The 57,671-nt window shown below is 45.3% G+C and carries 35 protein-coding genes and 1 tRNA gene (1 of these 36 running past the window's edge); 17 read left to right on the forward strand and 19 right to left on the reverse strand.

Annotation, left to right across the window (positions count from 1 at the left end; translation table 11 throughout):
• From BTW00_RS02305 to BTW00_RS13895, 6 genes are all read left to right on the forward strand, one after another.
• Positions 1-2,680: the 3' end of a DUF1983 domain-containing protein gene (locus BTW00_RS02305; RefSeq protein WP_075106038.1), read on the forward strand. 4,124 nt of this gene lie to the left of the window's left edge; only the last 2,680 of its 6,804 coding nucleotides appear in the window; its start codon lies off the left edge, out of view; the stop codon is at positions 2,678-2,680.
• Between the two features lie 3 nt (positions 2,681-2,683).
• Positions 2,684-2,866 (forward strand): hypothetical protein, encoded by a 183-nt coding sequence (locus BTW00_RS02310; RefSeq protein ID WP_075106039.1) that lies wholly within the window; start codon positions 2,684-2,686, stop codon positions 2,864-2,866.
• A 175-nt stretch (positions 2,867-3,041) separates the two neighbouring features.
• Positions 3,042-3,773 carry a hypothetical protein gene (locus BTW00_RS02315; protein WP_075106040.1) on the forward strand — a complete coding sequence of 244 codons (732 nt, stop codon included), beginning with the start codon at positions 3,042-3,044 and terminating at the stop codon, positions 3,771-3,773.
• Positions 3,774-3,786: 13 nt separating this feature from the next.
• The gene (locus tag BTW00_RS02320; protein WP_075106041.1) at positions 3,787-5,706 is read left to right on the forward strand and encodes a hypothetical protein; all 1,920 of its coding nucleotides are present in this window, start codon (positions 3,787-3,789) and stop codon (positions 5,704-5,706) included.
• A 7-nt stretch (positions 5,707-5,713) separates the two neighbouring features.
• Entirely contained in the window at positions 5,714-19,618 is a 13,905-nt protein-coding gene (locus tag BTW00_RS02325) for a PLxRFG domain-containing protein (protein ID WP_075106042.1), read from the forward strand.
• Positions 19,593-19,790, forward strand: coding sequence for a hypothetical protein (locus BTW00_RS13895; RefSeq protein ID WP_143506486.1), 198 nt, complete (start codon positions 19,593-19,595; stop codon positions 19,788-19,790). The genes BTW00_RS02325 and BTW00_RS13895 overlap by 26 nt, the downstream gene beginning before the upstream one ends.
• A gap of 197 nt (positions 19,791-19,987) precedes the next feature.
• Here BTW00_RS13895 and BTW00_RS02330 read toward each other — a convergent pair whose 3' ends face one another.
• The 8 genes from BTW00_RS02330 to BTW00_RS02365 all read right to left on the reverse strand — a co-directional run bounded on the left by BTW00_RS02330 (position 19,988) and on the right by BTW00_RS02365 (position 30,630).
• Positions 19,988-21,244, reverse strand: a complete 1,257-nt coding sequence (locus BTW00_RS02330) for a tyrosine-type recombinase/integrase (RefSeq protein WP_075106043.1) — start codon at positions 21,242-21,244, stop codon at positions 19,988-19,990.
• A gap of 170 nt (positions 21,245-21,414) precedes the next feature.
• Positions 21,415-21,491 (reverse strand) — tRNA-Ile (locus BTW00_RS02335).
• A gap of 93 nt (positions 21,492-21,584) precedes the next feature.
• A complete protein-coding gene (locus BTW00_RS02340) occupies positions 21,585-22,397 on the reverse strand; it encodes a pteridine reductase (protein WP_075106044.1) in 813 nt (270 codons plus the stop codon).
• Between the two features lie 38 nt (positions 22,398-22,435).
• A complete protein-coding gene (locus BTW00_RS02345) occupies positions 22,436-23,614 on the reverse strand; it encodes a tRNA nucleotidyltransferase (protein WP_075106045.1) in 1,179 nt (392 codons plus the stop codon).
• Positions 23,615-23,778: 164 nt separating this feature from the next.
• Positions 23,779-26,097, reverse strand: coding sequence for an NADP-dependent malic enzyme (locus tag BTW00_RS02350; protein ID WP_075106046.1), 2,319 nt, complete (start codon positions 26,095-26,097; stop codon positions 23,779-23,781).
• Positions 26,098-26,449: 352 nt separating this feature from the next.
• A complete protein-coding gene (locus BTW00_RS02355; protein ID WP_075106047.1) occupies positions 26,450-27,916 on the reverse strand; it encodes a YdiU family protein in 1,467 nt (488 codons plus the stop codon).
• Between the two features lie 335 nt (positions 27,917-28,251).
• On the reverse strand, positions 28,252-29,430 hold the full coding sequence (locus BTW00_RS02360) for a fatty acid desaturase (protein ID WP_178379238.1): 1,179 nt from the start codon (positions 29,428-29,430) through the stop codon (positions 28,252-28,254).
• Positions 29,431-29,901: 471 nt separating this feature from the next.
• Positions 29,902-30,630, reverse strand: a complete 729-nt coding sequence (locus BTW00_RS02365; protein ID WP_075106049.1) for a glycerophosphodiester phosphodiesterase — start codon at positions 30,628-30,630, stop codon at positions 29,902-29,904.
• A gap of 345 nt (positions 30,631-30,975) precedes the next feature.
• Here BTW00_RS02365 and BTW00_RS02370 point away from each other — a divergent pair, with 345 nt between their 5' ends.
• On the forward strand, positions 30,976-31,923 hold the full coding sequence (locus BTW00_RS02370; protein ID WP_075106050.1) for a hypothetical protein: 948 nt from the start codon (positions 30,976-30,978) through the stop codon (positions 31,921-31,923).
• Positions 31,924-32,068: 145 nt separating this feature from the next.
• Here BTW00_RS02370 and BTW00_RS02375 read toward each other — a convergent pair whose 3' ends face one another.
• The gene (locus BTW00_RS02375) at positions 32,069-32,665 is read right to left on the reverse strand and encodes a cob(I)yrinic acid a,c-diamide adenosyltransferase (RefSeq protein WP_075106051.1); all 597 of its coding nucleotides are present in this window, start codon (positions 32,663-32,665) and stop codon (positions 32,069-32,071) included.
• A 191-nt stretch (positions 32,666-32,856) separates the two neighbouring features.
• Between BTW00_RS02375 and cysS the strand changes: the two genes are divergently transcribed.
• The 5 genes from cysS to pdxH all read left to right on the forward strand — a co-directional run bounded on the left by cysS (position 32,857) and on the right by pdxH (position 40,502).
• A complete protein-coding gene (gene cysS, locus BTW00_RS02380; protein ID WP_075106052.1) occupies positions 32,857-34,317 on the forward strand; it encodes a cysteine--tRNA ligase in 1,461 nt (486 codons plus the stop codon).
• A gap of 164 nt (positions 34,318-34,481) precedes the next feature.
• Positions 34,482-36,446, forward strand: coding sequence for a mechanosensitive ion channel family protein (locus BTW00_RS02385; RefSeq protein ID WP_256713969.1), 1,965 nt, complete (start codon positions 34,482-34,484; stop codon positions 36,444-36,446).
• Positions 36,447-36,705: 259 nt separating this feature from the next.
• A complete protein-coding gene (gene guaB, locus BTW00_RS02390) occupies positions 36,706-38,178 on the forward strand; it encodes an IMP dehydrogenase (RefSeq protein WP_058024512.1) in 1,473 nt (490 codons plus the stop codon).
• Positions 38,179-38,375: 197 nt separating this feature from the next.
• Positions 38,376-39,743, forward strand: a complete 1,368-nt coding sequence (gene glmM / locus BTW00_RS02395; protein ID WP_075106053.1) for a phosphoglucosamine mutase — start codon at positions 38,376-38,378, stop codon at positions 39,741-39,743.
• A 102-nt stretch (positions 39,744-39,845) separates the two neighbouring features.
• Positions 39,846-40,502 (forward strand): pyridoxamine 5'-phosphate oxidase, encoded by a 657-nt coding sequence (gene pdxH, locus BTW00_RS02400; protein ID WP_075106088.1) that lies wholly within the window; start codon positions 39,846-39,848, stop codon positions 40,500-40,502.
• Positions 40,503-40,618: 116 nt separating this feature from the next.
• Here the strand turns inward: pdxH and BTW00_RS02405 are convergent, their stop codons facing one another.
• From BTW00_RS02405 to BTW00_RS02435, 7 genes are all read right to left on the reverse strand, one after another.
• Entirely contained in the window at positions 40,619-41,935 is a 1,317-nt protein-coding gene (locus BTW00_RS02405; protein WP_075106054.1) for an HlyD family secretion protein, read from the reverse strand.
• 88 nt (positions 41,936-42,023) lie between these two features.
• On the reverse strand, positions 42,024-43,712 hold the full coding sequence (locus BTW00_RS02410) for a hypothetical protein (protein WP_058024515.1): 1,689 nt from the start codon (positions 43,710-43,712) through the stop codon (positions 42,024-42,026).
• A 372-nt stretch (positions 43,713-44,084) separates the two neighbouring features.
• Positions 44,085-44,714 (reverse strand): glutathione S-transferase family protein, encoded by a 630-nt coding sequence (locus BTW00_RS02415; RefSeq protein WP_075106055.1) that lies wholly within the window; start codon positions 44,712-44,714, stop codon positions 44,085-44,087.
• Positions 44,715-44,744: 30 nt separating this feature from the next.
• Entirely contained in the window at positions 44,745-45,422 is a 678-nt protein-coding gene (locus tag BTW00_RS02420) for a type 1 glutamine amidotransferase domain-containing protein (protein ID WP_057760524.1), read from the reverse strand.
• A 238-nt stretch (positions 45,423-45,660) separates the two neighbouring features.
• Positions 45,661-46,710, reverse strand: a complete 1,050-nt coding sequence (locus tag BTW00_RS02425; protein ID WP_075106056.1) for an NADP-dependent oxidoreductase — start codon at positions 46,708-46,710, stop codon at positions 45,661-45,663.
• 169 nt (positions 46,711-46,879) lie between these two features.
• On the reverse strand, positions 46,880-48,091 hold the full coding sequence (locus tag BTW00_RS02430) for an iron-containing alcohol dehydrogenase (RefSeq protein WP_075106057.1): 1,212 nt from the start codon (positions 48,089-48,091) through the stop codon (positions 46,880-46,882).
• Between the two features lie 273 nt (positions 48,092-48,364).
• Positions 48,365-48,970, reverse strand: a complete 606-nt coding sequence (locus tag BTW00_RS02435; protein WP_075106058.1) for a TetR/AcrR family transcriptional regulator — start codon at positions 48,968-48,970, stop codon at positions 48,365-48,367.
• A gap of 348 nt (positions 48,971-49,318) precedes the next feature.
• On the opposite strand from BTW00_RS02435, the gene BTW00_RS02440 reads away from it, so the two are divergent.
• The gene (locus tag BTW00_RS02440) at positions 49,319-50,803 is read left to right on the forward strand and encodes an aldehyde dehydrogenase family protein (RefSeq protein WP_075106059.1); all 1,485 of its coding nucleotides are present in this window, start codon (positions 49,319-49,321) and stop codon (positions 50,801-50,803) included.
• Positions 50,804-50,921: 118 nt separating this feature from the next.
• Here the strand turns inward: BTW00_RS02440 and BTW00_RS02445 are convergent, their stop codons facing one another.
• Positions 50,922-51,167: a hypothetical protein gene (locus tag BTW00_RS02445; protein ID WP_058024522.1), complete on the reverse strand. Its 246-nt coding sequence runs from the start codon at positions 51,165-51,167 to the stop codon at positions 50,922-50,924.
• A 493-nt stretch (positions 51,168-51,660) separates the two neighbouring features.
• Between BTW00_RS02445 and BTW00_RS02450 the strand changes: the two genes are divergently transcribed.
• The 4 genes from BTW00_RS02450 to BTW00_RS02465 all read left to right on the forward strand — a co-directional run bounded on the left by BTW00_RS02450 (position 51,661) and on the right by BTW00_RS02465 (position 55,797).
• Entirely contained in the window at positions 51,661-53,028 is a 1,368-nt protein-coding gene (locus BTW00_RS02450) for a DASH family cryptochrome (protein WP_075106060.1), read from the forward strand.
• Between the two features lie 69 nt (positions 53,029-53,097).
• Positions 53,098-53,535, forward strand: coding sequence for a DUF3429 domain-containing protein (locus tag BTW00_RS02455; protein WP_075106061.1), 438 nt, complete (start codon positions 53,098-53,100; stop codon positions 53,533-53,535).
• A gap of 208 nt (positions 53,536-53,743) precedes the next feature.
• Positions 53,744-54,997, forward strand: coding sequence for an NnrS family protein (locus BTW00_RS02460; protein WP_075106062.1), 1,254 nt, complete (start codon positions 53,744-53,746; stop codon positions 54,995-54,997).
• A 284-nt stretch (positions 54,998-55,281) separates the two neighbouring features.
• Positions 55,282-55,797: an Rrf2 family transcriptional regulator gene (locus tag BTW00_RS02465; RefSeq protein ID WP_075106063.1), complete on the forward strand. Its 516-nt coding sequence runs from the start codon at positions 55,282-55,284 to the stop codon at positions 55,795-55,797.
• A gap of 125 nt (positions 55,798-55,922) precedes the next feature.
• Here BTW00_RS02465 and BTW00_RS02470 read toward each other — a convergent pair whose 3' ends face one another.
• On the reverse strand, positions 55,923-56,669 hold the full coding sequence (locus tag BTW00_RS02470) for a hypothetical protein (RefSeq protein WP_075106064.1): 747 nt from the start codon (positions 56,667-56,669) through the stop codon (positions 55,923-55,925).
• Positions 56,670-56,756: 87 nt separating this feature from the next.
• Positions 56,757-57,503: a hypothetical protein gene (locus tag BTW00_RS02475; protein ID WP_075106065.1), complete on the reverse strand. Its 747-nt coding sequence runs from the start codon at positions 57,501-57,503 to the stop codon at positions 56,757-56,759.
• Positions 57,504-57,671: the final 168 nt, after the last annotated feature.

A 57,671-nucleotide genomic window follows, 5' to 3' on the forward strand; every position in this document is an offset into this window, starting at 1 on the left:
TGCTGATAGTGCCATGTCTAACCGTATTGATACACTGACTGCTACGACTGGCGATAATGCTGCCGCCATCCAAACAGAGGTCGCAGCGCGTACTGAAGCTGATAGTGCATTGAGCACGAGGATTGAAACACTCGTTGCAACGACAGGCACTAATACAGCATCCATAGATCAAGAAGTTCTTACTAGAACCACCGAAGATGAAGCATTAAGCAGCCGCATTGACACGTTGGTATCAACCACTGGTGCAAACTCAGCGCTTATTCAAACAGAAACACAGGCACGTACTGATGCTGATAGCTCGCTAAGCAGTAGAATAGATACACTGGTATCGACCACTGGCGAAAATACTGCATCCATTCAAGATAACTATGAGGCATTGACGACCGCTGATAGCGCAAATGCAAGAAGGATTGACGGGGTTTACGCGCAAGTTAATCCAAAAATGGCAGGTGATACCGAAGGGTGGGCAGGTGATAATAGTCCGCAAAACCTAGTGGGCGCATGGAGTGAGCGCAGTGCAATTATTGAAAACGATTTGTCGATGGCAAAGCGCGTCGATGGCTTAACCACCGAGGTAGGTAATAACAAAGCAACCATCACTGAAGTTAATAAAACCCTAGTTACTAAAAACGAGGCGGTGGCGTCGCAGATAAATCGCCTCGCCGCGCAAATGACCGGAGGTTATAACGGCGATGACTTATCACAGTTAACATCGGGGCTTATTCATCAAGAACGCACCGCACGCGCGACTGACATTGAAGGATTGGCAGAGCAAGTAAGCTTGCTATCGGCTGGCGTGGGTGAGCAGTTTGATAGTTTTGAGATTTGGCACTTTGATAAAAATCATGACGGCTGGGTAAACGGTGTTTACGCCAATGGTTGGATTAATGTACGCACTGAAACCATTAATAGCCCGGTAGTAGATATTGATGGTAATACGTATCGTCACGTTAAACTGCGGATTCAAAAGATAGGAACGCCAACATGGGGCGCATTACTGAGCTATGCTGGTGGCAGCCTTGCATCGGCTGAACCTGAGTACACAGAAGATGGTTTTGCTATTGTTAATTTCTACCTTGAGTGGTCGGGGGCTATTGCAGGGTTTAATATCAAGCTTGCCAGCAGCGCTGACAATCTAAACTATTTTAAGATTGACTGGATAGCGGTAGGCAGGCCGTCACCAGGGGCGAGTCATGCCGCACTATTACGTGAAGAAAAGGCGCGCGCAGACAAGGATTCAGCACTCGCGCAGTCAATAACCTCATTAGATAGTCAGATAAATGGTGATGGAGTTAATTCATTATCATCTATCGTACAAAAGTTAGAGACCACCAGCACCAAAACCAACACCAATGCTACCGAGATATCAAATCTATCCTCAAGTTTCAATAATGAGGTCATGGGTAGCGAGGGGATTGTAGCGCGTAATGCGGAGACGGCAGCGAGTGCAAGCGCTGCTAATGCCCGTGATATTAGTGGTGTGTTTGCTCAGGTCAATCCGCGTATGGCTAGTGACACTGACCGATGGGCTGGCGAGGATGATCCGCTAAACGGGGTGGGCGTATGGTCAGAGCGTAGCGCTATTATTGAAGAGGGGATTTACACCGCCCAGAGATTTGATGCAGTGCTGTCCGAAATTGACGGCAATAAAGCCGCCATATCGTTAGAAAGCAAAACGCGCGTTGATGAAATAAAGGCGTTAGCTGAGCAGACAGAAACGATTCGAGCTGATTTTGAAGATAATGCTGGCGTTATGCAGACGCAGATAACCGCTAATGCAACAGCCACTAGCGCATTGTCTAAGCGCACTGACACGATTCAATCAAGCGTCGATGAAAATACAGCCTCGGTGCAGACAGTGCAAAGCGCTATAGATGGCATTAACGCTAAGTGGTCGATTAAGACTGATGTGAACGGCGTCGTCGGCGGCATTGCGCTGGGCAATGATGGAGAAACCGTAGACTTTATTGTTAGGGCTAGCAGTTTTGCCATACAAGGCCAAAGTGGTAGTAAGAGCGTGCCCTTCGTTTCATACCCTGATGGTACGGTGATTGATGGGGAGGTTATCCCGGCAGGAAACTACCTAGATGATACCTATATCCGTCGTGCATCTATTGACACGCTAGATATAAAAGGCAATGCGGTAACGGTTCCTGTGTCAGCATTTACAGAAGGCAGTATAGAGGTGGGTTCTCTTTATACCACAATACAAAGCTTGGCGGTGCCTTCTGATATGGGTCACACCATGCTGAATTTTAATGCTATCTTTAACTTTCCAGGCTATGCTCGCGTGCAGAGTATCTTGTGTAGGATTGTAAAGGGTGGTGCTGTCATTGCTGATAACATAGAAGTGTTTTTTAGTGAGGCAAGATCGGTAACTATGACCACCACAAGCTTTAATTTATCGCACGATCATGGAGCCTCGTTTTCAGGTAGTGCTTATAATGGTAGTGGTTATGGGAGTGTCAATGGGACTGTAAGGGTTCATAGTGGCGGCGCTGGCTCCCATAGTCACCGAGTTGACATTGCCAACGACAACCGTAATGCTGGCACGTTCTCTTTGTCTAGGCATGACAGTACAGGCGTTGCAGGTGTTTACGAGCTACAGATGCGCGTATCGAGTGGCGGTACTGCAAATTTATCACAACGATACATCCATGCCATGACCATGCGGAGGTAAGCAATGGCACACTATGCAGTCTATAAAACAGACACAGGTGAGATAGTAAAGACGGTAGAGGGACCGTCTTGGTTTATTGAGGAAATGCCAATAGGTGATGACGAGTCTGTCACTCCGATTGACAGGCAGGCTGATGATACGCGCGAGTACATTAAAAATGGGATGCTCGTTGATAAAGAGGCATGATTGCTACATTAATTTGATATACTGATTGCATAATAAAAGCAAAACACTTGTAGCACTTAGGCAGCCTTTGCCACCTCACAACAAACAGATACCTAGTCATCAATAGATGGTTGGGTTTTTGTCGTGTCTAAAATTTATCAACATTAAATAAATAGTAAATATAAGTGAGGGTGTTATGGGTTTTCTAAGTGGATTGTTAGGTGCGGCAACTGGATTCTTAACAGGCGGTCCAGCAGGTGCGGTTATTGGTGGCGTCAGTGGGGTTTTGAGTGGCAACGAGCAAGACAAAGCGCAAAAGTCTGCCGACAAAGCCAATGCCGCATCGATAGCTTTGCAGCAGCAGCAGCTCGAGAGCGCCAAAAAAAGAGAGAAGGATTACGACGAGTTTTATAAACCGATTGAAGATAACTACTTAGCCGCTGTCAGAAAGGGTGTGACGCCAGATTATGATCAGATAACGCAGGATGCTATTGGCGATGTAGAAACACAGTTTGCCAACACTGGCGCTGCAAGTTTGAGAAGTATGCAGCGCCTAGGGATTAACCCTAATAGCGGTCGTGCTGATGCTATCGGGCGTGATCTTTCCTTATCAAAAGCCCTTGCTAAGGTAGGTACTATTAATAATGCGCGTCGTCAGGAATCTAACCGAGCAGAAGATTTAACCTTTGCACGCCAGCAGGACGCCTTAACATTGGGTGTCAATAAGCTCAATAACGCACAGGCCGCCTCAGCAAGTGCATCAACTGCGCTGTCACAAACCTACGCCAATAAAGCCGATCAAGCGAGAGCTGACGGTAATGCGGCAGCTAACAGTTGGGCTGATCTTGGCTCAACCGTCTATAAGGCGTGGGACCAATACGGTAATAAGTCAGCCTCAACTGGCTCTGGCACTGGCCTTTTCATGTAACTAGGAGACAATTATGAGTGGCTTAACCGGAGTGGCGCAGTTCACCAATCGCTTTGCCCAAAACATCATGGGGTATGAGCAAGACAAAAAGAATGAAGCTGAGCGCGTTGCTGATAAAGAGCGCGAGCTGGCACGTCAAGCGCAGCAAGATAAGAACGCGCAAGAGAACCATGATTTGGGCTATCAGGCAGATACACTAAAGCTTGATGAAGCAAAAGACACGCGCACTGATTCTGTCAACCAAAGAAACTACAGTAAGACTTATAACCAGATTCAATACTTCAAGCAAATGGGCGATGAATCAGGCGCGATTGATGCCATTGTGCAAGGTGCAAACAGCCATAGTGACTTGCCGTACAAGATAAACGTAGAACGTGACGTAAATGGCAAAGTAGCTTCTCGCACTGATGAGAACGGCAACACGTACTACTTCCAAAACATCATTGATAAAGAGACAGGCAAGGTTATCCGCACTGACTCAGTGACGTATGAGCAGTTGATGGAAGGGTATAACCAACTACAGAATGGTGAAGCGATTGCCGCAGAAAAAGCTGCTTATGCCGCTGAAATTGCCAAGCAGCAACGGAAGGATCAGAGCGAGCTGTCTTTATACACCGCCAAAAAAGGCGTCGATGTTGAAGCTGATAATATCAAAGCGAAGCGCGATCACATCTATAAGATAGATGAAATGGGCGTCAAGCATGGCTATACCATTGATGAGCTGGGCGTAAGACATGGCTTTACTATTGATGAGCTAGGCGTCAGACACGCCAACGCTGTAGACCTATCCAACGTGAACGCTCAAAACAATATTGGCATTCGCACCGCGCAATCAGACCTTGATGCAGGTGGTACGCCTATCGTTGGTGGTGGCGATGACGTGCAATCTATTATCAATTCGCTTACTGGTACAGAGAGCAGTGGTAATAGTGCAGCCTTTCGCACCAATACTGACGGCAGAAATTTTGGTGGCTTAATACAGATGGGTGATGCGCGTTTGCAAGACTACGCTACCGCCACAGGCACAGCGCCAATCACAGCAACTCAGTTTAAAAACCTGCCAGCAGCACAGCAGCGAGCAGTCAATGAGTGGCACATTAGTGATTTGACAAAAGCAGCACAAGCTACTGGCGCAGTTGGCAAGGTAATTAACGGTGTACCAGTGACGCTTAGTGGGTTGGTTGCCGTCGGTCATCTTGGTGGCAAAGGTGGCATGAATAAGTTTGTGCAAACCAACGGCAGATACAACCCTAAAGACCAACTAGGTACATCGCTTACTGACTACCTAACCAAGCATAGCTCAGGTCCAATACAAGTACAGCGCTCAGTACCAGGCGTACCTAAAGCACCAAAAGGCGGTAGTAAAAAAGTCGAAAGCGTGGCTGCGACCAACACTGCTAAAGACTATGACGCAGTAATAACTAAAGGGTTGTCTGAAACTCAAAAATCCCTGAAATCACTTGGACTTAAACCCGATGCTACCAGTACCGCTATTTTGGCAGAAACCGCAGCATTGCTACGTGATATGGGTAAGGCTGGCAGTGCGCAAGAAGTCAGTGATATTTATGGTGATGTTTACCTAAGCGCTCAAAAAGCAATTCCTGCCAGCAAGCTACGCCAGATGACAAAGGCACAGCGTTCAGCGCTAACAAATCAGATCATCTACAGCATTGCTGGCGTGTCTTCCGCTAAAGAGATTAGACAGGCTATTGAGCGCTTCAATCCAGCAGCAAGAGGTGGTGGTAGCGTGACCGCAGGCGGTTTAACCTTACCAGGTCAGCAGGCAAGAACCCCAGCGCCAACAAGACAGACCACACAGACGGGTAAGCTGCAAGCGCTGTACTCGCGTGGATTGACGCCACCAAAAACCGATCCAGCAGCCGCAGAAAGCTTTGATTATATGAACAACTTAAACGACAACATGGACTGGTAGAGACAATATGAGCTTAAACGATAAATTATTCAGCATTGCTAGTTCAGCCGTTGAGAAGCAGCGCAAAACTCGTGATAGCCGCAGTGCGGTGTCAAAAGGTTTTGATGTGGCCACTAATAAAAGCTATGCCAATGAAGACAAGAAAGTGGCAGCCAAAGCCTTGCGCGAGTGGGAGAATAATACTTGGAAGCCCAAGGTTGAGGCTAAACTCAAGCAAGAGCTAAAAGCGCGTGCGCCTCACTTAAAGCCAGGCAGCCCAAAATACAATCAGACTTATGAAAGCCTATTCAATAAAAACTATAAAGACTTGCAGGCCGCTAAAGCGGAAGCACAACAAAAAATTGGTACGCTACGCAAGCCTAAGCAAACGCAGCGCGAGCTTGATAATGAGTATCGTACCAATGAATCTATCCGCAATAACACGGTAGGCGCGCAAGCCGCCTCACATGCAGCTCGTGACACGGTATCAGCCGTAGGCGGTGCGCTTGCTACAGGTACATCAAGATTGCTACGCGCACCATTACAGCTTGCCGCTGATGTGGGCGAGAATGACGACGGTGGTATCTTTGATCGCGGTGCAAAAGCGCTAGAAAGCTATGAAGATAATATATCTAATAACGTCTATCAGGCGTATGGCGATATTCAGCAGAACGGCAACTTCTCACAAAAGCTTGCCGTATCAGCCGTTGAGCAGGTGCCAGCGCTTGCTGCTAGTTTTGGGGCAGCAGGTGTAGCTGCTAAAGGTGTTCAGGCGGTAGGTGCAGGTGCCAAAGCAACGGCAGCCGCTTCTTATGGTGTGGCTGGCGCGTCTATGTACCCACAAGCTTATCTTGATGGTAGCGATAGCACCAAAGATGAGCTGGAAAATGCAACGTCAGAGCAGCTTGCCAGCGCTGAACGCTCGCAAGATATCTACAAGGGTATGTTTGACAAAAACGTCAAAGCTGGCATGAGTGAGGATGAGGCGCACGCGAAAGCGCGTGATCAGACAATCAGCGAGATTGCCGAAGAGTCAGGCGAAAACGTGGGCCTTGCAACACTAGCACTTAGCATGATGGCGCCAGGTGTCGGCTCATTCACCGCCAACCGAGCCGCTGGTGGTGCAGTCAGTCAATGGGGCCAAAAGGTATTTAACAAGCTTGCAGTGCGTGCTGATGCTGGCAAGGTAGCAGGAGCCGCTATTCCTACAGCCGTAGGCGCTGGCATTGTGGGGTTAAACGTCGCTGAAGAGGGCGCGCAAGAGGGTTACACCGATTATGTGGCTCAAAAAGCAGCCGTTGATGTGGGCGTAAAAGACAAGATTGATACCGCACAGAATACAGAAGCGGTCCTAATGGGTGGTGTTTTAGGCGGTCTGATGGGCGGTGCTACCTATGTCGGTACGCGCAACTCAAAACTAAAGCAAGCGCAAGATGGGCTCAAAGCCGCGCAGCAAAGTTATGCTGATATTGCGTCGACCATACCGCAGCTACAAGAGCAGATTACCGCTGTATCGCCAAGATCGGCAGAAGGTCAGGCACTAACCGTACAGCTTCAAGAAAACAAAGCCGCGCTTGATGCAATGGCAAGTGAGGCTGAGCGTCGCGGTATTCCTCGCACATCTCTAGCACGTCGCGCACCACGTATTGAGCCTACCAATAGCACTGACCAAGAGTTTGACGGTCAAGTCGATGGAGCAACTGAGCTTGATGAACAAGGCTTTGAGGACGCGCTTAATCCACAAGGCGCACCAGCCGCACAAGCACAGCCAGTGGTTGACAGTCAGCCAAGCGAGCAAGAGCTTGACGCGCAAGATGCGCAGATCGCTGAGCTTATCGCAGAGCAGCAAGCGCTCGATGAAGCAATTGACGATGATAGCGCTGGCAAGCCAGTCGAAGAATCTTTAGCAGCCGCGCAAGCCTGGTACGACGACAAGCGTGGTGAGAATAAGCAAGGCTTATCCGGTGTGGTAAGCCGAGCAGCTGCTAAAGTGGAAGATACCGCATTCGCAGAGCAGCAACAAGCGATTGCAGGTACAGGTGCCACTATTAATGAGTACATAGCCGCACAGCGCGCCAAGCAGCAGCAAATTGACGCAGAAATTGAGCAAGCAACAGCAGACGCTAAGACGGAGCGCGAACGCCAAGCCGCAGAGCAGCTAAAGCAGCAGCGCGATATAGAGCGTGCAGAAGCAGAAGCCGAGATTGCCAAGCGTGCAGAGCTTGCACAGCCTTACGAGAATGAATCGTTTGATACTACCGTTGTCGGTGCTGATGGCACACCGTTTAACCTAGCACGTTTTTGGGATAGCAACATGCCAGCCGCTATCAAAGCCAAAGCAATCGCTGATGCGTTCGGTGGACAGATAGAGCAGAATGTTGCCAAGGCAGATTGGGCAAGCCTACCTGAAGGTGTGCAAAAGCAGTTGCACCAGTGGATGACCGGACAGCTTAATGCGGTACGGCAAGCGCGTGAAGGTGGCGATACTCAAGCGCAGCCTATCAGTGAGCCGCCATTAGCGCCACAATCACAGCAATCAGTAGCACCTACTGCCAATGGTTTAACCATGCCAGCACAGCAAGCACCTAGCGCAACAACTAAGCGTCGTACGCCTAGCGCTGGAACCGTGGCGCAACAAGAAGAATCGCTAAAAAAAATAAACGAAGAGCTTGAAAATTACACGCCAGCAGCGCCAGTAGAGACAGATACAGCCACACAGTTGACTGACGAAAACCCTACTATCAATATTCCAGCGCCTACACAGGCTAAAGTAGATGTAGCGCCAACTACTAACGAAGGTATTTATAAAAGCAAGCCAGCCGCAAAAGCCGCTATAAAGAAGCAAAAACTTGATCCTAACAGTGTAACTATTAATCAGGTAAAAGGCGGTGGTTTTGAGATTGTTGCGAACGCGCCTGCCAAGCCAAGTTATGCGCAGGCACAGGAGCAAGCCGCTACTGATCTGGGTATGACGCTTGATGAAAATGGTGAGTATGGCGGCACAGACGCAGAGTTTGAGGTGTTCGCTAATCGCGTCGATGAAATACAAGGTCGCTCATTAAATAACAGTACGCCTACACCAGTCGCAAAAACTGAGACAGCACCTAACAATGATGTCGCTATTGGTAAAGACGGTAATGCTAAGTGGTTCGGTAAGCAGGATAAGGCGCAAGCGTTTATTGATAAGAAGGGTATTAGCGATACGCATGAAGTTGTGAGTGCTGGCAAGAGTCGCTTTGAGATACAGCCGAAGCAGTCAATCAAATCCGATTCACCTCAAGCCGATGTAGCACAATCGGAAACAGTGCCCGCCAGCCCAGTAAAACCGCCTCAGTCTTCTGTAGTGAAAGCGGAAACAGCATCGGAAAGTACGAAATCAAGCGGTCAATCTGTCCGTGATATAGCCACATCATACGCCAGTAAAGATGAACGACTTGCTTTGCTAGGCGAGAAAGAAATTCATGTTCGTAATGCAGCTAAAGCAGCTGGCAGACTAATACAGCCTAACTCAGACTGGTATAAAAAAGCATTTGACGATGCGTCAAAAAGAGGTAGTTTAATAGATGGAATGTCTTATGGTAATAGAAAATCAGATTCTGTATCAGCTTATTCTATAGCGGCTGGCGAAGTTGCTGGAGCCATACGCTTTGTGTTGAATGACGATATTGCCACAAGACAAGCTAGAGATAATTCTATTCAAGATGCTAACAATAAGATATCAGAGAGCATACAGTCTCAGCAAAAAAAGAGCGACGACAGGAAAGAGAAGTACAAGTCAGACGAGGCTAATGTACTAGATACATTTGGCATGTCGTTAGATGATGTTTACAACCTAGTCATGTTGCCTTCTAAAAAATTAATCAATAAGGCTAAGCGCACGAAGAATAAGGATGACCAAGCGGCGGCTGATAAAGCCGATCGCAAAGCGAAACAAATCATGTGGGATGTTGAGGATGCTGTAATCGCCTATGCAAACAATGATATGACACTTAGGGATTTTTTGGACTCAAAGGCAGGTCAGTACCCAGCGCTTGTAAACGCGGTAAATGATGATAGATTCGCGCAAGTTGAGGCGTACAACCAGTCACAGAAACCCAAAAATATTACCGACGAGCAGTTTGCAGAATTAACCAGCAGCAGAACCACGCCATCTACACCGACTGGCGAGCAGTCCGCGCCAGCCAAACGAGCCGAGGCGAAGAAAGCCGCTACTGAGAAAACACAGAATGATGTGAGCGCACAAGACGCTAAGCCTAAACGTAAAACCGCAGCAGAGTTGCGTGCCAGCCTTTTAGATAAAAATAAGGTGGTCACTAAAGAAGCAGCAGCAGAATACCGCGCTACACTAAAAAGCAGTTTGGGTAACCTAAACTCAGGCTTTGATCCTAAAGCTTCTTTTGCAGCAATGGGCCTAGCAGCAGCATATATTGAAGGCGGTATTCGTAACTTTACTGACTTTGCTACACTGCTAATCGATGACGCAGGCGTGAAGGTTAAAAGCTATCTTTTGCCAGCATGGGAAGCAGCGCGCAACTTTGACGAGCTCGACACTACAGGTATGGATAGTGTAGAAGATAGCCGCAAGCAGTTTAACGAGCTTGTAGAAAGTGGGTTCTTTGATGACGTGCAGGCTGAGACTGAGCAGGCAAGCGAGCCTACCACGCCAGCCAAACCAAAACACCCAGAATCCATCGACGTAGGCAACGACAAGCGCCTATTTGTTGGTGAGAACACGGAAGGTGAGCCTATCTATGAAGATAAAAACGGTATAAGATCAAAGCCAGAAGGCAACTTTATGGCAAGCGAGCCAGTAGGTATCAATCTAGGCGGTGAAGGCCCAGCCTATGATGTGAGCCGACGCGCTGATAAATTCAAGACAGTGGAAGAGATAAGCGAGAATACCAATGATGACACCGAAGCAGGCACGCAGGATCAAGCAGGAGCGCCGGAAGTACGAGCGCGAGGAAGTGACCCACAATCAGGAGCTACACCAGCAGATAGTGGAGACGTGGCAACAGAACAGCCCACAAATGACAGCGCGACTGACGAAGTTGCAAGTGCTGGACGACCTAGCGTTCGTGGTGCAGGAGCGAATGTGGCAGACGAAGGATCAGTACCAAGCCAGCGGAATGCCGAGATCGGACGCGAAGGAACAGGCGACACGCGAACATCTAATGCTAGAGCCGGAAAGCGAGCAACAGACAGCGGAGCCACTTCACCAGCCGCTACCAAAGCAAGCGCAACCGACCTATTAATTGAAAATCCACTAGAGATTGTCGGTGGCACACCGGTACAGCGATTCAATAAAAACCGTGAAGCGCTAGAGCTGCTACAGCGTCTTGAAACAGAAAGTCGCCAAGCCAGCCCAGCAGAACAAAAGATATTAGCCGGATATATTGGCTGGGGTTCTTTTGGCCAAGAGCTATTTCAAGGTTCATGGGATCATCCTAAATATAAAGACGAGGGCGTCTGGAAAGATCGCGGTGAATGGTTGCGTGAGACGATGGGCGAGTCTGCCTGGAAGTCAGCACAGCGCTCAATTACCAATGCCCACTACACTGACCCACCTACCGTTATGGCGATGTGGTCTATGGTTGAGCGCATGGGTTTTACTGGTGGTCGCGTGCTAGAACCGTCTATGGGTACTGGTAACTTTTTTAGCATGATGCCAGCGCACGTACAATCGCGCAGTCAACTCACCGGTATTGAGCTTGATGAAATGACAGGCTCGATTGCTAAGCAGCTATTCCCACAATCAAACATTCAAGTCATGGGGTATCAGGAGTCTAAAACGCCTGATAACTTCTATGACGTGGTGATCGGTAACTATCCTTTTGAAAACACACCAGTAGCAGACCGTCGCTACAACAAGCTAAACCCAATGCTGCACGATTACTTCTTTTTAAAGTCGATGGATCAAGTAAGACCAGGCGGTCTTGTGATTAGCATCACATCGTCCGGCACAATGGATAAGCAGAACGAAGGTATCAGACGCGAGCTTGCCAAACAAGCCGACCTAGTGGCTGCTATTCGTTTGCCGTCTGGCGCGTTTAAAGATTATGCTGGTACCGCCGTAGTAACCGATATTGTCATCTTGCGCAAGCGTGCCGAGAAAGCCGCTATCGTGCCAGAAGATGCAACATGGGTGGCAGTTAATGATTATGTTACCCCATCAGGAGAAACCATCAAGCTAAGCCAATACTATATCGATAACCCTCAAAACATCATTGGTACGATTGATTTTGGCAGCGGCACCACTAAATTTGGTGCAGGCATGATTGTTCGTCGCCCAGACAACATGGAAGAGCGCTTACAACAGGCAATCGACTTGGTGCCTGAGAACGTCATGCAGGCCGACACCACAACCGACCATCTAACCTACTACGCTAACGCAACAGGCGAGCGTCACGGTTCATTGTTCACCAATGATGCAGGCGAGCTTATGCTTGCTCGCGGTGATCAGATGGTTAAGGCCCAAGACGTTACCAGTTATGAGGTGAAATCCAAAGCAACGACGCTTGATCGTGAGACTCAGATCAAGGACGCTATTGATTTACGTCAAAAATTTACCGCACTCGTTGATAAAGAGCGTGCCGGGCAAGAAGCTGAGACAGAACGCAAGGCGTTAAAGTCTGCTTATGATGCGTTTACAAAGAACCACGGCAGTCTGCGCGACTCTTACGCGCTTAAATATATGGATCGCGTCAATGACCCATTCTATTATGACTTAGCAGCACTTGAGCAAGACGACGGCAAGCCAGCCACCATTATGAGCAGAAGTACAACACGTGGTAAGGCTGCTATCAAAAACCCAAGTGTGCGTGATGCTTATGTGCTGGCACGTAACAAATCAGTAAACCCCACGTTAAAAGAGATTGCAGAGCTAACGGATAAGTCTGAGCAAGAAATCCGCAAAGAGCTTAAAGATAGCGGTGCAGTGTTTGAAGGCCCGAACGGTGACATCGTGCCGTCTGATATTTACCTATCAGGCAACGTGCGCCAAAAACTAAGAGAAGCAGAAGCGGCCCTTAAAGATGGAAATAAGGCGATGAAAGATAACGTCGCTTCATTAAAAGCTGTCGTTCCTGAAGATGTGCCTTACTTCAATATTGAAACCAAACTAGGCGCAACTTGGATACCGCCAGAAGCCTATCAAGATTATATTGCCCACATGCTAGGCAAGAGCGACGCGGACAATATAAACGTATCATTCCTATCAGGTCGCTGGAAGGTCAAGCTTGGCAAGGGTATGAACCATGCCGCAGAAGCGCGCACAAACTACGGTACCCATCATTATCACTTTAGTGCATTGGTTCAGGCCGCCTTTAGTAACCAGGTCGTTCGTATCACAAGAAAGATTGACGGTGAAGAGGTTTATGACCATGAAGCCACAAGCGAAGCCAATGAGCGTATCGCCAAAATTCGCGGTGACTTTAGCGAGTGGCTGTGGAGTGACCCTGAGCGTCGAACCGATTTAGAAAAAGAATACAACGAAGCGCGCAATGCCTGGGCCACACCTAAGTATGACGGCAGCTTCTTAACCTTTGAAGGTATGGCGCTATCACTAGGCAAGGGTGAGTTTAACTTACGTGAACACCAAGCCAATGCGATATGGCGTGCTATCGTCAACCGCCGCAGTATTAATGCGCATGAAGTAGGTACTGGTAAGACGTTTACGATGGGCGGTATCGCTATCGAGTCGCGTCGATATGGTATCGCTAAAAAGCCGATTATCTTTGCCCATAACGCCAACAGTGCAGCGGTGGCAGAAGAAATCCGCATGATGTACCCATCAGCGCGTGTGCTATACGTGAATAACCTTGAACCTAAGTTCCGTGATATTCGTTTGCGTCAGATAGCCAATGATGACTGGGACGTTATTGTAATGCCTCACTCTCTTCTTGATCGCATGACATTAACCGAAGATACCTTAATGGCTATGGCGGCTGATGATATTGCCTCACTTGAGCAAGAGTTTAGAGAAGCTGCTGAAGAAGATGGTGAGAATGTCAGTAAAATCAATCTTGATGATGACGAGTCTATTGGTAAGATTCGCTCTACTACTGCAAAAGAGCTGGCCAAGTCTCGCAAACGTATCATTGAAACCATTAAAAAGCAGGCCCAGCAATCAAGTAAGGCGAACGCAGTCACCTTTGAGGACCTAGGTATCGACATGATCTTGGTCGATGAGGTGCATGAGTTTAAAAAACCACCTATTGTGACGCGCATGAAGATGAAAGGCTTGAATACAAGCACGTCGCAGCGCTCTATTCAGATGCAATTTTTAACGCGATATGTTCGTCAGATGAACAATGGCGGTAACGTGCACACCTTTACTGGTACACCTATCACCAATACCATTACTGAGATTTACCATCAAATGCGCTACGTGATGGAAACAGAGATGAATGAAGCGGCTGTATCAGATTGGGATGGCTGGTTTGGTTCGTTTGCTACTGAGACACAGGACGTTGAGCTATCAAGCGCTGGTGATTATGAAATGGTCACACGCTTAGCAGGCTTTGTAAACGTGCCTGAATTGCGTCAGATGATCGGTCAGTACATGGATACCGTGTTTGCTGAAGATATGCCTGAAATGCAGCCGCGTAAGACGGAATCTGGCAAGATTATGAGTGATAACCTTACTGATCTTGAACGTGCAGAGCTGCTAAACGGCAGAACCGAAGGCGCAAAAGACAGACCGTACAAAAAGGTTATTAACGAGTCTGCAGACATGACCGCAGAACAGAAGCGGATATTTGCACAGGTGCAAGAGTACGCGGCAGAGTGGCGCGACGCTGACGGTAAGACTCGCAGAAAATGGATGAAAGATGGGGATCATCGCTCACCATTAATCTATGGCCGCTTGGCTGATACCGCTAGTTTTGACGCCCGATTGCTAGACCCTGATTTGGTTGGTAAAGAAGGGCAAGTGCCTGATGACGAGAATAGCAAAACCAGTCGCGTGATCAAAAATGTTAAAGATATTTATGACAGTCACGAATTGGCTAGTCAGGTTATCTTTATGGATCAAGGGTACGGAACTAAGGCAACACGCAGTGGTGGCCGTAACGCACAAGGCGAGAAAAACCCAAGCATTACCGTTGATATATTCTCACCAGTGCTGGATTTGGTAGAACGATTGGTTCAGTCTGGCATACCGCGAGAGCAGATAGCAGTGGTCAGCGGTAAAACCAAGAAGGAGGAGCGCAGTAGAATTGCAGCCGCCATGAACAGCGGTGAGATTCGTGTTGTGATTGGTAGCACGCAAACGCTAGGCGTAGGCGTCAACATGCAGCGCAACTTGCGCGCCATGCACCACATGGACGCCCCTTATATGCCTGGTGAGTTAGAGCAGCGTAACGGACGTGGCCAGCGACAGGGGAACCAATGGAACACGGTTTTAGAATACCGTTATATGACTGACCGCTTGGACGGTAAGCGCTGGCAGATACTCGCGGTCAAGCAGCGCTTTATCACCGCCTTTATGAAAGCTAAAGGTAGCGCTCGTACAATCGAGGGTGATGCAGTAGAGGAAGAAAGCGATATTTTAGAGTCGTTCTCAGAAGCCGCTGGTGATCCGCGTATTTTGCAGCGCGTTAAACTACAGAAAAAGCAGGACCAACTAAACAGTAAAGAGCGCTTATACACTCGCGGCATTGCTGACATGCGTAGAGAAATCCGCACGCAAACAGAGCTTGCAGTTAATAACCAGGCAGCACTCGATGCAATCAATCCTCAAGCGGTTGAAGATGCACTTGCCAGCCAGCGCGACAACTTTAATGTAACTATTGATGGTAAAACCTACGATAAACGCGCTGATGCTACGGCAGCACTAGATGAATACATTAAGAAAAATGTCAGACTTGGTGACCCATTAACCAAGATTGGGAGTTATGCTGGCACGCCTATGTCAATAGTGTTTAAGCATGGCGCGCCTAATCCTGAGTTGGTACTAACAATGGGCGGCCAGACATTTAGCGGCAAGGGTATTACTGGCTTAGAGTCAGTCATGCGTAATCTACCTAAGCAAATAGAGAAGAAGCAGGCAGGTATTGAAAAATCAAAAGCCACGGTTAATCATTTAAAGAAAGCCGTTACACAGCCATTTACCCAGAAGGCAGAGCTTGAGCGTGTTGGTAATCAGATCAAAGCGCTTGAAGCTGATTTGGATTTAAACCCAATCCCAGCGCCAGTATGGTTGCGTCAAGGTGCGCCAATGGATTCTGAGGTTTTCTACGGCAAACAGCCTTTTGTGGTAACTGGTCATCAATACAGCAAGGACGGTTACTTTGTTGTCGCAGAGGACGATAAAGGCTCAACCACCATTCCTTATCTTGAAGCAAAAGATAGTGTAGGCATGCCGTTGTACGACGAGCAAGAGTTTATTGCACCTGAGATTGTCACAAAAAAGGATGCTGATAGCCTTACCGAAGAAGATCGTGTACCTGGTACTGAAGAACCTAAGTATTCTAAAACCAATCCAGCCAAAGGATTGACTGGCACTACCAGCCAGCAAGTTATTAGTTTGCTGCAAGATCGTTTTGGTAAAGACGTTGTTGCCAGTCTTATCAAGGCTGGTAAGCTACGAGTGCGCGCGCTCAATGATTTTGTTGATAACAACGGTCGCTTGCTTATCCCAAGTGATGCAGAAGGCTTTTATTATCAAGGCAAGGTCGTACTGATTGCTGATAACTTAACCACTGATACGGCAGTGGCAACATTGCTGCATGAGCTTGGCGGTCATGCCGGTATTCAAGGTATGCTATCAACGCAAACTTACATGGGGCTTATGGAAAACTTCTATGATTTAGTTAAGTCTGGTAACAAATATGCAGTAAGAGCCAAGCAGCGTGCAGAGGCGAGCACCTACAGCGCTAGTGAAGCACGCGATGAATATATCCCATATCTCATCACTGAGTATGCGCAAGCCACTGAGCGAGGCGGCCCACTCGCTGTGATTAAGCGTTTTGTGAATCGTGTCATGGCTGGCGTGCGTGCATGGGTGCGCGCTAATACAGGTGTGCAATTAAAACTAACACCTAATGATATAACGCAACTTGCTGAGCGTATGGTTAAGCGTCTGGCAGAGCAAAGCATAGATAACGTAACTATTGCTGGCATGGATAATACCGCAGCAATGCCGCAGTATAGTCAGGAAAATGATATTCGCTTTAGCCGTCGCTATTCAAACTTAGGGGTAGACACCAACCCAACCACCGCCAAAGAAAAAGCGATTGATGCCGCTAAGCAGGCAGGCGCGACCGCACTATCATCTAAGTTTAACCTAAGCTTGCTGCTACGTCGTCATCTGGCCACACCGCTACACGTCGGTATGTTAAACCCAAGCTTTAAAACCTTTTTTGAAAACGTGCAGGCGCGTATTGCTTACGAGAACAACGAAGCAGGGCGCGTGCAAGAATACATGCCTGAAATATGGGATACTCGATTGATGATTGGCAAGCGTAGGGAGGCAATCGATAAAGTCAGTCGCGCCTTGTTTGATGGCACAATGGCAGATCAGGTATGGACTGATCCCGAGCTTGAGGCAAAATTCAATCTTGATGACAAGCAAAAAGATATGTACCGACGCGCTCGTGCTGCTATTGATTCGTCTGTACTTCACATGACAGTCGATACGCTATCATCATTAGCTAAGGGCACTAAGCTGGTTAATATTCATACCATTAATAGGTTAAAGCTGGCAGGGCTAACACCCATCGGTCACAACCTAATGATACAGCAGCACATGACCGACGAGCTCAAGAAGCTGGCTCAGTCTGGTAGTATCACGCCAGCCGCAGAGAAGCGTTTGCAAAATCAGTTAGACGGAGTGTTTGATGTGATGGATAGTATCGCGGTCAAGTATGACGATCTTGTTGAAAAAGGCTATGCGCCGTTGATGCGATTTGGGCACTATGCCGTTGAAGTTCGTGACAAATCTAACAATGAGCTAGACTTGTTTGAGCTCTACGAAACTAAGGGCCAGCAGCGCAAGGCTATCAAAGAGCTTAAAGAGAAGTATAACGAGAATGATTTTGAAGTTGGTACTGGTACGCTAAACCCAGATGCGTTTAAGCAGTTTACAGGTAAGGGTTTATCCCCTGAGACGGTGCAGCTATTTGCCGCTGAGCTTGGCCTTGATGATGACGGTGCGTATCAAGCGTACCTCAAGGTAGCAATAAGCAATCAAAGCGCCCTAAAACGCCTGATTCATCGTAAGAAGGTGCCAGGGTATAGCGAGGACTTGCCGCGAGTCTTATCGTCATTCGTCATGAGTAACGCACGCTACAGTGGTCGTGCTCTATATAATGGCGAGATCGAGAACGCCATACAAAAGATTGAGGACGGTAACTTACAAGGTGAAGCTCAGAACGTCTTTGCTAATATGGAAAACCCACAAGAGGAGTTTGCAGGCGTGCGCGGCTTACTATTCCATTACTATATGGGATTTTCTACCGCGTTTATGGTGCTTAACTTTACCCAGCCATTTACTCAGACCATACCTAAGCTGACCGCTTATGTCGGTGCAGCGCGTGCGCATATAGACATGACACAGGCGCTAGGCATTATCACCAAGTACACAGGCAAAGCGACGTTTGAGTTCGGTAAAAAGGTCACAGGTAATGCTACACCTAGCTGGAAAGGTTTTGAGGACCACTTGCCAGCATGGGTGAAAAAAGAGGATTACTTGCGCATGACTCGTGAAGGTCATCTTGATCCGCAAAATATCTGGATGATCCGAGGGCTTGAGCGTGGTAAGGCTGGCGTGATTAGCGGTCTATGGGGCAACTTATCGCGTGCCGCTGGTTGGGCCGCTGAGGTGTCAGAGACAATCAACCGTCGTGGCACCATGATTGCCGCCTTCAAAGTTGCGCAGACAATGGGTGATGCTAAGTTGAAAGCGGAAGGCTTTAACAGTCGCTATGACTTTGCAGTATCAGTGATTCAACAGACTCAAGGGGTTTATAATAAGGGCAATCGTTCAGGGCTGGCGCGTGGTACTGGTAAGCTTGGACAGTTTGGGCCGTTGGTCATGGTGTTTAAGCAGTTTAGTATTAACTATGCTGAGCAGATGATTCGTCACGGGCGCGATAAAGAGGTTAAATCAATCGCAGTCGCTATGACGTGGCAGTTCTTATTGGCTGGCGCGTTAGGCTTGCCATTCACTGATGATTTGCGTGATATTGTAGAAGGCTTGCTGTATCGATTGTTTGGTCGTGCAACTAATTTGACTGCATTCCTTCAGGACGAGCTTGGCAAAGATAATGCCGATGCCCTTATGTACGGCTTGCTTAGTGAAAAAACACGCTTTGATATGTATGGTCGCTCGAACATGGGTAACTTTATCCCTGGTACTGACTTTGCTAGGCCAAAAGAGGGTGATTGGGCGGAAGTCATTGGAGCATCAAGCGGATTCTTTGAAAACTTCTTTACCGCAGGCGATATGATCACGAAAGGCCAGTACAAAGACGCAGCCGTTATAGCAGCACCTCGTTATGTACGAGACGCAGCAGCAGGTATTGAGATTTGGAACAATGGCGCTTACCGCAACCAAAAAGGCGATAAGGTGATGGATATGGACCGCACTGATGCTGTCATTAAAGGTGCGTTACAGTTCAACCCAGCGTCCAATGCTAAACAAGGCCGTGAACGTAGCGAGAAGTACCACATGAAAAACATGGTGCTTGACAAGCAAAATCAGTTTGCTCTACAGTTGACAGAGGCGCTATATCAAGAGGACTACGATAGAGTTGACGAGCTTTATAATGACATGGACGCCTGGAACGAACGCAATCCCGAACACTTTAATGTAGATATTGATAAGATTGAAGATTCGGCAGAGCGTCGTTTGGATAAGAAGGACTTTACCAGCGAGGATCGTCAGAAACTACCGGAGCAGTTAGATGACTATTTCACCGAAAGAGAGTAACTTGCCAGCCAGTCAGAGTAAGTTTATAGAATATCCGGTGCGCCTCATTGTAGGCGCAGTGGAAATCTATGTACGCCTTGCTGTGATTGCTGTGGTTATTGGTATCGCCTTGTCGATATTTTACACAGTTATCTATTTGCCGCTGGCATGGCTGTATGGCTTATTGCTCTAACAGGATAAACCTATTCAAATACATTTTGCCCATCTATCTATTTAGGTGGGCTTTTTTTTATTTGCATTCATGAACGCAAATGAACGCAAATGAACGCAAATGAACGCAAATGAACGCAAATGAACGCAAAAATTTGAGAGAGCAAAAACGCCGAAACCCTTATATATCAGCCGGGAGTTATAAAAGTCGCTTAAGTTCTAATGTATTTTATAAAGCTTCTCAATCACTTCATCTTGCGTAAAGCCAGCTTCATTAAAAACAAAGGTTTCAATTTCATTCATAGCAGCGCGCAGTCTTTTTTGACTTACTTGAATGTATTGCAAGGTCACATCGTCAGATGATTTTGATGCCCTATGATTCATTAAACGCTTAATAACTGACATATTTAGATTGAGAATATCACCAATGGTTGAGAAGGTTCGACGCAGATCATGCGGTGTGATATGAATACCTGCAGCGTCACCAATATTTTTATACTGTTTTGATATATCCGTTAGATTACCGTCGCACTCTTTTAAGCGAGAAGGGAACAGCCACGGCTCATCTTGTCGGTAGTGATGTCGATGGGCGAGCATGGCACACATCACTTTACCCAATGGCACATGCAGGGTATCACCATTTTTGGTTTCATGGATAGTCATCGTGCCGTGTTTTAAATCGATATAATCCCATCTTAACGTGTAGCCCTCGCTGGCACGTATGCCAGTACACAAAAACAGCAGCATGATGTCGCGTGCGTTATTGCTATGCGGCTGCATCGTGTGAAAATCCTCACTCCTAAAATCTAGCAGCACGCGCACATAGTTACCCATCGTATCTTCACTGAGATATGTGGTGCGAGGCTTAACCGTGTTCCAAAGTTTCTTTGCTGTCAGTATCTCAATAGGGCTTGGCTTGATGATAGGGGATTCGGACTTGTCTAAAAAACTTAGGCGCGAAAAATTCCATACCGCGTTAAGAGCCCTAAAGGTGGCGTTGGCTTGTGATGGGCTCAGCTTAGTCAACTCCAAGTGTTTTTCAGTGACATTGCTTTGCATGATCTCATTCATCGGTCTGTCTAGCCACTCTGCCAGCTTACCTGGTATCTGCCGATTGTAGGTGGCAATGGTTGATTGCTTGAGCCCAGGCTTATGAGAGATGTAATATTCATAGGCTTCACCGAGCGTGGGAACCACGACATCTTTCATATCATCGTTGAATGGGTCCTTACCCTGCATCAAGTCGGATATTATTGACATCGCTTGTTCGCGTGCATCCTGCAACGTCATGACCGAGCAATCACCAATAGACTTACGAATCATCTTGCCATTGATTCTTTTGCTAATCATATAGCTTTTATTTGTCTTGTTTGTACGCACAGCAAAGCCATTAACCAATTCATCTTGGTAGATGTCTGCTTTCTCCGAGTATTCAAGACTGTCTATGAATCGCTTAGTGAGCTTAACCCTTGCCATTGTGTCCGCCTATTTCGTTGATTTACATGGGTATGATAGCCGATAAGCAAGGTTTTAAGAAGTGCCCACAAAGTGCCCATGAGGGTTCTTTTCGCACATCAATACAAGCCAGCCAAAACCTACAGACAACAAAAAACCCTTATAAACCGTGGCTTATAAGGGTTTGAATTTGGTGGGCCCAGTAGGACTTGAACCTACGACCAAAGGATTATGAGTCCTCTGCTCTAACCAACTGAGCTATGGGCCCTAACGTTAGACGCACAATGATACCTGATTTTTTGAATTTTTCAAGTAAAAGATAACAAGTAACCAATAAATTTTTAATCGGTTTAAAAGCGGATTAAAAGCCACTACCAGCCAAAGTCAGGCTACGCCCCCCATCGATTGTGATAATTTCACCTGTGACATAATGCGCCTGTACCAAGTACAGTACACTATGAGCAATCTCCTCAGGTTTGCCGATTCTTTGCATAGGGATTGAATCGATAATATTGGTTTGTTGTACTTCATCCATGGCTTGGTCGCCATTGGGGTCGGGTAAGATATTGACGCCAGGTGCAACACCATTGACGCGTATGTCTGGTGCCAGCTCTAACGCTAGCGACTGAACCATCATTCGATGCGCAGCTTTTGCCATGTTATAGACCGTATAATTGTTAAACGGTCTATCATGCGCGTGAATATCCAATAAGCTGATAATACAGCCTTGCTGATGTTTGAGGTAGGGCACTAGCGCTTGGCTCAATAGTAAAGGCGCCTTGGCATTGGTTAGAAGTAATTCATCCCACTGCGTATAATCAATGTTACCAAGCGGGCTTGGGTAGAACCGTGACGCATTATGTACCAGTATATCTAGCTGTCCAAAGGCTTCTATGATATTTTTAACAAAATCCTCTAACGCTGTACCATGATTGACTACTGCCAAATCCGCAACAATAACCACTGCGCTATTAGCACGGCTTTTGTTAAGTTGGTCAGCTAAGCTATTAGCTTCTTTTTCGCTACGATGACAATGAATAATGACACGGTAGCCTTGAGTGTGCGCTGCTCTGATAATTGCCGCACCGATGCGCTTAGCGCTACCAGTTACCAGCATCACCGGAGGTTGGGTGTCAGTATTCTTTGATAGCAGAGTGTTAGGTTCTTGGTTCATAGTGACAATGTTTTTTAAAATGTTTTTTAAAATACTTTTTAATAGGCGTCATGCGCTTGTAAGTGTTCAATTCTGCTTTGGCGTAAGGCTGCACCAATAGCGGGGCCTTTAAGGTCTGGCGCAATGTCAGTCATGCCGACAGCGTGAAAGCTATTTAGTGCCAGCATCATTTGACGGTGCTGTGTTGCCAGCTGTAAGACGTGACTGCATACAAGGAGCTGTGACAGCTTATCTGGCTCTTTATGAGCACCACAAGCTTGTATAAGGTCAATCTTTTTGGCAGCGCTCAGACTGTTTATCATGCTCAGCGTTTCGGCTTGCTGAGCGAATAGGGTAGCGAACTGCGTATGCGCTTTGGGGACTTTAGCTTTATTACCGATATCATTGATATCTCTTAGCGCTTTTGATTGGTCATGCGTATGTTCATTATTAAATAGTGACGGGGTCAGGCTGACCATTAACAGTGCCCAACGCTGTGGCAAGTTTAGGCGCATTTGACCAGCAAAATATAGTGCCGTCTGCACCGTCTCTCTTATATGCGTATTATTCCAAGCCCCATGTAATGGCGCAAAATACTCGGTAAGTGCACCGATATCAAACAATTGCTGCCAGTATACTTGCGGTGATAGTTGCATCGTTGCACGGCTTGACTCTTGCCAGATACGCTCCGCACTCAAATGAGCAAGCTCTCCTGAGTTGACCAGTTGACGCATTAGGGTCAAGGTGTCTTCCGCAATGGTAAAACCCAAATCATAATAACGCCCGTAAAATCGAGCCGTCCTCAGCACTCGTAATGGGTCTTCGCTAAAAGCGTCAGATACATGACGTAACGTTTTGTTCTCTAAATCTTGTAACCCACCGTAATAGTCAATGACTTCGCCACTGATGGGGGTGTCATCAGCGAGACTAGTGACCTCTATAGTCATCGCATTGATAGTCAGATCACGGCGCTGCAAATCCTCTTTTAAACTAACATTAGGACTGGCATGTACGCTAAAGCCTTTATATCCTGAGCCTTGCTTGCGCTCTGTACGTGCAAGGGCATACTCTTCATGAGTGGTGGGATGCAAAAACACAGGGAAGTCCGCACCTACTTGTTGAAACCCTGCATCAAGCATCTCCGAGACAGTTGCACCAACGACGACGAAGTCTTTATCTTTGACAGGTTGTTGTAATAGTTGATCTCGAACCGCACCACCCACAAGATAAATTTGCATAAAAGCCTCTTCTTATTGAACCGATATCAGCGGCCCAATCGCAATAAATCAAAAAACCGCCCATGCGTGATGTGCATTGGCCGGTTTTAGTATAGCAAAAAGGCCCTGCCAATGGATGACAGAGCCCTTTTGAATCACATAATCATACGAAGTAGGACGTCTGATTATTTTTCGCTTTCTAAATCTTGTGCTTCAGTCACAGTCAATGCCGTCATATTGACGATACCGCGAGCAGTCGCTGATGGCGTCAAGATATGTACTGGCTTATTCGTACCTAACAAGATAGGTCCAATAGACGCACTGCTGGTTGCCGTTTTAAGTAAATTAAAGGCAATATTTGAGGCGTCAAGCGTTGGCAAGATCAGCAAGTTCGCAGCGCCTTTTAGTGGGCTTGATGGCATATCGTTTAGGCGGATATGTTCATTCAGTGCGGCATCTCCTTGCATCTCGCCTTCAAAATCAAAGTCGACATTCATGTCAGTTAGTAGCTCATGAACCTTGCGCATTTTGACCGCGCTGGCAAGATTTGAAGCGCCAAAGTTTGAATGAGAGACTAATGCAACACGTGGCGTGATACCAAAACGGCGGATTTGATCGGCAGCCAGAACGGTCATTTCAGCCAACTGCTCAGCGGTTGGATCTTCATGGACGTACGTATCAGCGATAAAGATGTTGCGATCTTGCATCAATACGGCATTCATCGAATAAAAATCATTGATGCCTTCTTTTTTGCCAATGACATTCTCGACATATTTTAGGTGCATCTGATAGTCACTAAACGTACCACAAATCATACCATCAGCATCACCGTTGTCGACTAGCAGAGAACCAATTAAAGTGGTTTTGCGACGAACATCACGACGAGCAAGCTCGATACTCACGCCGCGGCGCTTGTTTTTCTCGTAGTAGCCCTGCCAGTAGTCTTTGTAGCGAGGATCATCATCTTGGTTGACGATCGTGATGTTTTCGCCATCTTTTAGACGTAAGCCCAACTTATTGATGTGATCGTTGATGACTGCTGGACGACCAACCAAGATTGGCTGAGCCAAGCCTTCATCGACGACCACTTGTACGGCCAATAAGATATTATTGTCTTCGCCTTCACAGTATACGATACGCTTTGGCGCAGACTTAGCGCGTGCAAAGATAGGCTTCATAACAAACGCAGAGTTGTAGACAAACTCAGACAGACGCTGACGATATGCCTTCATGTCTTCGATTGGCAGTGTCGCTACGCCTGAGTCCATTGCCGCTTTGGCAACCGCAGAGGCAATCTCGATGATTAGGTTTGGCTCTAGAGGGCCAGGGATTAGGTAGTCACGACCGAAGCTTTTCATCGTCTCGATGTTTCTGACGTTGGTCGTAGGGGTTGCTTCGACGTGTGCCATGGCAGCGATGGCTTTTACGCAAGCGACTTTCATCTCTTCGTTGACGGTTGTCGCACCAACATCCAATGCACCCCGGAAGATGTATGGGAAACATAGTGCGTTGTTTACTTGGTTTGGATAATCTGAGCGACCAGTTGCCATGATGACGTCTGGACGTACCGCATGTGCCAATTCTGGCATGATTTCAGGTGTTGGGTTGGCAAGTGCAAAGACGATAGGATCTTTTGCCATACGGCGAACCATATCTTCTGATAGAGTACCTGGCATAGATAGACCTAAGAACATATCCACATCGTCCATCACTTCTTCGATAGAGGTAGCGGTTGTCTCACGAGCATAACGTTGTTTGGTTTCATCAAGGTTTTCACGACTAGTGCTGATAATGCCACGTGAATCTGAAACAATAATGTTGTTTTTATTAACACCAAGCGCGCAAATGATGTCTAGACAAGAGATGGCGGCTGCACCTGCACCTGAACAGACAACTTTAATTTCTTCGATTTTTTTGCCAGTGATCAATAGCGCATTAAGCATCGCTGCGGCAACAATGATTGAGGTGCCATGTTGATCGTCATGGAAAACAGGAATGTTCATACGCTCACGTAATACGCGCTCAATTTTGAAACATTCTGGTGCTTTGATATCTTCTAAGTTGATACCACCAAAGGTAGGCTCAAGAGAAGCAACCGCTTCGATGAACTTATCTGGATCATTTTGGTCAATTTCAATATCAAAAACGTCGATACCTGCGAACTTTTTGAATAGAACGCCTTTACCTTCCATCACTGGTTTTGATGCCAATGGACCGATATTACCCAGACCTAGTACGGCAGTACCGTTAGTGATGACACCAACTAAGTTGTTACGTGCCGTATATTTAGAAGCGAGCTTTGGATCTTTTTGGATCTCAAGACACGGTACAGCCACACCTGGAGAGTAGGCGAGTGCCAGATCGCGTTGGTTAGCTAGCTGCTTAGTAGGAGTTACTGAGATTTTACCTGGGCGTGGAAACTCATGGTAATGTAAGGCAGCTTGTTCAAACTGCTCTTTTTCTGTACTGAGGTTATCCGTATTCGAAGTGGTATCGTCATTCATAATAATTGCCATGGTTGGAATAAATTGGAATAAATTAAATGGTGATAAAAAACGTCTAACCCTCAGAAATAATTGAATGATTATAATCATCAGCAAAGGGCTTTGAACGTTAAATGACTAACGACCATCAGAATCACGGTCGTTGATCAAAAATCAGGTCAAAAAAGCAATCTAGCAAAAATAGTCATTCTACCATTATTGGCAATTCGCTGCCTAGTCGACCGTATGGAAGCGTGCGAATAATATAATAAAATGATATTCGTTATTTATCTGGTTGATAATGCCAAAAAACACCGACCAATATCAACCTTAATTTGATAATATATTCAAAATATTACAGTATACATCCATATTAAGATGAGCAGCTAATAGGCATTTGCGGTACGTTCGGCGCCGGTGTACTCGTATCGAGATCAGTCGCGATATCTTGGACGTGATAAGGATTAGTTAGCAGGCGATAGACACGATCGACTTCTTCAAACTGACCTTGCTCTGCGGCAGTAATGGCACGCTGCGCCATACTATTACGCAAAACGTACACAGGGTTATTGGTCTGCATATCGTTGATTGCTTGCACGGTTGATGATTGCTCAACCTGTGCCAGATAACGTATAGACCAATCTTGCCACACTTGCTGTGCATCACTGCTTAATTCAGTAGTCATGGTAGTCAGTAATTTTTGCTCATATGGGTGATCGTTCGGCGTGACCAAACCGAGGAGCGCACGGAAACTATTGGTATAGTCGAGCAAGTTGTCTTCTAACAACGTTAACCATTCAAAAGCCAAGCTCAGGCTGTCGCTTCGGTGTGGTAGTCCAAGCTTGCGGCATAGACCTTGCTGATAATGCTGCATAAAGGTTGCTTCGTAAGGTGCCAAGCACTCAGAGAGCGTCTCACGGCTAATACCTTGCAGGCGCATAAAATGCGGCAGCCAAACGTTCAGATTCCAATGACCGATAGCAGGCTGGTTTTGGTAGGCGTAGCGACCAGTATGGTCAGAGTGATTGTTAATCCATGCAGGATTGAAGCGCTCCATAAAGCCAAACGGCCCGAAATCCAAAGTACTGCCTGTAATGGATAAGTTATCCGTGTTCATCACACCGTGAGCAAAGCCAATCAGTTGCCAGTCAGCAATCATGCGTGCAGTGCGCCCAACGACTGAGGTCAAAAACGCTGCTGTGGGGGCATCGCTATTGCGACACTCTGGATAATAAGTATCAATCATATAGTCGGTAAACTCACCGAGTAAGTCAGGTGCAAAGCTGGCAATCCATTCAACATGACCAAGGCGAATATGGCTATCAGCCACACGCATCAATGCCGCACCCGCTTCGATACGCTCACGGCGCACTCTCGTATCAGAGACAACAAAACCTAAGGCATTGGAAGAGGAGATACCAAGCTGCGTCAATGCGTGACCGCATAAGTACTCTCGAATCGTACTACGTAAGACCGCACGCCCATCACCCATGCGTGAGTAGGGTGTCAGGCCAGCCCCTTTGAGATGTAAGTCTTGAGGTTGTCCATTGCTATCGAGCACTTGCGCCATCAGCAAACCGCGTCCGTCACCCAGTTGCCCAGCCCATTGTCCGAACTGATGACCTGCATACGCCATTGCCAATGGTCTAAAGTCAGATGGCACATATTGACCACCCAATATCTCAACCCAATTGGTCATCAGATCTTCATTGTCTGCCCAACCTAATTGCTGTGCGACTTGGGTATTGAAGTGTCCAGCACGTGGAGTGTCCAGTGGCGTGGGCGGCTGCTCATGATAAAGGCGCGTGTCGAGATTGACATAAGTATTTTGATAACGCATACAGGCCGTTTCCATTAAAATATAAAAGTGAGAATGTCACTATAACATAGCACTCATATGGCATCGTTGCACTCTGTCCATCTCTTGTAATATCTAGCCAAAAAATAAAACTAGCTACTTTGGGTGAGCTGAGTTTAGTGGATTAGTTGGTTACTGTCACTAGGTTGGAGGTTGCAACGATTGAGCCTATATATTTCATCATTTACTACGATGATAAGATTATTAAAAGTAAAGGTAGTGACATAAACCATAAATTATAAACAAAAAAATCCCCCTATCTAGGGCAGATAGAGGGAAGGAGAAACCTGACAATTACGATAACTTATAAAAACCAGTTAGGCGGCTTTTTTGCTGATACCAATAGAGCGAAAAGCATTCTTTAGGTTATTATTATGCTCAAGAATTTTTTGCTCAATCTTAGCATAATCATGCTTGAGCTTATCATCAGCCTCGTGCAAGCGATCAGCGAACTCTGTCTTTTTGAGTTCAATCGTTTTTGCTTTTAGCGCCTGCCATTCTGCAACAGTCTGTGTAAAGGCATCATATTCAAACTTAATACGATCTTGGAAGCTCTTCATCGCGTGAGGAAGATCAATGCCACTGTTGTTAGCCGTATCAATTTGCTGCTGTGCTGTTTTGAACTGCATTTGAACTTCAGCATGTTTGATGGTCGTGTCATCGACCGTGCGCAGATCAGAGGTCAACCCAATCTTTGACAAACCAGCGATCAACCATTTGGTTGGGTCATACTGCCACCATTTTACGCCATTACGATAGTCGTATTGGAAGAAGTGATGGTAGTTGTGATAACCCTCACCCCACGTAAAGAGAGCCAAGAAGAAATTATCACGAGCGGTGTTGGTATCGGTATAAGGACGATTACCAAGCATATGACACAATGAGTTAATGAAGAAAGTAAAGTGATGCGTCAATACCAAGCGCAGCAAACCTGCCAACACAAGCGTGCCCCAAACATCACCCAACAACCAACCAATAGCCGCGACCAAACCAACGTTGGTGGCTAGTACCCATAGGCCATAATATTTATGCTGTACCTGTAGGACTTTGTCTTTGGTCAAGTCAGGAATGTTTTTGTAGTCAAAGTTGCCGCTAGGATAGTTACGTAGCATCCAGCCGATATGGCTGAACCAGAACCCACGTTTTGCTGAGTACGGATCGTCCATCACATCATCGACATGACGATGATGAACACGGTGACCTGAAACCCAGTCAAATGCAGACCCTTGTACCGCTAGGGTAGATCCAAGCAATAAAAAGTTTTTGACGATTGGATGCGCTTTGTAAGCACGGTGCGCCAACAGGCGATGATAACCGGCGGTGATGCTAATGCCAGTCCATACCATAAAGGCACCAAATACACCCCAGACAGGGGCGCTTACATCATGAGTAAACAAATACCATGGTGTAATGATAGCAGCAGCAATCGGCGTCGTTACCAAAAAAGTCGCTGGAATCCAGTTGATTGGCGCTTTTGTAAATTCAAACTCACGCATATCAATGCTTTGCTCTTTTGTCAGAACATCCGTTTGCTCAGAAGCGTTAGCGTAGTTGCGTTTTGCCGTAGGCTGCTCGTCAAGAGCCATATGCGCTTTCTTTTCATCAAAACGAGTCTTAAAACGCGTGACTTGAGTGCTGGCGTTCTTTACAAAGGTATCGCCAGATTTGATAGCGAAACGTAAGCCTTTAAGCGGTAAGCCAAGTGCTTTTTTTGCAATCATATAATATCCCTAACGGTATTAATTTAAGTCCCCATAGTACCTGAAAAAACATATAAAGTGAACACTTATACACTATAAAAATATTGCTAAATAACAATAACTTGTATGAATTATAGGCTGTATGAGTCAAAAATGCCGATAACTTGTCAGGCATTAAGGGGAAGTGTAAGTAACGCTATAGATATGTAGGGACTGTAAGGGTGAAAAAAGAGATTTATCTAAAAGTGAAAAATATGGATAGACGGTTCAAGGCAATAATAAATGACGTGGAAAGTCAGTAATAATCACGTCGGTATTCCAGCTTATAAGCTGTTCAATCGTATGGACATCATTGACCGTCCAAGCGCTTACAGGCAACCCATAACGGTGACTATGTTTGATAACGTCTTGTGTCAAAAGCGGATAATGAATACCTAATTGGATACAACCAAGCTGCAAAGCGGTGTTTGTCGCTCCTGCCAAGGCATCTGGCGTGCGAATCAATAATCCTCGCGGTATGCGAGATAATAGTTTGTGGCGTTGCAACCGATTATGCAGCTCCACATCAAAGCTGGTCAGCACCACTGGCAAGCTGGCAAGCGGTGTATCGATAAGCTCTTGCGCCAGTGCATTAACCAACACCGCATAATTGGTTCGATTGTGAGTTTTAATCTCAAGCTCAATCACCCTAAATCCTCTCAGTACAGGCGCTATATTGGCTAAAGTCATGATTGGCTGCCCGAATTGTAAGCGGCACTGAATCTCTGTAAGCCCGAGCTGATCAATACGCGACTGTTGACCGCACATACGCTCCAAATCATCGTCATGGAACACAATCAAGTGACCATCGGCATTCAGTTGAATATCAAATTCAACCCCTGCCAAGCCTTGTGAGGTTAGATTTTGAGAATACTTAAAGCCTGAAAAGGTATTCTCTAAACTCTCTCCGCGAGCGCCACGATGACCTAATAAACGCGTGTTTTTGAAATTTACCATATCACATGACTACTGACTGATTTTACGACTCATCATATATTGTCATGACATCAACGTCTAATAGAATTTGTGGCGTGACCAATATACTTTGTGTCTGATGTTTCTCTAGTATTTGTTATGTTTTTGCAACCAAACGCAGGTTTTACCCATAATGAGGGGCGCTATTTGTATATCCATGGGCTACACTAATGACCATTTCAACCAAACACCGTATAATGATGTGGTTTTCAAATCTATCGCAGACCGTTAATGACACCATTGTTTTATAAGTCTGCCATGCAGTTTGAGTGTTAAATATTGTCCATCAGTGGCGGTAAGAACCAGTAAATTGGGAGTAAAGTAAATATGAGCGTAGCAAATATAAGTTTGAGCAAGTGGCATAAAGTGGCTGGAATCGGAATAGTATGTAGTTTGGCGCTTGCAGGCTGTGATCGCTCAGAGAAAGAAGATACTGCCGATACGGCAGAGATAACGGAACAAGAGCCAGTAGCGACCGAAAGTGCCGTCGCTCCTGCTATCAATTGTGATGACCCGATGGTACAAGACCGTCTCAAATCTGCTTTAAAAAATACGCTCAACCAACAGGCACAAGCGTTGGCTGCTAATTATGCAAATGATGCCGAGATTAGTCTAGAAAGCGGCGTTGTCACTGAAAAAATCAATGGCGTGGTTATCGATGTGCAAAACGCTGCAATACTACAAAAAGCCAATGACAATGGTATGACAACGTGCCAAGCAAGTGTCAGCATGACACTGCCAAGTGAAGACTTGTATCAAGCCAGTCAAGTGCAAGCGGCTAACAATCAGCCAAGCCTGCAATCTCGTTTGGCGCAAGACAATATCCGTATCAATAACAACATGCTCGTTGATGACGCCTTTACTTATGTTGTCGGTACTCAAGGCGGGCAAGTGCGCACGCGTATTGCTGGACAGCCAGCGTTGATTACTGTGGTTTCAGATGTGATGGCAGGCTCTGTGTTGAAATCTGCGATGGATGAGGAGCGTGCTGAGCGCCGTGCAGCAGCCCAAAGCAGTAACAATAATACTCAAGCAGCACCCGCTCGTCAGCAGCCTAGAACCATCACGCCAGTTGAGCCAATTCGTCCTACTGAACCTGCGACGCCGCCAACCATCAATAAACCGACCAGCAACCAAAACAGCTCGACAGAAAACAATCAAGCAGCGGCTACTACTGAGACCAAAAAACCAGTAACGCCAGCGACGCCAAAATCCGTGCCGAAAGATGAAACCATCGATATGGTCATCATTGAAGATGATAGCGCTACTTACTAATTTGCAATTTTATGAGTAGTTAGCAACTGGTAGTCGATAGATATTGCTAAGTAATAAAAACCCCGTAACATGAGTGCTGCGGGTTTTTTTATAATCGAAAAATCAACCTAGGTCAGAGGGTGCTAGCAATATTAGGTTTGATTCATTAGCGATTGTCAGCGAAGTTTTGCAAGACTTGACTGTCCCATAGTACTTCAGAGACTTGTTCGGGATCTGTACAAAAGCGCGCAGCGACAAACAACCAATCAGATAAACGATTGATAAAGCTGATGGCAGTGCGCCGTATGGCTGCTGGGCGCTGCTCCTGCAATAACACAGCTTGGCGCTCAGCTCGGCGACACACACTACGTGCTACATGCAACTGGCTCACCAGTACAGAGCCTGTGGGTAAAATAAAGTCTTTCAGTGGTGGCAGCGAGGTATTCATCATATCGATTTGTTGCTCTAGCCATTCGATATGGGTGGCATTGACGCCCTCATATTCTGGCATGGCAAGCTCACCGCCGATATTGAACAATAGATGCTGAATAATAACTAAGGCTTGAGAAAAATCCTTGCTGATAGATTGGCCTTTGTTTCTTTGTAGTTGAGCACGCACCAGTCCGATATGTGAGTTGAGCTCGTCGATATCACCCATGACACCGAACAGATTGTCAGCTTTACTGAGTCGACTGCCATCAGCCATACCCGTGCTGCCATCATCTCCAGTACGCGTGTATATTTTGCTTAATCGATTGCCCATCTTTATATCCTTAACGGTTTTTATGATTGAATGGTGGTAGTTGCCTGCTCATTGTAGTATTTTACGCCTGTTTTCGCTAAGATAATGGGTTACGTTAAAATTATAATCATATCATCGGTACGGCTTGCTTACTTGCTGCGGCTGATATTTTCAATCTATTTATTATATTTATGCTAAAAGGCTCTTTTATTATGACCACACCACTTGCAGATGCGATGTCTCAACTTGCTATTTATGACTCACTGACTGGCGGCAAGCGTCCGTTTGAACCACTCAAAGCAGGGAAAGTGGGTATGTATGTGTGTGGTATGACCGTCTACGACTATTGTCATATCGGGCACGCTCGAATGATGATTGGGTTTGATATGGTGGTGCGCTGGCTCACCCAATTGGGTTATGACGTCAATTACGTGCGCAATATCACTGATATTGATGACAAAATCATTGCGCGCGCCGCCGAGAATGGCGAAGAGATTGGAGCGTTGACCCAGCGCTTTATTACAGCGATGCATGAGGATTTTGCAGCCCTTGGCTGCTTGGCACCTGATGCGGAGCCGCGCGCGACTGATCATATCGATGATATGCAAACCATGATTGAGACGCTGGTCACAGGTGACTATGCATATGCAGGCGACAATGGCGATGTCTACTATGCTGTCGATAGTTTTGCGGATTATGGCAAATTATCGAAGCGCAATCTTGATGAGATGCAGGCAGGTTCACGTGTCGATGTCGAAAATGATAAGCGCAACCCATTTGACTTTGTGCTTTGGAAAGCGGCGAAACCTGATGAGCCGCAGTGGGCGTCACCTTGGGGACAGGGGCGTCCGGGTTGGCATATTGAATGCTCGGCCATGTCGACCAAGTGCTTGGGCAATACCTTTGATATTCATGGCGGCGGTCACGACTTGCAGTTCCCGCATCATGAGAATGAAATTGCCCAGTCTGAGGCAGCGACGGGTTGTGAGTACGCGCGTAACTGGATGCACGTCGGGTTTATCAATGTTGACGGCGAAAAAATGTCCAAGTCGTTGGCTAATTTCTCAACCATTCGCGATGTTATAGCAAAATACTTGCCTGAAACGGTGCGTTTTTTCTTATTATCAAGCCATTATCGTAGCCAGGTAAATTTTTCAGATAGTGCATTAGATGAAGCTCATAATAGCCTAAGCAGATTATACAACGCGTTAAAACTGGCTGAGCAGCAAAAAGGGCAGACAATCACAATCGATGATCGCATCATGACAGACGCCTATAATACGGCTGCTGGACAAGATTTTATCAAAGCCATGAATGATGACTTCAATAGCTCAACAGCGATTAGTGTTTTATTTGGTCTGGCACGCGACATCAATAAAGCCATCAAAGCTGAAGAAGTCGAGACAGCATGGCAGTTGGCACAGCAATTAAAAGCATTGGCGCAGGTGTTGAATATCTTACAACAACCTGTGCAGCAGTTTTTGCAAGCGGTGATTGGTGATAAAGCAGAAGATGGTTTGACTGATGCGGCTATTGAAGGGTTAATCGTCGAGCGTGCAGATGCCAAAACCAACAAAAACTTTGCGCGTGCTGATGAAATACGTGAGCAGCTAAAAGAGGCTGGTATTGAGCTTGAAGACAGCCGCGCTGGTACAACATGGCGCCGCGCATAGATATATAGACGCTGTGCATCAGATTACATACGCATGCTAATAAATTAAGTCAGCTCACGCTGGCTTTTTTTTGCAGAGTGCATTAGGTTAAAGCATACCGAATGCACTTTTTATATCCATTCCTTTTATATCCGTTCCTTTTGTAGACCAGTGGCTTTGAAAATATGAATACTCTTAAAAATAGTAATGCTGATGATCGTGGCATAGCAATGGATATTGACGGTGGTCACCGCCGCGATGTAGAGCGTAATAATATCCGCTACAATGCACTGCAGGTAGTTTTAGGGTTTCTTATTATAGCCATCAGCGCTATCTATATACCTGCCAGTGCGGCAAATGAGGAAGGCCGCTCACAAGTCGCTAGCAAACCTGACAATTTGGCTGAGTACGCTGTCCAACAAATAAATACAATCAAAGACGAAAATATTAGCGTCTCTGGTATTACCGAAGAGATATTTGATCCCACTGAGCGTAGCGCGGTACAGCAAGCAGGGACGTTGCAAGGTGACATGGGACTGACAGGGGAGTATAGCGAGAATTACTACTTACTCAACAAGCTCAATGTCGGGTTACCACCATTAGCTGAGCCACCAAATTTGGCGACGCCGCTTGCGACTTTGGGGTTTTTTCAATCTGCGGTGATGAAGCAGCAGTATGATTTGGCCGCTTATGCACTCAATATGAATCTGATTGATGAGAAAAACCAGCGTACCCGTTCGCTTGATTTGACCAAGCAGCTTGATTTTCTACTATCCGAAAAAGAGCTATACGTATTTGATGATATGCCCGATCGTCCTGATGGTCTGATCGAACCACCACTGGGTAACGACAGTAGTGTTATGGGTATCCCTAGACGCTCTATCCAGCTGGGTTATATCGAGTACCGAGAACGTCGTGTTCCTGTTTACTTGGAGCGGGTAAGGGTAGGTGATCAGGCGCCAGTTTGGATGTTCTCTGCGCAGACAGTGGGTAATATTGAAAATCTTTATAAACAATATCATCCATCGGAGTTTGAGCGTTATCTACCTACTTGGTTAAAATTCCAATTTTTTGGTATTGCCTTATGGGAGTTTTCAGCGCTCATCCTGTTTTTCTTATTTACTATGGGCGTAGGTTGGATACTAAGTAAAAGCACGGAAAAACTCATCAGCCGTTATGTTGATAATGAAAAATACAACATCTCTGCTGGCAGTGCCAATGGCGTGGCAGATTTGGCCAATAAGCTAACCGTGCCTTTGACCTTTACCATCAGCTTCTCGCTCGTTTTTACCTTAGTTTCTGGTGGTTTTCCTTATCTAGATGCAGTGGCTTCATCAACCCGTCCGCTGATTTGGACGGGGTTGGTATTTAGTACGATGTGGCTAGGTATTCGTACTATTAATTTTTTTGCCAATCGTTACCAAGACATGCAGATTGAAAACCTAGGAGAGGAGCATTTTGATAAAGTGCGCCGTCGTCGCACTTATGTGTCGATATTCCGCCGCGTTTTCATTTTTGTCATGATATTGGGTAGTATCTGGATAGGACTGAGTGAGTTTGCCAACATGGAAGGTCTTGGCAAAACCTTACTGACTTCAGCTGGTATTGCTGGCGTGGTTATTGGTATCGCCGCTCAGCCTATATTGGGTAACATCATTGCTGGGGTGCAGGTGGCAGTGACGCAGCCTGTACGGATTGGCGATAGCGTGATAATGGATGGTAATTTCAGTACTGTGGAAGACTTGCGTTACACTTATGCGGTACTCAAAACATGGGATAAGCGTCGATTAATTGTGCCGATGCGCCAGTTGATCACTGAAAGGGTAGAGAACTGGTCACATACAGAAGTGCATCAGACCTGTCCTGTGTTTTTATACATTGATTATGGTGCAGATATAGAGGCCATTCGCCAGCAGTTTATCTCAGTAACTAAAGATAATGAGCTTTGGGACAACGAAACTGAGCCCGAAATATTTGTCGTTGAAGTGACAGAAAACACCATTCAGCTGCGCGGTGCTGTTTCAGCAGTAGGTCCCATAGAAGCATGGACGCTTGCTTGCGAAGTGCGTGAGCAGATGCTTGGCTACTTGCATCAGCAGCAAAACAAGTATTTGCCGACAGAGCGTTTTACGTTAACAGAAAGTCTGTAACGTTCAGGGAGAGCTATTCGCTATAAAAAAGCGTCATTAAACATATAGTGTATGTTTATTATCGATGAAGACGTATTTGTGTAAAATAATCTGACAAATATAGTATGTCAGAGAGGTGCTTATTTGTTATAATGTGGCGTTATTTTTATAGGATAACTGAGTGGTTAGCCATGAGTCAGCACTGTGTATGCAGTTGCAGTGATTGATATGCCTAACTCTGAGCTCCTACCCATCAAAATAACCACCACTAGGGGTCTGTATGTTGCGAATTGTCGATGAAGCCTTAACCTTTGATGACGTTTTATTATTGCCAGCCTATTCTGAAGTTCTGCCAAAAACTGCCGATCTGTCTACCCGTTTGACCAAAAACATCACGCTAAACCTTCCGCTGATCTCTGCGGCTATGGATACAGTAACCGAGTCTGAGATGGCCATTACTATGGCACAGCTTGGCGGCATGGGTATCTTGCACAAGAGTATGGATATCGAAAAGCAAGCAACACAAGTACGCCGCGTCAAAAAATTTGAAGCGGGTACGGTTGTTGACCCAATCACGGTACATCCAGAGATGACGATTGGTGAATTGCTACGCTTGACGCAAGACAATAATATCTCAGGCGTACCTGTGGTCGAAAAGGGTACAGATAACGTAGTAGGTATCGTGACTCACAGAGATTGGCGTTTTGAGACCAACTTGTCATTGCCAGTTAGTCAGATCATGACACCAAAAGAACAGTTGGTCACCGTACATGAAGGTGAGAGCAACGAAAACATCAAAAGATTGCTGCACGAGCATCGCATCGAAAAAGTCATCGTTATCGACGACAACTTCCGCTTACGTGGCTTGATTACGGTCAATGATTTTGCCAAAGCCGAAAACAATCCAAATGCGTGTAAAGACGAGAAAGGTCGTCTGCGTGTCGGTGCAGCGGTTGGTACAGGTGCAGACACACAAGCACGCGTCGAAGCGTTAATCGCTGCTGATGTTGATGTGATCGTAGTGGATACGGCGCATGGTCACTCAAAAGGCGTGATTGACAAAGTCTCTTGGATCAAGAAAAACTATCCGCATGTTCAAGTTATCGGTGGCAACATCGCAACAGGCGAAGCGGCACTTGCACTACGTGATGCTGGCGCTGATGCGGTAAAAGTCGGTATCGGCCCTGGATCTATCTGTACCACGCGTATCATTGCAGGTATCGGTGTACCACAAATATCAGCCATCGATAATGTTGCTAGTGCATTAAAAGACAGTATTCCATTAATCGCTGACGGCGGTATCCGCTACTCAGGTGATATGGCAAAAGCGATTGCGGCTGGTGCATCGTGCATCATGGTAGGCTCCCTGATGGCTGGTACAGAAGAGGCACCAGGTGAAGTTGAGCTGTTCCAAGGCCGTTATTACAAAGCTTACCGCGGTATGGGTAGTTTGGGTGCAATGTCAGGATCAAACGGCTCATCGGATCGTTATTTCCAAGATGCCAAAGATGGCGTAGAGAAGCTCGTACCAGAAGGTATTGAAGGCCGCGTTCCTTACAAAGGACCTGTCGCTGGTATTGTCAACCAATTGGTTGGTGGCTTACGCTCATCAATGGGCTATACAGGTTCTGCAACTATCGAAGATATGCGCACCAACCCACAGTTTATCAAAGTCACATCAGCAGGCATGAAAGAGTCGCATGTTCATGATGTACAGATCACTAAAGAAGCGCCGAACTACCGTGTAAACTAATCGGTATTTTATAGCTCTGCACTGTTTGAGAACTGGCTCAGTTGCAGAGCTGTAGTGACGTTGAGATACAAACAGCCAACAATGCTCTGTTATTGTTGGCTGTTTTTTTTGTAGAATATAAAAGCATATTATTACAATAGCAGTATTGCCTGCGTATACGCTTGGCCTTTTATTTTTAGAACTGAGGAACATACATAATGAGTTACTTTGGCACTGATGGTATCCGTGGAAAATTTGGTGAATTGCCTATTACCCCTGACTTTATTTTAAAACTGGGTTATGCGACTGGACAGGTGCTCATAGAAGCCAACGAAAATTCTACGCGCAAACCAAGTGTGGTCATCGGCAAAGATACTCGTCTCTCAGGTTATGTCATTGAAGGTGCTCTGCAAGCAGGTTTTAACGGGGCTGGCGTCGATGTTTATATGCTTGGTCCATTACCGACGCCAGCGATTGCACATTTGACTCGCAGTTTTAATGCCGATGCGGGTGTGGTTATCTCAGCGTCACATAATCCTTATTATGATAACGGCATCAAGTTCTTCTCAGGTAGTGGCAAAAAAATCAGTGATGAGATGCAGATAGCAATTAATGACAGATTAACGGCAATCATGAGTGATGCTAATGGTAACAATGCCACGATGCCTATCCTTGACCCTGCAAACCTAGGCAAAAACCGCCGAATTGACGATGCAAAAGGTCGATACATTGAATTTTGCAAAGGCAGCTTCCCATATCAGTATGATCTTAGCCATCTGACCGTCGTGGTTGATTGTGCCAATGGTGCAGGCTATAGCGTCGCACCTAGAGTCATGCGGGAGCTTGGTGCTAATGTTATCGCTATCAATAACACTCCAGACGGCATCAATATCAATGCTGAGTGTGGCTCTACCCATCCTGAAGGTCTGCAAAAAGCGGTGCTTGAGCATGAAGCAGATGTTGGTATCGCATTAGATGGTGACGGCGATCGCATTGTGATGGTTGATGAGACAGGTAAGCTGGTTGATGGTGACGGTATCTTATATGTGCTCGCGACCCAAGGACTCACCAAAGCGCAAGGCGTCGTTGGTACGCTTATGAGTAATATGGGATTAGAGTTGGCACTAAAGGCGGCTGACATTGATTTTACTCGTGCAAAAGTAGGCGACCGCTATGTCATGCAAGACCTCGAAGCCAATGGCTGGATACTAGGCGGTGAGCCGTCTGGACATATTCTGTGCCTGGACAAAAGCCGTACAGGCGATGCGATCATAGCAGGGTTGCAAGTATTGGCTGTGATGCAAGCGCAAGGACGTGCACTGAGTGAGCTGGTCGAAGGGTTTGACGTACTACCACAGAAGCTGGTCAATGTACGCTTGTCTCAGATGCAAGACCCATACAAGCATGAAGAACTGGTCGCCGCTTTTGACAAAGCACAGACGACTTTAGAAGGTCGTGGTCGTCTTCTTATTCGCCAATCAGGTACAGAGCCTATGATTCGAGTCATGGTTGAGTCCGATGATGAGATAGAGTGTGATGTGATGGCAAATGATTTGGCTGATCATATCAAGTCGGTATTAGGCTAATAGTATTCAAAGCTTAATATTCAAAGCTTAATATTCAAAGCTTAGCACTCAAGATTACAATGTTGAAATGTCATAATTTTATAATAAGGAATGACCATGAGCATGGACTTTACCGACCAACGCCTTTCATATGAAAAAGGCGCGCTTGATCAACAGTCAGTACCAGCGTCACCATTTGAGCTCTTTAAGGCTTGGATGGATGAGGCAATAGCGCAAAAAGTGCAAGAACCTTATGCTATGAGTTTGGCAACTTGCGGTGCAGACAATAAACCTAGCGTCCGTATCGTGTTACTGCGTGAAATTACGGATACAGGTATTGTTTTTTATACCAATTATGACAGCGCGAAAGGACAGGACGTTGTAGAAAACCCCAATGTTGAAGCGCTGTTTTTTTGGCATGAGCTGGAGCGCCAAGTTCGCATTAGCGGTCGTATTGCTAAAATTGACGCTGAAAAATCTGCTACCTATTTTCAAAAACGTCCACATGATAGCCAAATAGGTGCTTGGGTCAGTCAACCGCAAAGTGGTGAAGTCGCCAATCGTGAGGTGATGGAGCAAACGTTCGAGCAACTGCAAGCAGAATATGCAGATGGTATTAGCGTACCAACACCAGCGTTTTGGGGTGGGTATGAGATTACGGTTGAAAAAATCGAGTTCTGGCAAGGTCGCGCCAACCGTATGCATGACCGCATCGTATATACGCAAGATGATGATAGCCAAAGCGCTGAAAGCTGGACGACCAAGCGTCTACTACCATAGTGTTTGGCTGATTTTGAAATCCTAGCTCATTTAAAAATATAAAAAATCCACTCTATATCCAGTTTCTCGGGTATTTAGAGTGGATTTTTTATATCAGTTATTTGCTTTATTTGGCTTTATTTGGCATTGGTATCGACATCCACAGAAACGGACATACCAGGACGCAAGCGTGCAAGCTCAGGTTGGTTCGGATCCAAGTCGATACGTACTGGGATGCGCTGCGCAATTTTTATATAGTTACCTGTCGCAGGATTGGCGGCACCTGCACTAAACTCACTGCCAGTGGCTGGTGAGATGTTGCTCACATGACCTGTGAATTTGGCACCGCCAAGCGCATCCACATGAATAGTAGCTGGTTCGCCGATTGCCATACTAGCTATTTGGGTTTCCTTAAAGTTTGCGATAATCCAAATGCCTTTTGGCACGATATACATGAGCTGGGTGCCTGCGCTAACGTACTGGCCTTCTTTGACACTGACTTGGCTCAGCTGACCGGACTCAGGGGCTGTGATGATCGTATTATCGAGATTAATTTGTGCTTGCTTCACACCTGCCTCAGCACTTTTGATATTTGCGTCCAGCGAGGGTTGGGTGCCACTGGTTTTGGCGCGGTTTTGTTGCGCGGCTTGTAAATTGGCTTCAGCCTGTTGCACACTTGCCTGTGCTTGAGCCAGCTTTGCTTTGATATGAGCCACTTCTGCTTTTGATACCGCACCGATAGCATCTAAGCCCTGATAGCGATTGACGTCTTCACGAGCGCTCTCGACATTGATTTTGGCACTATATAAGTCGGCTTTGCGTGCTTCGATTTGTGCTTGGCTAGATTGCGTGTCTTGGTCATTGGTAGAGCGGCTGGTGATCGCCACTTCAGTATTGGCCTCGGCTTGTTCAAGTTGCTGCTGAAACGTTCGATCATCTATTTTTATCAGTAGATCGCCCGCTTTTACATCAGCAAAATCCTGCACCGCCACTTCGGTGACATAGCCGGAAACTTGCGGACTAATAATAGTGGTTTGACCTTTGACAAAGGCGTTATTGGTTTGTTGCACCGTAGGCGTAAATGGTGGCAGCTTCCAAGCATATAAAATCAAGGCCACACCAATGACAATCAGCGCAATCAATAATCCCAAATTTAGATAGGATTTTTTCTTGGGAGACCAGCCAGCCGTATTTGATATCGGCTCTTTTGGCGGCATAGGCGTTTCATTATCATCGTCTTGATTTTCTATAGAGCCTTCTACAGAGTTATCCTCACGCACGCTATCAGGCGTATCAGTAGCTGCTTGTATCTCGGATGTATCCGTTTTCTTTTGCGTAGCGCTTGTAGCGGTCTCTACTGGAGCCGTAGCAGACTCTGTACGTGTGTCTGTTGCTGGAGCATCAGTTGACGTCTGAGGTATTTTATTAAGCTCATTTGGTTTTTCTTGGCTCATGACATGCTCCTAAATGTTAATAAGCAGATATCTGATTGGTCTGACTATAAATAAATATGATAAAAAATCACTAAGATAATAAGTTGAATTATTTTGTTTCGCGCATCTTGGCGATGACGGCGAGCTCTTTGGCCAGTGGATTGCGCTTGTGGTAGCGGTTATAAAGATAATTGAGCAGCAAAATAATCGTAACGGCAGTAGCAAGACAGGCCATCAGAAAAAACAGGTCGCTGTATGCTGCGACCGTTGCTTGGCGCTGAATGCCTTGCAGTACTTGGCTAACTGCACCGATATTTGCTTGGGCCGCGTCAGTGGTCTGATTCGACAGCATGTTACGAGTGCCTGCCACCTGGGCGCTAAATGCAGGATCGCCCAAATTCAATGAGCTGACCATATCTGCATAATGCATTTGTGTACGAATGGTCGTAAAGGCCTGAATGGCTGCCGCACCTGCCAGTCCGCCAACTGTTTGGGAGATGCCAAAAATCACTGAAAAACTAATAATATACGCAGGGCCACTGCCAATAGCCCGCAAAAACCCTTCAAAAACCAAAGGCCCCATGAAATACACCGCGGCAAAGGCAATCAAAAACTGGCTGAGATAAAACGTATAGGGTGCTGAATTAATAGACACACCAACATCCATCCAAGAACCTAAGGCAATCAATGCCACTGCAAAAATAACAGGTCGGCGCAAATCCATCGCATTGGTACTAAAAATACTAATAATCAAAGCCAGTGCACTGGCGGCTATAATAACAGCATAAAAAGTGACCAACTGATCGTTACCGTAGCCGAGGTTAGCGAGCAATCCTGCCGCTCCGACGTTTTGCTCAGATAGCAAAATCCGCATGACAGCGCCCGTCACCATGAATGCAATAATATTGCGGCTACGCATCCAGCGCACTTGTAGCATCGGATTTTTGCGATGCGTCTCAATCCATAACGCGATGCTAATCCCGACGATAGCAATCATCAGTGGATAGACGAGCCAAGGTGTCGTCCACCATAAAATTCGACCCTGTACCAAAACGACAGCCAATGCAGCCAGACCACTAGCGAAAAAACCAAAGCTTACAAAATCCAATTTCTCAAATACTTTTTCTGTATTCCCTGGTGGTAGCTCTAATATATTAATCAGCCCAAAACAAATCAGCGCCAGACCAAATTGAAATAAAAATAAGTTTTCAAGCTGACCGTCGATGGCGAGGTAGGGCGAGATGACACGTGATAATGGAATACCAAACTGTACCAAACCAAAACCCAATATCAGACCACTAGTACGTTTGACGGTTGGCATACCCTGAAGACAATAAAACAAGCCCAATACGGTCATACCACTTGCCACCATACCACTAAGTCCCCTAGCGACAATCTCTAAATAATAGGGCTCAATGCTAATATTAGGTGTGTCTAACAAGTGGCTGCTGATCAGCCACTGTAGACTGGTGGCGGCTAACAAAAATGACAGGGTGATTTTGCTAAAAAGCGACATGCCAAATTGCTGACGAATTTTGTACAGCAGAACGGTGATACAGGCATTGGTCATATTATAACTGACCGATATCCAACCACCTTCAGCTGGCGTTAAGCCTAGCTGACCCTGAATTTGCGTCAGGTTGGCGACAAGTAGACCATTTTGGAAGCTGGCTGTGAGACCCACAAAAATCCCAATAAGCAAATAAAACACTTTACGGCGTGCCGGATGGTCAGGATTGGCTGGAGAGCCCACCATTATTGGCTGTTCGTGGGGCTTAAACTGGTATTCGTTACTCATGGGCGTACCACAATCTGTATAAGGAAATAGAGTGATATAGGACAGATGCCAGACGGGGAGTCAGGTCAGTGTAATTGGTATTTATAGCGTGAAAAGCCAGTCAACTCACTGATGGTATCTGAAAGATAACCCAAAAAATTCAGAAAGGATTTTATCATAACTTTTATCGTGCTTTTGTCATCGACACGTAATTGATGGATGGTGCTGAACAATTTGTTTGGTTGCTCTATAGCTTAATGCTCTCATATGACATTGATGACTATAATTCGATGGTTATTCATGCAATCATAAAATAAAGCACGCATAAAAAACAGCTCTATACAGAGCTGTTTGTGTGTATCGGAAAATTGGTCTGTCAATTATGATGCAATGCTAAACAGATTGATCGTACTTAGCCTCTAGCTGCATAGCGCGCTGATAGCTATCGAGACTGGCAAGCGCTTCAGCATACTGCCTGATATGTGGATAAGCGTCGAGTTTTTGACGCTTAGCGAGAATGATTAAGTCAAATGACAACATAAAGTCAGCACCACTTAGCTTATCACCCACAATAAATGACTTACCTTCAACCGAAGCATCGAGATATTCAAACAATCTGGTTTTTTCTGTATCGATATAGCCATTCAAAAACTCATTGTCATCAATGCCTGCTTTTTTGGTAAATAGCTCAAGCATTAATGGCAACATCAGCGAGCTTTCTGCAAAGTCGATCCACTGCAGATAATATCCATAATCTGAACTATCTGTAGCAGGGCGCAGACGCTCTGGCGCAAATCGTTCGATCAATAACTCCGTAATGGCCCCTGATTCAGCATAAATTTGGCCGTCCATCTCGATAACCGGAGATTTACCGAGTGGGTGAACTGCCTTCAGAGAATCTGGTGCCAAATGAGTCTTGGCATCGCGCTGATGACTGACCACTTCATAAGGTACGCCTAGCTCTTCTAAGAGCCATAGCGTACGTAATGAACGTGATTGATTGAGATGATGTAAGCGAATCATGGTATCGACCTTATTGCGTAGTGAATTTGACTAACCTTTCAGCTTCGCCATTAGACGCTTAGCAGCTTCTTCTGATGATGCAGGGTTTTGACCTGTGATTAGTAAACCATCTTCAACAACAAACGATTCCCAATCAGCTGCTTTTTCGTAGTTACCGCCATTGGCTTTCAATGCGTCTTCTACTAAGAACGGTACTACGTCTGTTAGGCCAACTGCGTCTTCTTCAGAGTTAGTAAAACCAGTAACGGTTTTACCTTTTACTAAGTACTCGCCATCGACTTTAACGTTTTTAAGTGCTGCAGGAGAATGACAAACAAAAGCAACAGGCTTGTCTTGCTTAACAAAAGTCTCGATCAGATTGATAGAGTTTTTATCTACTGCCAAATCCCACAATGGTCCATGACCACCAGGATAAAATACTGAATCGAAATCTTCAGCGTTCATATCAGCAAGTTTTTTGGTATTAGCCAGATGCTCTTGAGCGTCTTTATCGTCTTTAAAACGAGTGGTATCTTTGGTTTGCGTGTCTTCTGTGTCACTACTAGGATCTAGTGGTGGCTGACCGCCAGCTGGAGAAGCTAGAGTTACATTTACGCCAGCGTCAAGAAATGCGTAGTAAGGAGCAGCAAATTCTTCTAGCCAAAAGCCAGTTTTCTTACCAGTATCGCCTAAACGGTCATGAGAAGTTAGTACCATTAAAATGTTCATAATTATCCTTGTTTATTATTTATGTGTTAGTAACTAGATAGCCAACAGTCATAAGTTTTACGTTACATCATTAGCCGTTTTTACTTAATTAGCCTAAATGCAAATAATGACTGTTAGCATTATTCCTGCTTCAGACGTAACTTTCAGTAGTGATCTTAGCAAGTTGTGTTGTTAAGTTGTTATTAACAATAGTTATTACCTATCGTCAATTACTTAACAGTCAATTATTTAACATAAGTTACTGAACGTCAGAGACCTTAACCACTGTTTTACCAAAGTTATCACCGTTTAACATACCGACAAAGGCTTTTGGTGCATTGTCTAGACCATCAGCGATGTGTTCTTTGGTTTTGACGTCGCCTGACTCTACCCATTTGCTCATGGTCTCTAAGAACTCTGGGAAATGATCGCCATACTCTTCAAAGATAATGAAGCCTTTGATGGTGAGGCGGCGGCTTAAGATAAGGCCAGTCAATACGCTCAAACGATCTTTACCTTCAGGCAGTTCGGTCGCATTGTACTGGGCAACAAGGCCACAGACAGGAATGCGAGCATGAGCATTCAGTAAAGGCATGACCGCATCAAACACGTGCCCACCGACGTTTTCGTAATAGATATCGATACCATCTGGGCACGCTGCTTTTAATTGCTCAGCAAAGTCATCGGCTCTGTGGTCGATACAGACATCAAAGCCAAGCTCGTTGACCGCGAAATCGCATTTCTCTTTACCGCCTGCTACACCAACAGTGCGAAGGCCATATTGATTACCCACTTGACCGACCGTAGCACCGACAGGTCCAGTGGCTGCAGCGACAACTAACGTTTCGCCTTTCTGTGGTTTGCCGATATCAGTCAGACCCATGTAACCAGTGAAGCCGGGCATACCTAACACACCTAAACCATAAGAAGGGTTTGCCATGTTTTTGTCCAGTTTCAGGACGCCTTCGCCATCACTGACACTGTAGTCCTGCCAGCCGGAATTTGATACGACCAAATCACCGACAGCAAATTTATCGATATTAGACTCAACCACTTGCGCGACTGTACCACCCATGATGACGTCACCGACTGCTAATGGGTCTGCATAGCTTTTTGCATCGCTCATACGTCCACGCATATATGGGTCTAATGACAGATATACCGTGCGTAATAACATCTCGTTATCGTTTGGCGTTGGAATGTCGCTGGTTGTCAGATCAAAGTTGTCAGGTTTTGGCTCGCCAGTTGGGCGGCTGGCAAGTTTGATTTGACGGTTGGTTTGTTGATTCTGCTCTTTATCGAAGCTCATAGTAGGACTCCTTTATATTTATTCATTGTCATTATTATAGAGGTATTAGATGTAGTAACTACTCAGCATTGAACTGAATAGCTACTATAAATAGCATAACGATATGTAGTTATTGTTACTGTCGCGATTTTTCTTATAATTCTTCTGATAGTTCTTGCTATATCGCTTATTAAGACGCTTTGCTAGTTACAGCACGCTGTAAGATACGACGTGAGACGTCTAAGTCGTTTTTGCCGTGCTCACCAAGTTTGACCATGTTATGTGCATCGAGTTGCTTGATAATTGGATCAATCGCTGACTCAGTCAAATCGACGTCTTCTAAGCTCACTGGCAAGCCAAGTTCGCGGAAGAAGTTTTCAGTATAGACAATGGCCGTTTCGATGATGGCATCGTCGTCTTGGTCAGTATCAGTGATGTTCCATACGTTACGTGCGTACTGGAGTAGTTTTTCTTTTTTGCTTTCTTTTAGCTCACGCATGACCGATGGCAACACGATGGTCAAGGTACGTGCATGATCGATGGCGTGTAGTGACGTAAGCTCATGACCAACCATGTGAGTTGTCCAGTCTTGTGGTACACCAGTACCAATCAAGCCATTCAATGCCATGGTTGCTGTCCACATAATGTTCTTACGTGTTTCTAGGTTGTCTGGATCTTGCTTAACCACTAGGCCTTCATCAATCAAGATTTTGAGCAAGCTTTCAGCAAAAGCGTCTTGAACCTTGGCATTGACTGGGTAAGTTAAATACTGTTCCATCACATGGACGAATGCATCAGCCACACCATTCATAACCTGACGTTCAGGTAATGTAAGGGTTTTTACTGGATCTAGGATTGAGAATTTAGGGAAGGCCAGTGGGTTACCAAATGGCAGTTTCGCTTGACGTTCGCTATAGTTAATTACGCCGCCTGAGTTCATCTCAGAACCCGTTGCTGGGATAGTTAATACTGCACCTAGGTCAATAGCAGAATCGATGTTCTTGCAATAGCCCGTTAGCGCGTCCCAAGCTTGGTTACGTGAGACCGTACCATCTTCTTCAGTTAATGAAGATACGAGTGCCACAAATTTACTGCCGTCAATCACAGAACCACCGCCAACTGCTAATAAGAAGTCGATGTTGTGCTCATTCACCATATCGGCTGCTTTTAATAGTGTGGTGAATTCTGGGTTAGCCTCGATACCACCAAATTCAAATACAGTACGGTTACCGCTTGCCGATAATGCAGTTTTTACTTCATCTAAAGTACCGGTACGCTGTGCTGAACCACCACCGTAAGTAATAAGAACGCGAGCGTCAGTAGGCACTAGGTCTGATAACTGTTCGATTTGACCTTCACCAAAAACGATGCGGACTGGGTTGTAGTATTGAAAGTTATTCATAAAATTCCTAATGTTGATAAAAATGGTTCCGTCAAATATGTTGACGTTAAACAAATAATGGTAATCAATGCTTATTTTATATTTGCTCTAAAGCTTGATGCGCATTGTACACCAATTAGACCAGTCGTCTAGTTATTCTTTATAAATGATTACAAAACTCTCATACAACGTTTTTATCAAGCATTAGGTTTTTAAATAAAAATATGATGTGTGGGCGCAAACATAAGCCCCCAATTTAGGAGGCTGCAATATCAAGACCATTACTGTTTATTATCAACGTCCCATTTGAGTCGTCGTCATTTGCCAAATTTCTGCTAGGGGTGTATTCGTTTGGCTGATCTTAGCCATTAGGCTGGCACCAAGCCACGCGAAATACCAACGTTTGGCCATACTCTCAGCTGAGATATTGTCGTGACGAGGGACCGAGCCATCTATCCAGCCTGCCTTGATCTGCTCAGCGAGCCACATGGTCGTTTGTTGATAGCCGGTATCAAGTGCTTTACGCATGGTTTCTGACATATCAGCCACTTCTGCGCTTAGCTTCACTACCAAGCATTTCTCGTGATCACAGCCGTTCTGCTGGGTGTCGTACCAGTTTTGGAAGTAATCATATAGCTTTTGCTGCGCCGTGACATCTTGAGCGTCAATAAGATTCAGACGGGTTTTGTACAGACTAAAATAATGATGAATAATGGCTTCACCAAAGGCTTCTTTTGAGGCGAAATAATGATAGAAGGAGCCTTTAGGTACACCTGCTGTATCCAATATTTGCTTGAGACCGACAGCCGTAAAGCCTTTTTTGGCTATTAATTGGTAACCAGTGGCAAGCAAATGAGCTTTGGTATCGGGTGTGGTGCTAGTGTCTGTGATATTAGACATAAATAGAATTTTCTCCCTTGATAATCGTAGTAATAGGGTCATCAGGTTTCATTTGAGCGTCATGTCGATGGCATATTCTAATGCTATATATTTATATGTGTTACGTTTTATCGACAATATTGGCTGAAAAAATAGTCCTGTTTTATTAATAGCTATGGTAGCATTAGACCAGTCGTCTATCAAGGTAGGTTTTGTCCTTATCAGTTATCATAAATTTTCGATTTTAATTTATGTCAATTTGTGATTTAACCATAACTGTGAGTATCTTACCTATAAGACAGCTTCAAATATTTTATTCAAAGTACTGAAAATAAATTTTTATATAACAAAGCAAAAATAAGGATAATTATGTCAAGCAATGATAATAGCAGTAATGCCTATAGCGATTTTCATTTGCAATTCATTGGCGGTGAATGGCAAAAAGGTAAAGATGATAGCATTAATACTGATACTAATCCCTACAATGGCGATACGATTGTAGAAATTCAGCAAGCGACTAAAGACCAGCTTGATGAAGCATACGATGCTGCCGACCAAGCGCAAGCCAAATGGGCAAAAACGACGCCAGCTGAGCGTGCAGCTGTTATGTATAAGGTTGTTAATATCTTAGATCAGCGCCAAGATGAAATCGTTGACTGGTTGATCAAAGAGTCGGGCAGTACACGCATTAAAGCCATGGTTGAATTTAGCTCGGCACGTGCCATCACGCTTGAAGCAGCGTCTTTTCCTAACCGCGTACACGGTGAGATTCGCCCCTCTAACACTCCTGGCAAAGAAAACTTCATTTATCGCGAGCCCATCGGAGTGGTAGCAGTCATTAGCCCATGGAACTTTCCGCTGCATTTAACCCAGCGTTCTATCGCACCAGCATTAGCCCTTGGTAATGCGGTTGTATTAAAGCCAGCAAGCGACACACCAGTGACAGGTGGCTTACTACTAGCAAAAGTATTTGAAGAAGCGGGTCTGCCAAAAGGTCTACTAAACGTCGTGGTCGGCTCAGGTAGTGAGATAGGCGATGCCATCGTCGAGCACAAAGCGCCAAGCTTAGTATCATTCACAGGTTCAACCTCAGTGGGTAAACATATTGGTGAGCTTGCGAACGGCGGTGAGTATATCAAACAAGTCGCGCTTGAGCTGGGTGGTAACAGCCCGTTTGTTGTACTCAAGGATGCTGATATTGAGCAAGCAGTCAAAGCAGCTGCCTTCGGTAAATTCTTGCATCAAGGCCAAATCTGTATCGCGATCAATAGGGTTATCGTGGAAGACGAGATATATGATGACTTCGTAGAGCGTTTCTTGGCACATGTCAAAACATTGAATGTCGGTGATCCTAATAAGCAAGATACGGCTGTTGGCCCTATCATCAACGAAAAACAACTCAAATCGCTCAAAGAGAAGATCGCCAAAGCGCAGGAAGAAGGCGCGAAAATGATACTCAGTGGTGAGATTGAAGGCCAAGTCGTACCGCCGCATATCTTTACTGAAGTCACTCGCGAGATGGATCTATCCTGTAATGAAGTGTTTGGACCCTTGGTTGGTATCATTCGTGCTAAAGACGAAGATGATGCATTATCAATCGCCAATGACTCTATGTATGGTCTGTCTAGTGCTGTGTTCACTGCTGATATGCAAAAAGGCCTGCGTTTCGCTCGTGGTATCAGAGCAGGTATGACCCATATCAATGACATCTCGGTCAATGACGAAAGTAACACGCCATTTGGTGGTGAGAAAAACTCAGGTATCGGTCGCTTTAACGGTGAATGGGTACTAGAAGAGTTCACCAGAACGCATTGGATTTCAATGCAAAACGAGCCACGTCAGTATCCGTTCTAATAGCATTGCACTACGATAAATAATAAAAAAAGACCGCTTCGATAGCGGTCTTTTTTTGTGATGTTCGATGGTTGTGCTTGAACCTACTTATATGACAATTAGTCTATAGTCTAGTCATCTATCTAGCATGAAAGCCCAATAACCCTTCAATCTCTTCGATACTCATACGCCTAACTAGGGCTTGCTCTTCAACTGACAAGCGATTGGTATGCTCTTTTATCATGGTATGGATGCTCCGAGATATCTCAGAGGTGGTGGCATAGTACATTTGTGGCTGCTCTTTCGTCAGTCTCATCAAGAATCGATTGATAAGTTTACGTTTTTCATCCGATTTGTTCTCTTCAGCGATATTTTTTTCAGTCATGGTATTCTCCTAGAGGTAGGCCATTTAAGCAGTCCGGAGCATGAGAGTCAATGGCGATAAGTAGATTTTAGCTTGGATAATTACTACCTTGCTAGTAGGTTATTAATGCCATGAGTCAATACCAAACTTGTCGTAAGCAAGATATGCTATTTTAAGATAATAAAGCCCAATAAAAAAAGAGTATTGAGATTAGGGCGTGTTGAACATTCGCAAATAGGCACTGCTGATCGCTAAAATTGTTCCAGACAAGGCACAAAACGACGATAATGCAGATGCCTTAGCGAGATTTGTAACGCAGTATGGGGCAATTTTAGCATCAGCCCGCAGGGACAGGATTCTTTTTTGCCGCTTCATCGTTAAAAATAAGCGCTTAGAATGACTAAACTTATTATTTTTAACATCAAATCGCCTAAAAAATAGTCGCTGTCAGTGCCATGGTCGAATGTTCAACACGCCCTAATTAAAAGCTATCGAACAATAAGAGGTTTATGCCATGTCCCATCAGCTATCTGGTAAAAATGTATTGGTTCTCTTTCACAATGACCTGCGAGTGATGGACAATGCCACGTTATCGAAAGCCGCCAAGCTCTCGCGTGATGGGCGATTATTACTGGTTTATGCGTCATCCTTGATGGATATATTGGACAATCAAAACTCTCAGGCTGCTTATCATTATGACACGATGGGCGTCGCCCGCCAGCAATTTTTGCAAGAGAGTTTGGCGGACTTAAATACATCATTAGAGCTGCTTGGCAACAAGTTGCTACATCTACACAAAACCCCAACGTCACCGAATACCTTCATGCAGTTGAATGAACTCATTAAGGCGCAGCAGGTGACAGATATCTGTGTGAGTCAAACGGCTGATTATTATCAGAACCAAATATATGTACGACTACAGAATAAACATCCGCAGATACGTTGGCATATTGAGACAACGGCTACTTTGTTTGATGAGTTACCGCTAAATGATTTGCCCAAAAGCTTTACGCAGTTCCGCAAAAAAATTGAAGCAGATTATGATTTATTGCATGCAGCACAAGACATCGCTATTTGCGCGACGCCAGAGCGATTGGCCCCAATACCTGAGAGTCTGGTGGATAGGTGCGAGTACTTCTTTAAAGCAGGCGAAGATAATGCGCAGGCAATCTCCCAACAAAAACAGCAAGCGCCTAATTTCAAAGGTGGTGAGTCGAACGGGCTAAATCACTTAAAGAGTTATTTTAATTCCAACGCGCCAAGTACTTATAAAATCACACGAAACGCGCTTGATGAATGGACGCATTCCACAAAATTTTCTGCTTGGCTGGCTAACGGCTCGTTGTCTGTCAACACCGTATTGAATCGACTGCGCCGTTATGAGCGTGATGTCATCACAAATGACTCTACTTATTGGATATGGTTTGAGCTGCTTTGGCGTGAATATTTTTATTGGTACGCTGTCACCCATCAGCAAAAATTATTCTGGTTTAAAGGTATTGGTCAGCACACGCCATCAACCCAACTGGATCAGAAAAAATTAGAACAATGGAGAAATGGTGATACAGCATATCCTATTGTCAACGCCTGTATGCATCAACTGAAGGCAACAGGATATATGTCAAACCGTGGACGACAACTGGTGGCAAGCTGCTTTATCCATGAGTTAGGTCTTGATTGGCGTTATGGGGCGGCTTACTTTGAGCAGCATCTTGTTGATTACGATGTCGGCAGTAATTGGGGCAATTGGCAATATCTGGCAGGTGTGGGCGCTGACCCAAGAGGATGCAGACAGTTTAATCTCGACAAACAAACCCAGCAGTATGATCCAAACGGTGAGTTTATCCGTCAGTGGCAAGGCAACCCTCAAAAGAGCGACTAATTTATGTTGAAAACTCCCACCTAACAGGTGACAACTATTATTAGACTAATCATAAGATAGGTTTAAACAATGAAAAAGCCCAGTCCTTATCTCACTTTTGCAGGTGCTATTCCGTTTGTCGCCTGTGCATTTTTGCTGATGATAGATGTTGTTACCGTGCCTATGCTTGGTTCAGTAGGCGATGTATTAAGTGCTTATGGGCTAGTGATTGCATCATTTATGGCAGGCGCGCATTGGGGCAATCATTTAGATTTATCTGATGACAATAAGTGGGCTATTAGGCTTCCACTGTATAGCAATATCATTGCGCTTGGTCTCTGGCTTGGTTTTTTAATCTTATCCGCCATTGGTTTTATTTGGCTATTAGTGATTGGTTTTATAAGCCTGCTAGTTATCGATTATAGCCTTCATCGAGCGCAGATTATCAGTCATGCTTACTTCAAAGTAAGGCAGTATGTCACGGCGATAGTGGTCATATCGTTAGTCATCGCGGCATTACAGTTGTAAGTGGTATTGACTAAGTCATGGCTAAATAATAACTAAAGAACAGACAGCTTGATTTCTTAATTTTTATAATTGAGATGTTTATCTCAGAGATTCGTAGGCGCCGCACTTCGATGAGTAAAGTGTTTGATAGTTAAACTAAAGATTTATAAAGTTCATTTAAAATGAATGTTATAATTAAAGCCATCTATATTTCTCTAGGAAGATGGCTATGCAATCTATCAAGCTACCTAGCAAACCACCAAGCTCTCCGCATCCTATCCTTAATTTAAGCTTTCGCATATTTTTTAGTGCTGCTGCGCTATTTGCCGTAGTAACGATGTTGCTATGGGCATTTGTGTTCACTGGTCACACCGATATCGATGCACAGGTTTTGAACCCGTTATACTGGCACGGCCATGAAATGGTGTATGGTTATGCTCTGGCAGTGGTAGCCGGGTTCTTGCTAACTGCGGTAAAGACATGGACAGGGGTGATGATGCCGCATGGTTATAAGTTGCTAGGTATCTTTGTCTGTTGGTTACTGGCACGTCTGAGCTGGTTGGGTTTTGGGCTTGGCATAACGCTCATAGGTGATAGTATATCGTGGCTATATATAGCAGCCCTTTTTGATGTGGTATTTGTCGCCTCGATGGCATATGTAATATGTCGAGCAGTATGGCAAGTTAAGCAATACAAGCAAACGGGTATCTTGGCAAAACTGGCACTACTGACCTTTGGCAACGGACTCTGCTATTGGGGTATTATCAATGCTGATATGAACACAACTAAGATAGGCATTTATTTTGGGTTCTATTTGATCATCGGGTTAATACTAACGATTGGCCGACGCGTAGTACCATTTTTTATTGAACGTGGTCTCAGTATGGGTATAGGTATGGAAACGTCAGAACCCGTTAAGCTACGTAATAGTAAAGGACAAGATATCGCAAGCTTAGTGTTTTTCTTCGCCTTTTTTATCAGTGATGTGTTTTATCCAAACCAGTATTTGCTGACGGTTACGGCGCTCGGTGTGGCAGTCATTAATATCGTTCGCCTGATAGGGTGGTATCATCACGGTATTTGGCAAAAACCATTACTTTGGTCATTGTATATTGCGTTTTTGGGCATGTGTTTGAGTTTCTTATTATACGCACTACAGCCTTGGTTGGGTTATCCGCACAGCCTCGCCATGCATGGATTGGCGATTGCAGGTATCGGTATGATGACGGTGGCAATGATGACGCGAGTATCTTTGGGTCATACGGGTCGCAGCATTCACCAACCGCCCAAAACGGTAAATCTTATGTACGGTTTGATGGTATTGGTATTTGTTAGCCGCGTACTGCTACCATTAGTAGATATGAGTCATTACCTAGTTTGGATTATGATTGCACAGGGTGCTTGGATTGCTTGTTTTGTGCTATTTTGCATCAGTTATCTGCCCATGCTGGCACGTCCTCGGCCTGATGGTTTATTTGGTTGAAGCGGGCTAACGATACTGTTTACAAATGCTATGTCTAAACGTTATTACCAAAAATGCGACTTACTTTGTCTAGGGCGTGTGCTCAATTCAAACGAGTGTCCTTTAAATGGGCTAAAAATAGCTAAATTTTGCCAAACATCGTCAAATAGTTGGTCAATATCTCGATATTATCTGCACTATTTTTCTCGTTTGACAGCAATTTATCTTATTTTTATCACCATTTTTAAAATGAGGACACGCCCTAGCTTAATATATAAAATTTGTAAAAATAGGAACGCAAGTACATGCGACTGACCAATTATAGTGACTACGCGCTACGCTCATTGATTTATTTAGCCGTAAGACCAGATCCATCACTATTGGCTAATATTAGCGATATTGCTGACAGCTATGGTATTTCTAAAAGTCATTTGACTAAGATTATTCATCAGCTGGGTCAGCTTGGTTATATAGAAAGTGTGCGTGGCAAAAACGGTGGCATACGCTTGGCACGTGCGCCTAAAGATATTAATTTGGGCGTATTGATCAAACAGATAGAGCCTGATTTTAATTTGGTAGAGTGCTTTGCCGTACCAGCGTCTCATAAGGATAGTGAGCAGGGCGCTCATCCGGCGGATTTGCCAGTGACATTCATTGAGGAAAAAAAGAATAAATCACTAGGCTGCGTGATTAGTCCAGCCTGTCAGCTTAAAAGCGTGTTCTTTGAAGCGCTCACCGCATTTGTTAATGTGCTTGAGCGTTATACATTAGCAGATATTCTGAACAATGAGGATGAGCTGGCTACTTTGCTATTTCGGTAGTAGCTTCGATAATAGTTTCGATATGATTATAACCAGCTCACAAAAATGGGTCGCTACATTAGTAAGCACAGTAATAGCGACCCGTTTTTATGTTTGTCAAAAATATATGTCTAAGGTGTGAGAAGTTAGGCGTTTTCTAGTTTTGGACGTGCTTTCTTAACGGCTTTTATCAGTGCCTTCTCAAACTCACCGTCTTTAAATCTCACAAGATAAGAGTGTGCGGCACAAAAATTGCGAACGTCGCGCCATTCATGGGCTAGATTGGTTGCCCAGTCGCAATATTGTGCGCCTGCATTTGGCTCGTCTTTGAGTGCTTTTTTGGTGGTAGGGTGCAATATCAGCTCAGGCAATACCGCTTCTAGCAGCTTCATGGGCGGACTCATAAACGTATCATCAACGTGTAAGCTTTGGCTGGCAGGATGATAGGCCAACAAGGAGCCTGCATGAATCATCTCATTAGGCGATATATAGTAAATGCCCTCTGACATTGAAAACTTAAGCTCAGGATAGCGTTCAGCAACCGCGTCACTTTCTACCAAATCATCTGCCCAATTTACTTCTGGTATTTTCTTTGGATGACGTTTACTACCATAAAACGTGGCTTGCGGAAAGTCTTTTGCCATCTGGTCACAGTGTACAGTATGGAATGGATGAACGTTTAGCACCGCTTCGACATCTTTACCGTTATTGGTGAGCGCCATGACCTCGTCTCGAACGTCACCTGTTAAGGCGTAGCTGTCCAAAAATACAAAGCGTCCTGAGGATAGCTTGACCAGTGAGCACTGGGTACCAATGTTTATCACACCGCCGATACGGAATGACCCGCGTATGTTCCAAAATCCTGCCCCTAAATCATGAATTTCATCTGACATTTATCGTTTTCCTTATTCAATATATTGAATCAACAAGTGATTGTTTTTCTTGTCGAAATTTTATGTTTTACGTTTTTCTTAGAGTCGTTATTTTGTCTCAAGCTCGCTACGAGCATTATCAATGGTAGACAAAAGCGCTGCTTCAAATTGGCCTTCTTCAAACACCACTAATCCTGAATGTGCGCCGCAAAAATGACGAACATTACGCCATTCGTGCGCAAGATCTATCGCCCAATCACAATAGGCTTTGCCAGCGTCGGGCTCATCTTTTAGTGCTTGTTTGGTGGTGGGGTGTAAACCTAGGTTTGGCTGTACGGCATCAAATAGCTTAGAAGGAGGTATCTCAAACGTATCATCGACATATATACTTTGGCTGGCTTTGTGATAGACCAATAATGAGCTTGCATGGACAGATTCATCAGGTGCGATGTAGTAAATGCCCTGAGGTAGGGAGAACTTCAGCTCAGGATAACGCTCAGCGACCGCATCGCTTTCGACCAAATCATCTGCCCAATTGACTTCTGGTATTTTCTTTGGATGACGTTTACTACCATAAAACGTGGCTTGCGGAAAGTCTTTTGCCATTTGCGCACAATGTATCGTATGAAATGGATGAACATTTAAGACGGCTTCGACATCTTGACCATCATTGGTTAGTGCCATCACTTGCTGACGAACCTCGTCTTTTAAAGTATAGCTGTCCAAAAAAATAAATCGGCCTGATGATAGCTTTATAAGTGCACATTGGACGCCGATATCTATAATGCCGTTTTTTATAAATGACCCTCGAATGCTCCAAAATCCTGCACCTAAATCGTAAATCTCATCATTCATTGACATGACTCCTTAACCGTTTAGTTGTTCAATTATTTTGCTTATTGATAGGTAGCACCCTATGATTATTGATTTTTGAGCGCCTAAAGTCTGTAATAGAAAAGATATAAGCAATGTAGATGTGTAAAAATAAAAAAGAGTTGTTAGGTAAATGTCATCATTGAGGGT

Source organism: Psychrobacter sp. C 20.9 (assembly GCF_001921765.1).
GTDB lineage: Bacteria > Pseudomonadota > Gammaproteobacteria > Pseudomonadales > Moraxellaceae > Psychrobacter > Psychrobacter piscatorii_B.

Bases quoted from the DNA above. Each gene is read 5' to 3' on its own strand.
- BTW00_RS02310 (WP_075106039.1), top strand. From the start codon at position 2,684: ATGGCACACTATGCAGTCTATAAAACAGACACAGGTGAGATAGTAAAG.
- BTW00_RS02315 (WP_075106040.1), top strand. From the start codon at position 3,042: ATGGGTTTTCTAAGTGGATTGTTAGGTGCGGCAACTGGATTCTTAACA.
- BTW00_RS02320 (WP_075106041.1), top strand. From the start codon at position 3,787: ATGAGTGGCTTAACCGGAGTGGCGCAGTTCACCAATCGCTTTGCCCAA.
- BTW00_RS02325 (WP_075106042.1), top strand. From the start codon at position 5,714: ATGAGCTTAAACGATAAATTATTCAGCATTGCTAGTTCAGCCGTTGAG.
- BTW00_RS13895 (WP_143506486.1), top strand. From the start codon at position 19,593: ATGACTATTTCACCGAAAGAGAGTAACTTGCCAGCCAGTCAGAGTAAG.
- BTW00_RS02330 (WP_075106043.1), bottom strand. From the start codon at position 21,244: ATGGCAAGGGTTAAGCTCACTAAGCGATTCATAGACAGTCTTGAATAC.
- BTW00_RS02340 (WP_075106044.1), bottom strand. From the start codon at position 22,397: ATGAACCAAGAACCTAACACTCTGCTATCAAAGAATACTGACACCCAA.
- BTW00_RS02345 (WP_075106045.1), bottom strand. From the start codon at position 23,614: ATGCAAATTTATCTTGTGGGTGGTGCGGTTCGAGATCAACTATTACAA.
- BTW00_RS02350 (WP_075106046.1), bottom strand. From the start codon at position 26,097: ATGAATGACGATACCACTTCGAATACGGATAACCTCAGTACAGAAAAA.
- BTW00_RS02355 (WP_075106047.1), bottom strand. From the start codon at position 27,916: ATGCGTTATCAAAATACTTATGTCAATCTCGACACGCGCCTTTATCAT.
- BTW00_RS02360 (WP_178379238.1), bottom strand. From the start codon at position 29,430: ATGCGTGAGTTTGAATTTACAAAAGCGCCAATCAACTGGATTCCAGCG.
- BTW00_RS02365 (WP_075106049.1), bottom strand. From the start codon at position 30,630: ATGGTAAATTTCAAAAACACGCGTTTATTAGGTCATCGTGGCGCTCGC.
- BTW00_RS02370 (WP_075106050.1), top strand. From the start codon at position 30,976: ATGAGCGTAGCAAATATAAGTTTGAGCAAGTGGCATAAAGTGGCTGGA.
- BTW00_RS02375 (WP_075106051.1), bottom strand. From the start codon at position 32,665: ATGGGCAATCGATTAAGCAAAATATACACGCGTACTGGAGATGATGGC.
- cysS (WP_075106052.1), top strand. From the start codon at position 32,857: ATGACCACACCACTTGCAGATGCGATGTCTCAACTTGCTATTTATGAC.
- BTW00_RS02385 (WP_256713969.1), top strand. From the start codon at position 34,482: ATGAATACTCTTAAAAATAGTAATGCTGATGATCGTGGCATAGCAATG.
- guaB (WP_058024512.1), top strand. From the start codon at position 36,706: ATGTTGCGAATTGTCGATGAAGCCTTAACCTTTGATGACGTTTTATTA.
- glmM (WP_075106053.1), top strand. From the start codon at position 38,376: ATGAGTTACTTTGGCACTGATGGTATCCGTGGAAAATTTGGTGAATTG.
- pdxH (WP_075106088.1), top strand. From the start codon at position 39,846: ATGGACTTTACCGACCAACGCCTTTCATATGAAAAAGGCGCGCTTGAT.
- BTW00_RS02405 (WP_075106054.1), bottom strand. From the start codon at position 41,935: ATGAGCCAAGAAAAACCAAATGAGCTTAATAAAATACCTCAGACGTCA.
- BTW00_RS02410 (WP_058024515.1), bottom strand. From the start codon at position 43,712: ATGAGTAACGAATACCAGTTTAAGCCCCACGAACAGCCAATAATGGTG.
- BTW00_RS02415 (WP_075106055.1), bottom strand. From the start codon at position 44,714: ATGATTCGCTTACATCATCTCAATCAATCACGTTCATTACGTACGCTA.
- BTW00_RS02420 (WP_057760524.1), bottom strand. From the start codon at position 45,422: ATGAACATTTTAATGGTACTAACTTCTCATGACCGTTTAGGCGATACT.
- BTW00_RS02425 (WP_075106056.1), bottom strand. From the start codon at position 46,710: ATGAGCTTCGATAAAGAGCAGAATCAACAAACCAACCGTCAAATCAAA.
- BTW00_RS02430 (WP_075106057.1), bottom strand. From the start codon at position 48,091: ATGAATAACTTTCAATACTACAACCCAGTCCGCATCGTTTTTGGTGAA.
- BTW00_RS02435 (WP_075106058.1), bottom strand. From the start codon at position 48,970: ATGTCTAATATCACAGACACTAGCACCACACCCGATACCAAAGCTCAT.
- BTW00_RS02440 (WP_075106059.1), top strand. From the start codon at position 49,319: ATGTCAAGCAATGATAATAGCAGTAATGCCTATAGCGATTTTCATTTG.
- BTW00_RS02445 (WP_058024522.1), bottom strand. From the start codon at position 51,167: ATGACTGAAAAAAATATCGCTGAAGAGAACAAATCGGATGAAAAACGT.
- BTW00_RS02450 (WP_075106060.1), top strand. From the start codon at position 51,661: ATGTCCCATCAGCTATCTGGTAAAAATGTATTGGTTCTCTTTCACAAT.
- BTW00_RS02455 (WP_075106061.1), top strand. From the start codon at position 53,098: ATGAAAAAGCCCAGTCCTTATCTCACTTTTGCAGGTGCTATTCCGTTT.
- BTW00_RS02460 (WP_075106062.1), top strand. From the start codon at position 53,744: ATGCAATCTATCAAGCTACCTAGCAAACCACCAAGCTCTCCGCATCCT.
- BTW00_RS02465 (WP_075106063.1), top strand. From the start codon at position 55,282: ATGCGACTGACCAATTATAGTGACTACGCGCTACGCTCATTGATTTAT.
- BTW00_RS02470 (WP_075106064.1), bottom strand. From the start codon at position 56,669: ATGTCAGATGAAATTCATGATTTAGGGGCAGGATTTTGGAACATACGC.
- BTW00_RS02475 (WP_075106065.1), bottom strand. From the start codon at position 57,503: ATGAATGATGAGATTTACGATTTAGGTGCAGGATTTTGGAGCATTCGA.